This is a genomic window from Membranihabitans maritimus (genome assembly GCF_021729145.1).
GTDB classification, from domain to species: Bacteria; Bacteroidota; Bacteroidia; order Chitinophagales; family Saprospiraceae; genus Membranihabitans; species Membranihabitans maritimus.
In genome coordinates this window covers 325,231-374,803 of sequence record NZ_JAJSLW010000003.1, presented here as the reverse complement: position 1 = coordinate 374,803, position 49,573 = coordinate 325,231, and the positions used below count along the sequence as shown (strand labels likewise).

Here is a 49,573-nt window from a genome sequence, read left to right as displayed (position 1 = left end):
CTACTACTCTAAAGACAAAAATCGAACTTCACATTGTGAAAAAATATATTTGTTAAATCTTAATTCTTCCTAATGCGCAGAATTGCGGGACTCCTTATCCTCATTCACCGTAAATACATATTCCTCTCGTCCCCGCGTATGGTTTTTTAGCAAGAGCAAAGAATTTTTTGGAACGCTGTCAAAATACAGTACCGTATCGGTTGCCACTTTTTCTCCCAAAGAGGTCCACCTCCGGTACCTGTATCGCAATTGCTCTGGGTAGTGGGATAATAGTCTCGAACATTAATTATATTCCGGTAATGAAACTTCCACATTACGGAATCCCGTACCTTTGCGAAATCTTCTCCATCCTTGAGTGCATCCACTACCCAGGAATATTCTTCTTTCAGCATCCGTCGTATTCCTGGCTCGATGGGTTCATCTTTATTGCGATAAGGTAATATATATTGACAGAATTCTTGAAAAGTTGCCCGCTTATCCTCAGGGATTTCCTGCCAGGCCTCGAAGGCCAGGTCGATGTTCTCGATCAGGAATTCCGAACTGACTTCCCGGATATCGTATTTTATCGCTCCCGGTTGGTTGCCTACTTCCTTTGCCTTTTCGGTAAGGAGGGTTTTGAACACTGACGTTCTTTTTGCATCGTCTGTCAGGGTTACATTCGTCATGCTGTCAAATACGGATTCGTATCCTGGGAGGATTTCATTATACTGATAGGGAACCATATTCGTGATCAGGTATTCTGCGGCCTGGTATTTTAGGTGGTCTTCGGAATAATGATCCAGGACTTTTTCTAATTCTAATTGATTATCAGTTGCCAGAGAAAGAGCTTTTTCTAATTCATCGCTCAAATCTTGATTCCCACATGTGGATAATATTAAGGTTAAAGATAGAATTGACAGCAATTTCATTATTTAAATTTCCTTTCAAATTATTCTTAAATCTTTAAATAAATTTTTTCTTTAAAAGAAACTCTGTAAAAAATCTATATCCCATTTGAACTGGACCAAAATAAAGTTATCATTTTCATCAAGGTGCGAAGCTAAATTTATTATTTCTTTTGCCTTATCATTATTCCATTCTCCAGGATTGGATTGAACTGTTCTTATAAGCGAGTAAGCCCCAATAGGGAAAAAATATCCATTCTGACTATTACTGAAAATACGATGAAATAATAGGTTATTATCTAATTTCAAAGTTTTTATTTGATTAGTCGATTCAGAAATTATAGTATAATACCTGCTTGATTTGTGTGACGAAGGTATTATGATATAATCGTTTACCTTATATATTTGATTTATTATATTAAAAGAAAGAATATTACTATTTCTGTAAATATCCATTAAAGTCTGAAATGGAGCTTCACTATTAATAATTTTCCTTTTTTCACTATTAGAAAATGTTTGACTTTTTTTGATTGATCCTCTTTCTTTGAATTCACCCAATGAGGATATTTGATAGATAGAATCTATAATTGGAGATGGTAGATATAAAAAATCTTCATTAGTATAATCATAAAATATTTTGTCTTTATTTAACACAAAACTTTGGTTTTGCAGGTTGGTTATGGGATCATAATTTGCCATATTATTGTATTCTGAATCTGTAATTAGAATATTATGTTTGTTCTGGTGAGAAAACATTGCATTGTCTGAAAAAAACAAATATTTACCATTAAAATAGAAGAAATCCATATATGTTTCTGTAAAAGGAAGTAAAGTTTCTCCAGTGATTTTACCGGACAAATTAATACTTACAATCTTGTTTGGGTTTCTGGACAATATCTTATATTCTTGTAATTCTTTATCAAAAGTAATATCTGTGGCAAAGGCAAAATTTTGATTTCCATCATGGAAACCGTCAATTGTTTTAATATGGTTCCCTTGCGAATCAAATAAAATAAAATCAGCACAGCTACAGGAAGCTCCTGCCTGTAAGACAGCAACTCTATTATTGTTTAATAATATACGTTTTAAAACTTCATGCCTTAAGTAATACGATGTGTCCAGTTGAATGAGTGAAATATCTTTCACCAAATCCAACTCATTAACCTCTATTGCATCATTATAATCAATATTAATGGAAACATTTGTAATATTATCAGGATGCGATTGAACACATCCTGATAATATTAAAAAAAGTACTATACTTCTCATACATTTCAAATTAGTAAAAATCATGGACATAAATCTTGCATGTCAGGAGTACAACTTGAGTAACCGTCCATATGCCAAATGCAACGAATTACCCAAGTGTTTTGAGTGCCAGGACATAAAAAATCAGACCGTGTATTGCATGGAACGACCTGATGAGTAAAAGGGTTCCAGCACTCATCGGTAGTCTGAGCTTTAGCTGATAATTCTTTCAAGCTTAATTGAACCACTGATTCATCACCTTGATAGTTTCGGCTCACAGTCAAATTTACAGCCACAAAGGCCATAAACAGAAGTCCACCTGCGATTCCTAAAATTTTACGTTTCTTCTTCATTTTTCAAAATTTTTAAATTAATAAATAGTATTTATTCTTGAATATTTATGTTTTCAATCTTTGTTTCAAAAGGATCACCGAGTACTATCTCTTGTGCCTTCATACGTATTTCTTGCACAGCTTCCGAATCTACTTTTGTGTCCAGGGCAAGCATGTCCGAAGCCTCTTCTTGTCTATAGTCTTCTTTGTTCATACGTGTGTATAATTCCATCAAAAGATACCTCGGATAGTAAAGCGCCGGTTGCATATATTTTGCTTTTTCCAATTTGGTACTTCCGTCCAATTTCACTATGTAATTGGATTTTCAAGACCACATTAAAATCTTTGTTAGGATTATACAGACAAAACCAATCACTCTGCTTGTATTGAATTCTTAACATCTATAAAATACTTTATCAATATAGGATTGTCTCCCGGTGTCCACCCATGAAGGATCTCAAGATTATTCCTCGTTAAAAAAGTTTTAGGGAAATAAGATTTATAATCTGATGCATTCATTATCCAACCATAGACAAATTTTTCACTTTCATACATTGCAGTATTTATTTCATTAGCTTGGGAATCTAAAAACCGGACCAGTTTATGGTTTTCTCCGTGTTCATCAATTTTTAACGTCACAACTTTATTATTACGATAAAAGGAAATCGAGTGCATTCCCAAAAAAAAATTTAAAAATGGAAATACTGTTTTATTTTCTTTAAAAACCATATTAGCTTCATCATAATTTGTCTCTGACCTTTTTTCAAATGTAAATTGCTCAATTCTACTATTACTTCGATAATCTAAATCATCAAGGTCTAATTCTTTCACTAAAATGAAATTCTTCTCATTTATTTCATACAAGCTGTAGTCAAAAATATTTATAAAATATACTTTATTATTATATCTCTTCAAGCTCACTAATGAATTAATACCAAAATCATATTTTCTCTTAAAGTCTGATTTTATCAATTGCTCTTTATAAAGGTCGTACCAATGCAATTGGTATCGATCTGATTTTGAATGCAACAAAACAATATTATGACTTAAGTTCATCATACTATGCACTGCCCTCAAATCACTGTTTGAAAAGTCAAGGTTTTTTTCGTCAACAAATTGATTTTGCCTATAATTGTAGGAAATAATTTTTCCTGTTGGATCGAGTAAATCAATGTTTTGGGTAAATGGATTGAGAACAAAATCTGTTAATAATCGAAATTCATACGGACCATTCCCTCTCTTCCCTATCCTGCGAATAAAATTTCCGGACTCACTAAATTGAATCAGTGATATAGGCTTTGAATCTAAAAAAAAATAAAAACTATCTACGTGTAGAAACTTCCTTGGAGATCCAATCGCAGACTTCTCAGTTAATTCTAACGGAACCAGCTCCATAGAAACTAGGATTGAATCAATTGGAATGGAATCTAATTTTTCAGAAAAATCTAAATGAATTTTTTTATCGGTATTTAAATTTTCATCACTACAACATGAAAAAAATAATATGAGAATAACATATAATGCGTATTTTTTCATAATTTATTTATAGGAAAGTTTTTCAACCTTCTTTACTTGCAAAAAGCATTAAAGTAATAATGCGCTTTTCGGATAAATATTTACATACCACACTCCCAAGGACAAAAATCTTTTGTATATCCGGTCCAGTTACATTGTTCCACCAAATACGGATTTGGTTCGCACTCATGACAGCACCCCCACTGTCCGCCACAACCAACATATACCGGTGGGAATTGATCACTCTGACAACCGTGCTCATCCCCACTCTGTGCCTTAGCTGCCAATTCTACCAAAGTTAATTGAGCCACCGACTCATTTCCCTGATAAGATTGACTTACCGTAAGGTTCACAGCCACAAAGGCCATAAACAGAAGTCCACCTGCGATTCCTAAAATTTTACGTTTCTTCTTCATTTTTCAATTAATAAATAGTATTTATTCTTGAATATTTATGTTTTCAATCTTTGTTTCAAAAGGATCACCGAGTACTATCTCTTGTGCCTTCATACGGATCTCCTGTACGGCTTCCGAATCCACCTTGGTATCCAGGGTTAGGATACCCGAGGCTTCTTCTCGTTTATAATTTTCTTTTTTCATACGTTCGTATAATTCCATCAGCAAGTATCGAGGATAGTAGTGGCTGGGCTGCATATACTTGACTTCTTGTAATAGTTTCTCTGCACGGTCCATTTTTTCTGGTTCGACCTTTCCGAATAAGGTATAGTCCTGTCCCAGTGTGGTAAAGATCACTGGGTCCGATGAAAAATACAAGGCCCGCTCCAGGTACTGCGCGGATTGGTAAAAATTACGCGTCATCGATAGCGACTTGCCGGCAAACTGGAGGTAAGCGCCTTCATTCTGTAAATCGGACCAAAGCCGGAGGTAGATCTCGTTAGCCAGGGAATAACTTCCCAATTGATAATTGGCATTGGCGCTAATCCATTCTTTGGAAACAGGCTTGTATTGACGATTCCAGATGCGGCCGTAAACCGCTGTAGCGGCAATCAAAATAATGAGCGCCATACTACCAGCCCGTTCTGTGAATGAATCCGGCAATCGATTTGCGTTGGGAATAAAGCCAAAAGATATCGACTCCGAATACCTAAAGAATGAGGTGACCAGGGCAGCAAAAGCCAATACGCCCAATATAGTCAATGCCGGCACTTCTGACGGATAGGAAAAAAAGGCAAACACACTCCAGGTCACTACCAGCGATAGTACAAGTCGATCAACCGGGCCGATCTTGCCGAATTTCTTCTTTTGTCGCCATATATAGAAGAGTAGGCCTCCTATGACTAATAATAAAAATATACCCATGATACCCATTTCTGCGGTCCAGCCTACTAATTCATTGAAAGGGTAGTTCACATAATCCGCCAGGTACTGTTCCTGTTCACTTCCTTTTCCGCTGTTAAAATAATGGGATTGGTACTGATTGTACATTACGGGGAACCGGTCCCATCCCACTCCAAACAATGGGTTATCTGCGATCATTTCCGTACTTACTTTCCAGATCAATAACCGACCGTCCGCAGAATCTCTTTTGAGGAAATATAACCCCGTCAATAATATGATCAGTGCGGCTCCCATACCGATTTTTACCCCTTTCGATTTCCAGAATGTCCATGTTTTAATTCTGGGCCATAACACGATGAATGCTCCCCCTAAAGCTGCCAGTATTCCCGCCCGGGACCCTGCGGGGATTAATACCGCTCCTACCAGGAAAAGAAAGATCCACCCTGAAACCCTCAGTATTGTAGATCCCTGCGGCATAATAGTATATACGGCCACCGGTATCATGCATGCCAGCCAACAGCTATACGGCCCGGGATTGAAAAATGATCCGGTTAGAGGGAATAACCCGTGGTGGGAAGGCCAGAATCCATATAATTGCCCAAGGCCGTAAACGGCTTGTCCAATTCCAACCATCAAAATCCCTGCGATCAATACAGGTATGGATTTTTTATCCAATAGGGAATACAAACCCCTACCAATAAAATAAATACCCGATAAAAAGGCTATCTGTACCCATGTTGACTGTCCCAAAGTGATGCTGACAGGAAAAATCTGTCTCAGGGCTACATATACCAATAGTATGACCACCGCCGAATCAACTGTATTCCATCGAAACCGGTTAGGGAGCCCCTCCTTATAGCTCCCTCCTAATACAGTAGAAATTATCAAAAATATGGCAGCCAAACCCATTACTGTCAAAGCTATAAAAAAAGAATCCTGGTACCACACCGGTATTCCGGGAACAGAAACGGGTATGTACATTAATGGCAGGCCAATTAATAGTATTAACGTAAGCGCTGCGATAGTGGGTAATATGGTTGAATATCTGATTTTCACAATGAAAAGATATAATGTTTCTTTTCATTGTTATAATAATTGGATTCAGAACCTTTAAGCGTTATAGTTTATCCTATAAACGTATTATCAAGAGACATTAATGTTTTTTCAAGCTTTTTGATTTGCCGGTTGGAAACTGTTAAGGTGGTTTTCTCACGGATACTCAATCTTCGTTCCTTTTTCATAAACTTCAATCTTTGCGATAAATTTACGATACAATTACGGTTGATCCGAAAAAAAGATTCGTCTAATTGCTCTTCGAGTTTTTTAAGAGAAACCGTTTTTGAAAAAGTAGATCCGTCTTCAAAATAAAAAGTGGACAGATATCCGTCAACTTCAATATACATTAATTCCGAGCCGGAGAATCTCAGGATTCCACTTTCTCCTTTAATAGTATAATGTTTTTTACTTTTCAAGTTGCAATGTTTAGGGTGACGTAAAACATAACGGGAATTGCTATCATTTCGGTAACGTACCCAAATTAGTTAAAAAAAATATTTATTCAAATTAATAAAGCTAAAATTTTATATTTTTACGTTTATACATAATTATTATTTTGAATTCAAAAAAAATAGATATATTTGTATTGCTATATTTTACCCTAATAGAAGATGTTGTTATAAGAATATTGATTAAGTTTTTGACTATGATGATTGACACGGAAGGAGAGTTGAGAATTGAGCTCGAATTTACTGTTTTAAAAGAGTATCCATAATGTTGTCAGCTGAATAGGTACGGATGAATGAAATATTGTACCCAATGTCATTAGAATCAATAAAATACCAATCAAATACAATCCGTTTCTTTTGACAATAATTCCCGAATTATTATGTATGAATTCAAATATTACTATATTTAATAAATAAAATATATTTAAAAACAGAATAAAACGCCCTGGCCGATGGCAGATTCACCCCTTTATATTGTATTTTGGAAATTTCAAAAGCATCCTTTTTACATACGTAAGAATTCTATGACGTAAAGAAACAGACGCGTGAAATGATTAAGTTCCTTATCCACAAACCGGTATCTGTCCTTATGTCTTTCCTGGCCGTCCTGGTCCTGGCCGCTTTTTCCATCCGCAATATTGCTGTTACATTACTCCCGGATATCGATATCCCTACCATCAGTATCTATGCATCCTATCCGGATCATTCCGCTTCGGAAATAGAGCAAAGTGTTTTGGCCCCGCTCCGGCAAAATATCCAACAAGTAGGGGGACTGGAAACCCTCGAATCCAAAGCTGCCGATGAACAGGGCATCCTGACCGCCCGGTTCCCATATGGAAAAGATATTGACCTGGCTTTCGTAGAAGTAAATGAAAAACTGGATCTTGCCATAAATTCGCTTCCGGAAGACCTCAAACGTCCCGTAGTGATCAAAACCAAAGCCTCGGATATTCCCACCCTTTACCTGAGCGTGCGATACCGGGACATCCTGGATGCAAGCGGGGACAAAGTTACCTTAAGTGAATTTAGCTCCCGGACTGTAAGGAGAAGGCTGGAACAGCTACCTTCCGTTTCCATGGCGGATATAACCGGGACCGTATCCTCCCATATAGAAATGATCCCGGATGAAAAGCGCATGCAGTCACTGGGAATTACCCATCAAAACCTGCAACAGGCCATTGCCGATGCCAATATTTCGCTAGGAAATATCCGGGTTCGCGAGCGCGATTATGAATATCTGATCCGCGTGGGCAGACCGATCAATTCCCTGGATGATCTCAAAAATACCCCGCTCAAAATCAAAGGCAGGGTTTTTTACCTCCGTGAATTGGCGGATATCCATTTTGCGGAAAGCGAACCGGAAGGAATTTTTACAACTGATGGGGCTCCGGGGATCAATATGGCCATATTCAAAGATTTCAATGCCCGTATGTCCACTTTCCAGGAAGAAGTAGGAGACGTCATTACAGAACTGGAATCCACCCATACTGATTTGGTATTTCACACGAACCGGGACCAGGCACAGTTGCTTAACCTCAGTATAAGCGGCATGCGAACCGCCCTTTGGCTGGGATGCCTCCTCGCGACGGTTATCGTATTTTTTTTCTACCGTGACCGGCGTATTCCCGTTATCATAGGTATAGTGACGCCGCTGAGTCTGGCCATCAGTGTACTTTTTCTCTACTTGTTTGGACTGAGCATTAATATTATTTCCCTTTCGGGGATCATTATGGGGATAGGGATGATGATCGACAATGGAATCATTATCCTGGATAATATTACCCAGGAAGCCCGGTCAGGGCAAACCATGGAAGAAGCCTGTATCCGCGGAACGAATGAAATGGCTATGCCTTTGCTCTCCTCTATGCTGACTACCTGTGCGGTGTTTTTACCCCTTATTTTTTTGAGTGACCTGGCCGGTGCCCTGTTTTATGACCAGGCCCTGTCTGTAAGTATATGCCTGTTGGTGAGTTATATCGTAGCCATTATTTTTATTCCGGTCTTGTTTTTCAGGATGTTCCGGGATAAGCCTATGAAAATACAAACGGAAGATTCAAGGCCCAACGGCATACGTAGGGCCTATGACAAAGGATTTCATTTTACCTTTGAAAGAAGTGTGTTATTTTCCATTACTGTTGTTATTGTTTTGGGGGGCGGGGTTCTCGCTTATCAAAATCTCAAAAAAGAGAAGATGCCTGCTTTGCCCAGGACGTCAATGCAGTTGTCTGTTCTCTGGAATACGCCGCTTTCTACACAAAATATGGATGACCGTATAGAAAAATTGCATAAAGCGTTGTCTTCCCAGGTAGTAGATTTTCAGGCGTACATAGGGCCCCAGCAGTTTGTGCTCAATAACCATTACCAGTTGGACGGGGAATCATCCAATATTTTCCTGTCTTTTACTTCGCCCGGTGAATTACCTCAAATAAAGAGCAGGATCAACCTATTTTTCCGCGAAAATTACCCGGAAGCAGTGGTGGAAATAAATCCGGACCGCGATATCTTCGAAATTATTTTTCCCTCTACATCGGAAGAAACCGTATTGGCGTATTATCACAATCAAAACAGGGAAGAGAAGGCGCTTGAACAACACTACGACCTGAAAGAAGAATGGGCCGGTACCTTTGGAATCGATATCCGGTCGGATCCCCCTACAAGAGAGGTAGTAGTACTCAGATCACGTGACCGGCAACTACTCCGCTATGATATGAACAAAAATTACCTATTGGAAGTAATATCTCAAAATATCAACAAGGTACAATTATCCGAGCTGGGTCAAATGGACCGGGATGTACCGATTGTGTTGACGAAGAACCAAACCGGATTAAGTGAATTGTTCGGCAATATCAGGGTGCAAAATAACGAAGGGCAAACTTTTACCATTGACCACTTTTTCAATACGTCCACTCGTCAGCGTATGAAATATATTTATGCTGATCAGCGGGGGCCTTATATCCCTGAAAAGATAGTACAGGCAAACCTGGAAAAATTGGATGAAGCTATAACCGCCCGGAAAAAAGAATTTCCCACGGAGAATTTCAGTATCCGTTCTTCCGTAATGGAGAACCGGGCGATGGTCCGGGAAATTTCACTGGCTTTGTTGGTAGCTATTTTATTGCTATACCTGATTATTGCGGCCCAGTTCGAGTCCCTGGTGACCCCTTTTATTGTTATTATGGAAATCCCCGTGTCGATAGCCGGGGCTTTACTGGCTCTTTGGTTGACCGGTTCGACGATCAACGCCATGTCAATGATCGGTATGGTCGTCACGATAGGAATCATCATTAATGATTCGATTATAAAAATCGATACAATCAACCGGTTGCATTTGTCGGGAATTCCGCTGAAAGAAGCAACACATATCGGGGGGCAAAAACGCCTTTACCCTATATTGATGACTTCGCTGACTACGATTCTGGCTATGACTCCTTACCTTATAGGGGATAGTTTTGGTACGGTATTGCAAAAGCCATTGGCGATAAGCCTAATAGGTAGTATGATTGTCGGGACCCTTGTGAGTTTGTTTTTTATTCCCAAATTATACTATTGGATGAAGTATTCTAGTCAAAAATTGGAAAAATGAATAGTTGTAAGCAGGAAGTTGGAAGAGAGAAGTTGGAAGTCGGGAGCCGGGAGCCGGAAGCTGTAAGCTGTGAGCTGCAATCTTTCTACGGATCGCTAAGCCGCGAGAAAGAGGAGAGCGGGAAAGGACGGATTGGTGAGCCGGGAGTTCAGATCTGGGAGCCGGGAGTAAGAAACCACAAGCCGCAAGTTGTAAGCTGTAAGCCAAGAGTTGGAAGTTGTGAGTTACGAGTTTCGAGGCGAGAGATTCGAGATGTAAATTTTGGAAAGGGAACCTTTTCCAATTCCTATTTTTTCCTGGAGCCAATATTTCAAATGCTGTGGATAAAACTTGTAGCTTGTAAATTGGGCTTTTCTGCTTTATTCTCCAGATCAGGGACTCCGGACTCCGGACTTCCTATTCCGGACTTCAGATTTCGGACTTCCCTCTTCCAGCCGAAAAAATTACCCGATTTTTCAGGCAGTAATTTATTTGTTATTTTGGCTTTGGTTTTGCTATTTTCCCTTTCCGCTATTGGCCAGCAACACTTCGCTGATACTGTCTATTTGTCTTCGGATGATTTGATAGAAATTGCTTTGTCCGATGCCCCAGATATGGAATTGGCGAACATCCAGTATTCTATAGCCAGTCTGGAATACGACCGGTTCGAGACATTTCTCAAGCCTACTTTGTATCTCAATGCACAGCTCCCCGCACTCAATCGTTCCATAGATGCCATTCCCCTGGACGATGGGACGGAAAGCTTTCTTAATCGATCCTATATGCGGAATAACATTTCTGCATCATTGAACTACCAACTGGCTTCGACCGGTGGACAAATCCGGATTTTTTCCGACCTGGAGCGGTTGGATCAATTTGCTACGGACTTCAACGATTATCGCAAGAGCTACACATTCGTTCCCATTAACATCCAATTCGAACAACCCCTTTTTCAATTTAATGCCCTGAAGTGGCAGAAGGAGATCCTGGAGCGCCAGGAAGACCGGACGGATGCGCAGCGCATACTTCAGCAGGAAAGTGTAATTTACCGGGTCATTAACCAATTTTACGACCTGGAACTATCCCGGCGGCGTTTGGAAATGACGCGTAGCCGGATTAATGATTCAAAAGACCTGCTGAATATCAAACAAAAACTTTTTGAACGGGGAAGCGGCAGCCTTGCGAATATGAAACAACTGGCACTCGATACCTTGCAAAGTGGGATAGAATACCGTTCTCTTTTATTGGAGTATCAAAATATGAGCAGGTCTTTAAGTGACCTGGCAGGATTGGACCGTGCGATATACCTTATGCCTGTGAGCCCGGATGAAATTGAATTACCTCCTATAAATATCGCCAGTGCTATAGAACAAGCCATTAGCAACAGGGCTCGGACTGCGGATATACGGTTGAGAATGGCCCAGGCTGAACGGGATATTGAAGAGGCGGAAAAGGACCGGGGAGTATCGCTGGATATTACGGCTCAATTGGGTGCAAACAACAGCGCGGAGGAATTTTCGGGTTTGCGGAATGGATTTCAGGACCGGGAATTACTTTCGGTTGGTCTGCAAATGCCGATAACGGATTGGGGAAGGAGAGATATCAACCGTCAATTGGCGGACCAACAGCTTCAGCAATTGCAGTTGAATCTCGAGGCGGAAGAAAGGGAATTGTCCCGGCAGGTTATCGAATTGTACAGTCAATATCGGTATCTCAAAGAAAAAATTGATGTTGACAGGGCTGCTATGAATACGGCAGAAGAGATTTATGAACTCGTGCGGGATCAATACCTGCGGGGACAAACGGACTGGAATACCCTGAATCAAAACCGCAGTACCCTGGACAATGCTACATTGACGTATTTCCAGACGCGTGCTACTGCAGTGAAACTATATTACCAGGTCCGGTCCATTACGTTGTACGATTTTGAAATGGATCAGCCTTTGATACTGGAAGAATGATTCGGAGCAGTAACTGTTTAAGATGAAAATTGTAAAAGATGATTTTTAGATGAATAAAATCCCTGAGAGTTGACATCGAAGAATCGAGGGGTAAAATATAATTTTAGTGGTATGAATAAAAAAGCTTACATAAACCGGACTTGTTCACCCGTTTTATTTTTTTGTTTTCTTTTGGCTATGCTATGTATAGCAGCTTGTTCGGACAATCCGGTGGAAGGGACTGAGGATACTACCCCTACGGCGACCGAAGTCTACGATGAGCGATTGACAGAAGTGGAGACAGCAATCCTTGAGCTTCAGACTTTTCAAAAGGAAATTATTTCGCAGGGTAAAGTAAAGGCAAGACGTGAGATTGAAGTGCCATTTACCAGCCAGGGCATAATCAAAAAAGTAGCCATAGCGCCCGGACAAAAAGTATCAAAAGGGGACTTGTTGGTACAGATGGATGATTTTTCTATCCAAAACCAAATCGAAAAACTGGAGGCGGAAATGGTACAAACCCGGCTTACGATGGAAAATCATTTTATTAATCTGGGATATAATCCCGATTTTCCGGATAGTATACCCGATGAAATTCGCAATAATGCAGCAATTGAATTTAACCTTCCCATTCAAGAAAATGAGCGTAAAAGGCTTGAGCATGAACGGGTACAAACGCGAATTGTTGCCCCTTTTTCAGGTGTTATTTCAGATGTTCGGGTCAATGAAGGGGCCCATTCCTCTGCTTACCAGAAAGTATGTACCCTGGTTGATAATCAGCAATTATTTGTTGAATTCCCGGTGTTGGAATCCGAAATTCACCGGGTGGCAAATGGCCAGGAAATAGGGGTTGAACCCTTTTTCCAACGCAGTAATGATACCGGTTTGGGAAGAATTGTTCAGATAAGTCCTGTGGTTAATGAAGAAGGTATGATTGTTTGCAGGGCCCAATTGCAATCTCCATCCAACATCCTGATGGATGGTATGCGGGTCAATATTTATATTCGCGATGCTATTCCAGACGTTATTGTCTTGCCCAAAACAGCGGTAGTTGACCGGCAAAATAAGTTGGTCGTATTCACTTTACAGGAAAACAGGGCCTATTGGAATTATGTGGAATTGCAGGATGAAAACAGTACGTCCTATCTTATCAGGGAAGGTATTGAGGTCGGTGACACGATTATTTTATCCAATAATTTTGACCTGGCACATTTGGAAGAAGTGAAGGTGGTAGATAAACAGGAAAACCGGTAATGATACCCAATAATAATATGCAATCTAAATTTGAATTGGATATTATTCAAGAGTCAGGTGAAAAAAGTAGTCATCCTGTGAGGATGCAGGGCGACTAGGCTCTTTAACGAGACTATCGGATAAAAACTTTCCATTGAAATAGCATTTTATAGTCTATTGGGTATTATTGAATACATCATTCCCAACTGTCAGCATAACCTGGTCCAACTTCTTGATTAATCCCAATTCTCCTTTTGAAAATGGAATCACTCTTCCTTTACTACTTTGCGAATGGCCCGCAAGTACCGTTTTATTTCCTTTCGGACCTTTGGTGCCAGAATAATCAACCCAATCATATTGGGAAATACCATCGCAAATAACATTGCATCTGCAAATTCTACTACCGCACCCATACTGGAAGATGCACCAACAATAATAAAGACCAGGAATAAAGCTTTATAGGATAAGTCTGCAACTTTCCCCTTACCAAAGAGGTATTTCCAACCTTGTATTCCATAATAAGACCACGATAACATAGTGGAAAAGGCAAACAGTATAACTGCAATTGTCAGTAAAATCGAGAAGTTGGGAATCACGGATTCAAATGCTATTGAAGTGAGATCTACACCCCCCAACGCTTCTCCTGTTTTATTGAGTATTACATTTCCATTTTCATCCAGATTGGAATAGTCAAACAAATTATTTTTTAGATTGGTAATGATAATCACCAACGCCGTCATGGTACAAATGATTACGGTATCTACCAGCGGGCCAATAGACGCTACTAATCCCTCACTGGCAGGATAACGGGTTTTTACTGCGGAGTGGGCAATAGCTGATGATCCTACACCTGCCTCGTTGGAAAAAGCCCCCCGTTGAAAGCCTACGATCATCACACCGATGAACCCACCCATAGCAGCACTGGGATTAAATGCCCCTTGCCAGATCAAGCTGAAGGCTCCCGGTATCATATCGAAATTCATAAACAAAATAAATAGTGCCGATCCTACAAACATAATTGCCATAAAGGGCACTATCCTTTCTGTTACCTTTCCTATTCTTTTAATACCTCCAATAATGACGAGACCCACCAGGACCGCTATCAATACGCCAAACCAAAAGCCGGATTCAAGATCAAATAGCAATTGAAACTGTGAAGCTGCCTGATTGGACTGGAACATATTTCCACTTCCCAGGGAACCTCCTACTACGCAAATAGCAAACATTGCTGCCAGGACTTTTCCTAATATTGGTAGATTTTTTTCTGCAAGACCAGTCCTGAGATAATACATTGGCCCACCGTACGTTTTTCCTTCTTCGTCCACTTCGCGGTATTTTACACCGAGTGTAGCTTCTACCAGTTTCGTAGACATGCCGAGCAGCCCTACTAACATCATCCATATTACCGCACCGGGTCCTCCCAATGCGATAGCGATAGATACACCTGCGATATTTCCCAGGCCTACAGTCGCTGACAGGGCAGCTGTAAGCGCTTGAAAATGCGTTACTTCTCCTACCACTTCCTCATTCCGGACGGTTTCAATAGCATCACCCCCGGGCGTAGGATCATCTTCTGCTTCGAGAACGCCAAAGTGGTCCACTTCATCGTACTTCCCGCGTGTGGCATTGACTGCTACACGCGAAAGCCTGATATTGGCAAAATTAAAATATATAGTAAAAAAGATCCCTCCAAAAATAAGTACGATAACAACTATGGGAATCTTAAATTCCCCTAATGTCAGGGGATAGAATATGAAATTGTATACAGCACTGGCAAAAGGTTCAAACCCTTCCTGAATTTTATCTTCTATGCTTTCACCTGAACTTTGAGATTTAGAAATGAATGGAAATAATAAACTAAAAAAGAAAATTACTACTTTTTGAATCATAAATTTTTTGCTTTCGATTAAATTAAAGCCGCGCGCAATATCTTAAAAAATACTTCTATTAACAAATTTCAATTCGTTAATTTAGAATGAGTTGTGATTTCGAAGAAGGCTTTTTACTACTTTTAGGTACTGTACTTCAAGAAGATAACCATCGAATCATCACTTAATTCAATGACGAATTTTTGGCCTGGTTTTATCGGCTCCAAATACATTTTAAGTCTTTTATCTATAGTTAGATTATTTTCTTTCATTGCAACAATTTCCAGGGTATATACATCTTATACAGGTGTGGACAGTACAAATTTTCCAAAAAAATGAATGTATATGACTTACTTGCCTTCCTTGCTTTATGTCCTCTTTATTTTTACAATTGTAAGTTGCCAACGCCATGATGGTACGGAAACCAAAATTTTACAAAAGAACACGGAACATGTCATCAATCTCAATTCCGTCCGGGATACCCTTTCCCTAGAATTGGATAATTGGACCCGGAATATATCCCTTCGTTCGTTAGATAAACAGGAAGCCGCTCTGGTCGACTTTGGGAAAGTGGTGTATGCGATGGTAGACTCCGAATATATTTTTACGGTAGAGCAAGGAAAGCCCATCAAGGTGTTTTCAGCCTCTGGTGCATTTGACCAGGTAATTGGCAGTTCCGGAAAGGGACCTGGCGAGTACCTGTATCCCCGTAAACTGGTATATAATTCCCGGGCAAAAATGCTGGCGGTACAAACCTTCAATAGTTTTGATCCCGTCCCGGTGTATTCTTTGTCGTCCGGCCATGATGTATATACTCATCCTTCCAGTGCAAAAAGGGCTGTAAGGGATATTAATTTATCGGATGATGGCCAACTGGAATTGTTGGAAAGTACTATTGGAGGTGATACTTCGGAATATTGGATAGAGAGTATTGATTTGGATAGTAAGAAGGTTCACGCATTAAAGATAGGGTCCTCCATTATGAATATGGGTCATCCGTTTTTACTCAAAAATGATCGTAATACTATTGTTCATATTCCGCAGTCTGACACGATATTTACAGTAAATTCAGAGATGGAAATTACGCCATTCTGGCTTTATGACAAGGGACTGCAAAAGTACTCGGCAGAAAAGTATATTTCGGTGAAAGGAGATCCGGATAAAGAGACAGCGTACATATCCGGCTTGCGGGATTATTCTATCCAATCGATCACCCCTTCACTGATTACCATGGAAATGTTGAGGTATGGAGGAGGTAGTGTTTCTGCGGAAGGTGAACTTTTCATGTATGTTGAATTTTCCAAAGTATTTCACGACCGGGAAAATAACAGGAGTTTCCATATCAGGGATTATACGGTTGAATTACCGGGTGGATTGAAGCTTGCGTTCGATGATAATAGGTTTTGGAGTGCCAATGGCTATTTTGTAAAAGTCTTTGATGCGATTACTTTATACGATCAGATAGAGGAAATAGCATTTTCCAATCGTCCTGATAAGACTGAGGCCGGGGAATTGCTGAAAACAATAGATATTGAAGACAATGTTTATATTCTCAGTGGGCAGTGGAATTAATATTATAATAAAAAAGTATTACCTTTAGATTTCCCTTTCTAATCAGAATGTCTGTTTGGTAAATCTATGAATAAGAACCGAGAAAAATCCAGGGACCCGGAGCAAAGTAATGCCCATAGTAGTGTTGGAAAATCGGATCAAAAGAAAGATCACAACAGCTTGCGTCTTCGCGATTTTCTCCCCCTTATTTTGGCGATTCCCTCCGCGTTGCTAGTCAAAGTTATGATATTCAATACTTTCCATGTGCCTACTTCGTCGATGGAAGGGACTATTACACCGGGGGACCGGATTATAGTGGAAAAGTGGATATTCGGACCGCGATTTTTCTTTGAAAATTCTGTCTGGCGATTCCCGGGTTGGCGGTCTGTGCAGCGGGGTGATATATTGGTGTTTAATGTTCCCAGGGAAGACAGTATATTTTCAGATGATCCAACCATTTCATTTTATGATCAAAAATTATTAGGTAAAGAAAAGGAAAAAAGCAAAAGTAAAACAGCCAACTATATGCCTATTCCCGGCCGTACACCTTTTGTCAAGCGTGTAGTGGGTGTTCCGGGAGATTCCATTTCTGTTGGACGGACCGGCCTTTTGGTTAACGAAGAGCTGCCGTATTCGGACAGTAATACGATGGTTCGTTGTATTATTTCTTTTTCGGATACCAATACTTTTGATTTGCAGAAAAGACCGTTGTACAAGGCGGGAACACAAGTGAATATGAATCGTTCGGCCAGGGAAATGCGGGGGATATGGAAAAAAGGGTATCTGGAAGGTAGTCGAATAAATGCGAATGGGATTAGTGAGATCAGGTTTGCCATGAATATACCAGAGATAGAGAAAATACCAGATGCCTTCGGAGAGCTAAAATCCCTTTACAATGGTCAAACAATCACTCTCCCGTATCGGGGATGGGAACAAAAAGTGGATTCGAAATTTGTCGATGCATATGGATCATTGGTAGTACGGTTTGACAACCCCCATGCACAAATAATAGAGGGGAAGTTGTTCGTAAAGGGGACAATAGTTGATAGGTACACTTTTAGAAGGGATTATTACTGGGTATTAGGTGACAATCGTCCCTTTTCCATTGATTCAAGATTTTGGGGGATGGTTCCCGATGATCATATAATTGGAATTACACGAAGGGTACTTTGGTCAAAAGAACCGTACCTGGATTTTAGAAATGGGTTTCGCTGGAAGCGAATGTGGCTGGGAATTTTATAATATAATTGTTCCTTTTGTTTTTCAATTGGTTTTTAGTGATATTTCTAATTATTTCATTAAATTGGAATATTATGTAACAATATACGGTCTTATTTGAAGGATTCCAATACATTTCGATTTTCTCCGTTCCGTATTCTTTTGCTCTCGATTGTTGTAGCCGGGTGTGGTTTGGCAGTCATTCCTTTTCTTTCTATACAACTTAATCCCCCTCCACGGACGCAAAACCTTAGTGTCTCTTTTACTCTGGGTGGTGTGACTCCTGAGGTTATAGAATCAGATATTACGGCTCCCCTCGAACGTATATTTGCATCGCTGGAAGGGCTGGAAAGTATAGAATCCCGGTCATCCGAAGGCAGGGGGACTATTAATTTGCACTTTTCCGATGAGTATGAAATAGAGCAAAAAAGGTTGGAAGTATCTGCTAAAATTAGGCAGATATATAGTTCTTTACCCATGGGTACTTCTTATCCGGGCATAAGCTATAGAAGTGATTTTCAAAAGGACCAACAGCTCCTTTCCATGGCAGTTAACAGCAGTCTTCCGGCTCATGAATTGCACGATTTCTTATCCAAAAATCTATTACCGTTAATCGCAGCTGGTGAAGGGATTACTTCAGTGGACATTTACGGCGCCCCGCAACGCGAATTACATTTATTACTAGATCGCGATAAAATGCAATACCTGCAAATACGTCCTGAAGATATTTCTACAGCGATCCGGGGTTCTATCCGGAAAGATGAAATTGGCCGGGTCATCCGAAATGCGGGGGGGAGTGATTCTGATTTAGTATATTTGGTAAATACAGGGTCCGGAATTTATAGGCAGCCTTCTGCATTTATACCGGATATCCCGGTCAAAAGGATAAGCGGGCGGACGATATATATAAGGGATGTTGGACAACTGGCTGAACGTCAGGCTCCAAAAAGCCAGTTTTACAGAATTAATGGGCTTCAATCTATAAATTTGAGCATAGCTGTTGACCGTTCGGCAAATTTAATACAAAAGTCAGATGAGGTCCTTAAAGTGATGGACCGGTTTGAACAGGAATATGGAGCATTTGTAGATATTTTTGTTTCTTACAATGCTTCGGATTTTCTCAAGCGAGAATTAAAGAAAATTACGAACCGGTCATTGGCGACGTTGGCTATTTTATTGGTATTTATAATTTTATTATATCGAAATATTCGACAAATACTTATCATTTTTTCCGGCCTGGTCGTGACATTACTGATCTCTTTTCTTTGCTATTATTTACTGGGGGTATCTCTACACCTGTATTCGGTAGCCGGTCTTACCATATCTTTGGGAATTATACTGGATAATATACTGGTGATGTCGGACCATGTGCGCAAGAAGGCAAATCGAGATATTTTTCTCGCCATATTGGCTGCTACCTTAACTACCATCGGAGCCCTGGCCGCCATATTCCTTATGGAAAAAGGTCAACGGGAAAATCTGGTTGATTTTTTCCGTATTTTTAGCATCAACTTACTTGTTTCACTGGGAACTTCCCTGATTCTGATCCCGGCCCTGCACAAAAGATTCGGAGGGCGTACAAAAGGTCGCAAAAGATTGAATAAAGGGACACGGATTTTTAATAATTTTTATGCCGGATATTTTACATTGTTTACAAGGAGGCGGTGGATTATTCCCCTGGTATTGCTTGTTGGTTTTGGGATTCCGTTTTTCATGTTGCCAACAAAAATAGAAAAGGATACTAGCTGGGCAAAGCATTATAATGAGATTCAGGAAAAAGAAATGTATTCGGAATACATCAGGCCATTTATGGATAAATGGTTGGGCGGGACTTTCCGACTTTTTTATAATCACAGGGATCGATTTTATTTCGGTTCGGGAAAAAGGGAGGAAACAAAGGTGTTTTTACATGCCCAGATGCCTCCGGGAGGTACCCTTGAGCAGCTCAACGAAGTGATGCTCAGAATTGAATCCTATTTAAAAACTTTTCCTGAAATCCGTCAATTCAAAATGAATGCTTCCGGTCCTCAAAATGGAAGGATTGAAATTGTTTTTAAAGAACCTTATGACAAAACGGGATTCCCTTTCCAACTGAAGGACGAATTGACAACTTTTGCCGTGTCGGCCGGAAGTGCGGATTTCAGGGTATGGGGGGTAGGCGATGCATTCAATAATGTATTACCGGGCGACAGGGTATCTTCACATATTATATTGACGGGGTATAATTACGACAAAATCTGGGATCTGGCAAGGAGGGGGAAAGGTTACCTGGAACAACATCCCCGAATCAAGAAGGTGTTTATAAATTCAGATATGAATTATGTAATTCCCAATAAGTTTTATTTCTATATGGATATTGTCGATCCGGGAAGGCTTTTGAAAGACGATATCCGATACGGAGATTTTTCTGAATTTTTCCAGTCCATTCAACGGGATCATGGCCGTATTGCCCGGTGGCCAAATGGAGTAGATATGGTGCCGGTCCGCCTGGTGAGTAGCCTGGAGGATGAAGATCAGATGTGGTCCCTACTCAATAGCCCTGTCCCCGGCGATTCCGCCTCGATATTTCGGAATAAGAGCTTATTGACTCTTAGCAAAGAACAGGGCAGTACGGATATTGTGAGGAAGAACCAGGAGTATCAATTAGTTCTGGAGTACGACTTTATAGGTAATTATCGTTTAGCAGAAAAGGTAATGGAAGAAAGTATTGACCAAATCCAGAATCAATTACCAATAGGGTATAATGTCGAGTCCCAAAGGAACTTTTGGAGCAGGGGAGGGGATAAAACAAATATAATCTGGATCATTGTAGCGGGTTTGTTTTTTGTTTGGATACTGGGAAGTATACTCTTTAATTCGCTGCGGCAAGCCTTAATTCCAGTAGCAATGGTACCCTTTTCATATATTGGTATTTTTCTTATTACTCATTTTGTTGATTTTCGATTTGGACAGGGGGGATTGGCTTCTTTTCTTTTAGTAGGGGGCTTATCGGTAAATGCTGTATTCTTTATTATAAATGATTACAATCGCCTGAGATCTATCAGACCCCAAATTTCCACTTTACAGGCTTATATTAAGGCCTATAATGGGAAGATTATTCCTATTTTACTAACCGCACTTTCTACGGTTTTAGGTTTGTTGCCCTTTATTGTTTTTGACAAAAATGATCCGTTCTGGTATTCACTGGCCTGGTGCACTATCGGAGGCGTGGTGGCTTCCGTAGCAGTATTATTTTTTATGCTACCGGTATTTTTTAAACTGAAATAAATACCCTTGAAAGGGGGGTACTCAAGAGCACCTTCCAATACATTCCGTTTTCGATAGACCTGGCATTAAGGGTTGTGTTATCCTTCAAATTTTGAGTACGCATAGACAGAGGCGCCTACCACACCGGCTTCATTTTTTAAAGAAGCAGGAATAACCTTAAATTCAACGTCAAATTCTTCGGAATATTTATGGAATTTTTTACTGATGCCACCACCTATTATCACCATTTTTGGCGAAAATAAGCGGTCGAGGTGTTTTAAATAGGTGTTGAAGCGTTGGCCCCATTCCGACCATTTTATATCATCTCGTTTTCGAGCTACGTTGGACACATGCTTTTCGTAAATATCGTCTTTGTACCAAAGGTGTCCAAGTTCTGAATTGGGGATCATGACACCGTCATAGAAAAGGGCTGACCCAATTCCGGTACCTACAGTTAGGAAAATGATTAATCCTTTATCTTTAATTTCTTCTGATCCATAGTTAATTTCTGCAAAGCCTGCTACATCGGCATCATTTGCTACAAAAACTTCCGTATTGAGTTCTTGCTTTAAAAAATTTTCAATATCCAATTTAAACCAGGATTGGTCAACATTGGTAGCTGAATGGGCTACACCGTCTTTGATAATAGCAGGGAATCCGCAACCAATAGGACCCGAATAATCTTCGAATTTTTCATTTATGGCTTTTTTTATAACAGATACTACTGCATCGGGGGTGGCAGGTTTCGGCGTGAGGTATTTAAATCTTTCGGTAATTAATTTACCTGATTCTATATCTGTAATTCCCAATTTTATTCCTGTTCCACCTATATCTATTCCCAATATTTGCTTTCCCATTTTATTATTTTATTTCGACAATTTGCATTTTGATGTTTTCGGCCGGTCGGTCGGCATTGTCCGTATTGGATTTGGCTATTTTATCAATTACTTCCAGGCCTTTGATCACCTGGCCAAAAACAGTGTATTGACCATCTAAAAAGGGGGTTCCTCCAGCCTCTAAATATTGTTCCATTTCTTCGTCAGAATAATCCAATTTATTTCTTCTTTGAAACATTTTCAGGTCGTCTTCTGAAGGTATGGTCCCATGAACAATATAAAACTGTGAACCCGAAGATTCTTTTTCGGGATTTACCATATCCCCTTTTCGAGCAGCGGCCAGGGCTCCTTTAAAATGCCGATGCCCCGCTTCAATTTCTGAAGAGATCTGATATCCCGGACCTCCTGAGCCCAACCTTTTATTCTCTGGTGCGTCTCTGGAATCCGGATCTCCACCCTGGATCATAAAGCCGTCTATGACTCTGTGAAAAAGTAGGTCATTATAAAACCCCTCACGGGTAAGTTCCAGGAAGTTTTCTTTGTGTTCAGGGGTGTCGTCGTATAATTTGACAATCATATTGCCAAATTTTGTTTGAATTTCTATCATAGAAAATGTTGGTGAAGTTATTGTAATTTTTTTATGTCGGGTATTAGCTTTTCCTTCTTTAATGGATTGGAGAATAACTTTGTAGTCGCCGGGCTTGTAATATGTATGCTCCGGGTTCGCAAGGAAACTGGAGTCTCCGTCGCCAAAATACCATAAATAGAAGTCAGCATTTTTGGATTCATTGTTGAAATGAATTGTTGCAGGAGCAGAAACTTCGTCGGAGGATGTTGTAAATCTCGAAACGGGTCGGTTACAAGCCGAAATACTTAATCCAAGGACCAGCACCCAAAGTAAATTATTGAATATTTCCTTCATTCGCTACTTCAATTTTCATTATAACATCTTCAACGGGTCTGTCATTGGGGTCCCTTCGCAACTGAGAGATTTTCTCAACTACATCCAGCCCGGATATCACTTCTCCAAATACTGAATATTCTTTATCAAATTGTGGAATCCCTCCAATTAACTTGTACAGTTTACGCTGTTCAACCGAATATTCAAAATTTCTATCTTTTTCAATCTTGTCCAACATGCCGTCGTTGACATCATTCCCCAAAACTATAAAAAATTGTGAACCTGATGATTTTTTATCCGGATTAACTGAATTGGGTTTTCTTGCAGCGGAAATAGCACCTCGTGTATGTACATAGCGAAAGTCTCCCGGAATAGTATAGTCGACATCGCCCTGCCCGAGAAATTTTCCTTTCGGTGCATTCCTGGATGTGGGATCTCCACCTTGAATTATCATCCCTGGAAGTATTCTGTGAAAAAGTAAACTATCGTAAAATCCTTTATCGGCTAACTCGGTAAAATTTTCTTTGTATTTATGAGTTTCCTCGTAAAGTTGGATGTAAATATCACCGTACTCTGTATAAATTTTATACGTAGGAGTGGACTCACTTGAACATGAAAAAAAGAAAGCAATCAAGACTATTATAGCAAGGGATTTAATTTGCATTTGCATCGTCAAAAACATTTTGATTAAAATATTTGATTATTTGCCTTTTTAACCATTCCTCTTGATTTTTAACTCCTTTCATATCAAATGGTTTTATCATGTTAAAATGTGGCCAACCGTCTTCATCCAGACCGTGAAATTGGTAGTATCCTTCCATTTCCAATAGTGTAAAGGCTGCAACATTCATTAGGTCACGTTTCTCTTCCTTGGTCCATTTAGCCTTTGGGCGACCGTATTCCCTTACTCCGATTAGAAGTAAGATATTATTGAGATCGGGTAATTTATCTTTTTGCATCAAATCTTTTACAAAATGGCGAATTCGAAGCCATTCAAAATCCTTTTGCCACTTCTCCATACATCTTCATTTTAAATTGCAAATATAAAATTATTTTTTCTCACGAAAGGTAAGATTTGCCGCGCGTTGGGCTGCGGGCCAGGCGGCTACAAAACAAATGATTAGAACAGTCAAATATGCAATGACAAAATCCTGCCACTCTAAAAGTACCGGATATTGATTGACGATATATCCTTCTCCCATACTTATCAATCCAAAGTAGCTGTGATACAAATAAATAATAATAGTGAGAATAGTTCCAACAATAATAGCAGATAGTCCGTATAGCCCACCGAGTTTAAAAACTATTTTTTTTATATCTTTCTTTTCCGCGCCCATTGCTTTCAAAATTCTAAAATTATCTTTTTTCTCTATAACGATCATCCAAATGCATCCTACCAGGTTAAATGCAATCAATATAATCGTTAGAATCATTACCGCAAACCCAACCCATTTTTCGACATTCATGAGTTTGTACAGGTCTTCATCTTGCTGGTATTGGTTTTTAATAGTAATATCATCTGTTGATAGTATATTGAAAATTTCCTTTTTGACTATTTTATCCTCTGCAAATTCGTTTAATTTAATCTCAATAGCGGAATATTCATTGCTTACATAGTTTAATAACCGCTTTACATAATTAATCGGAGCATAAGCGTTATTGGAACCACCTGCTTGAATGGCACTGTAAGATCCAATTGGCGAGATACTTTGTTTTTTAAGTAACTGCCTGCCAAGAAAGGTATTTTTTTCATTATTGGGATAGTATGTCTGAACAGTTCTAAATGGGTCGTTAATAATTACGCCCAAATTTCTTTTTAAATTATCACCGAGAATTATATGGTCTGTGCCGTCCACTTGTAATTCCAGTTCTCCCAGGGATTTGAAAGGAGTCAGATCAACGGTTTGGAAGTAGTCAACGGGGACACCTATTAATTGCCCTACCAGGTTGGTGTTTTCATATTCAAATAATACCGTTTCGCGCACTACCGGACTCACCGATTCGATTCCTTCAATCTCGTAAAGTTGATCTATAGTTGTAGGAGGTATTTCAAAAGTTTTGCCAACAATGGGTTCTATCTCAAGGTCGGGATTGGTACGACTAAACATTTTGAGAAGTACGTCTTCAAACCCGTTGAAAACAGAATTAACTAGTAGTAGGGCCGTAATGCCAATCGTTAAACCGAGAATACTCAACCCACTTATATAATTGATAAAGTGGTTGTTTTTCCTTTTAAAAAAATATTTCCAGGCTATACTATTTGATAGTGACATTTATTGGCTTATATCAGGAATTTCTTTGTCGAGTCCCAAACTCTCATACAGAACGTTTTGGATCTTAGACCTATAATTGTGTAAACTTAATAAATTCGGTCGATTTGGGTAATTGGGGTAGGTGCGATTGGAAAGAAATACATAAATTAAATCATAGGCAGGGTCAGCCCAGATGGCAGTTCCGGTAAATCCATAGTGCCCAAAGGTATCGTCACTTGCCAAGGCGGCTACATTCGTATTTTTGGGAGATGCTTTTAGGTTTTTCATGTCAAAACCAATAGCTCTTCGGGAGTCATCGGGATGACGCGTTGTAAAGGTTTCTATAGTCTGGGGGTTGAAAATTTGAATTCCGGAATAGGTGCCATCATTGAGCAACATCTGCAGAAGTATCGCCAGGTCTTTGGAATTAGAGAATAATCCTGCATGACCGCTGATCCCATCGAGCATGGCGGCTCCCATATCGTGTACAAAACCGTGAACTAGTTTATTGCGAAAATAGTGATCTACCTCAGTGGGAACGATGGCTTCTTTTGCAAAATAATTATAAGGCTGAAAGGTAGTGTAATGCATTCCCAAAGGGGTATAAATTTCATCTTTAACAAATGTATCCAGGTTCTTTCCTGTAATGTTTTCGACAATTTTGGCAATTAAATAAAAGCCCAGATCACTATATTTGTAATTGGTCGATCTTCTCAATGGACTTTCTAGAATCAATTGGTAAATAGTATCAGGATAATCATTTCGAATAAATAAATTATCGCAAACCTGTATTGAAAAGGAATCAGAACGTTCGGTCCTGTAATATTTTCGGGAGGGAAGCGCTATTTTGCCTCCTTCCATTGTTTCTTTATAGAATGGGATCCATGGTTTGAGACCTGCGCGATGGGCCATAATATCCCTCAGGGTGAGATTTGCTTTGTTCGTTCCGACCGCCGTTGGGAGGTAATTACCTATAGGGTCATCCAGTGATATTCGTCCGGATTCAAATAATTTCATTACTGCCATCGTAGCAGCTGCTATTTTTGTCACACTTGCGAGGTCATAGAGATCATTGACATTTACCTCACGACTGTGGTCATAAGTATGGTACCCAAATGATTTTTGGTAAACAATGTAGTTGTTTTTAGCCACAAGGATTTCACATCCCGGAAAAGCTTTTTCTTTCATCCCCAATTCCACCAGTGAATCAATCTTTTTGTTGAGTATCCTGCCCTCAAATCCCACCGATTCCGGTAAGCCAAATTGGAGAACCTTGTGCATTGCGGTAGAAATACCTTGATTAAATGGACTTATAGGAGAAGCTGTCACCGGTAGTTTTCCTCGAAATTGACCTTTCCCAAATAAGGCTTCAGCGACGGATTCCTGGGTGAAAGGATCTTCATTGTACCCAATAACCAGTGTTTTAATGTTGTCAAAAAACTTTGCAGAGTAAGGGCTTCCGAATAAGATAAGCATCACATCATTTTCTTCAGCAATACCATTTATGAAGTCTATTTGATTTTTTGAGATACCAAAATTTCTACTGTCATACCTTGACATATCGTGTATGCTAATTATATAGGTTGGTCTTTTTTCATAATCGTCAATAGCCTGCCTGACATTAGAAAATTTACTGTCATCAGGGAGGTGTATGATCCGGGTCCCTGAAAATTTGCGTATGTTGGTTTGAAAAGGATTATCCGAAGATATTCCCAATGCAAGGTTAATGTATTCTTTCCCACCTTCCAAAGGAATTAATTCTTGCTGGTCCCTGACGAGGGTAATAGCGTTTTTTATCAGGTCCCTTTTGAGGTTGACAGCAGTATCACTAACCAATTTTTTGTCAATACTTTCAGCAGAGAGGGGAGATGGTTTTTTGTTCAACCCTATTTTATATTTATACCTGAGTATTTTTTTTACACTGTGTTCCAACCTGGATTTGTCAATTTCATTATTTCTAACGGCATTGGTAAGTTTTTCAACTGCAACTCCAAGATCATTAGGTAATAACAGAAGATCATTACCTGCTTCGAAAGCTTTGAGCTCTACCTCACCATTGGGCCAATATTTACTTACTCCCTGCATTTCCAAAGCGTCTGTAAATATTAGTCCTTTGAAACCCAATGTGTCTTTTAATAGATTTGTAACCGTGTTGTATGATAACGTAGTGGGTATATTTTTCCGGTCATCAAGTGCTGGTATGTTGAGATGGGCAATCATTACCCCGGCCAGATCCGTTTTTGCCAAAGCAGAAAATGGGTATAATTCTATATCTTTTAATCGATCCATATCGTGATTGATTACTGGGAGTTCTTTGTGGGAGTCGATGTCCGTATCCCCGTGTCCCGGAAAATGTTTGGCACAGGCCAATATACCGTGATCCTGCATCCCTTTCATGTACATATATCCTTTGGCGGTAACATTGTATTTGTCCTCTCCAAAAGAACGGTCATTGATTACCGGATTCTTGGGATTATTGTTGATGTCTACTACGGGAGCAAAATTGATATTGGTACCTACAAGCTTTAATTCCCGGGCAACTTCTTTCCCGAAATCGTAGATCAGTTCATTGTCCTGGATCGCCCCAAGCATTAATTGCCGGGGATATTTTACTGTGTTTTTACTAAACCGCATGGCTGGCCCCCATTCGGCATCCATCGAAATGAAAAGGGGAATATTAGCAAGATCCTGGTATTGATTTACCAGTTTAATTTGGGCTGTGGGAGTTCCCTGAAAGAAACAGAGCCCGCCAACATTGTATTTCTTAATTTGTCTGATAACCGATTGAATATGATCCGGGCCTTTATCGGAATGTGCCCTTATCATGAATAATTGTCCTACTCTTTCTTCTATGGATAAATTATTGTAAATTGAATCGACCCAAATGTCTTCGTTAGTTCGCTGATAAATTTGTTGGCTTATTCCTTTAAGGTTCAATAATAATAGAGGGATAAGAAAAACCAAATGGTTGACCCACTTGCGGCTTTCATGAGTAGTTATAAGGGGATTAATATGATGTAGTGAGTTTAGCATATCACTTTTTCTGTTTTTGGAATTCCCATGTAGAAATGATTAACGAACCATTTGCATAAAACTTTGGGATAATGCCCAATTTACAATTTAATTAATTTTTTCACTTCGGATTTATTATCGAATTTAATTGACACAAAATATATACCGCTTTTTAAGGTTTCTGTATTCACGGTGAATTCACGAATATTTCTCTTTTTTTGTGTGACCATTACCTGGCCATTAATATTCATTATTTGAATTTCGACAAGGTGGTGTACGCTACCCAAACTAATATGAAACTGGGAAGAAACCGGGTTGGGATACATTTTCAAAGCAGGTTCTTTGGCGATATCCGTCAGGGGGGTCTGAATTTTCATGGCATTTTGAACGGCCAGTAAAGCATCAATTCGACCGTATCCATACACCGGATTAGGTATTTCCTGGGGACCACAGGCATTTTCTGTGATTGGTACCGTACTTTTTAGAAGGATTTGCCTGATAGTTTTTATTTTACCGGCTAAATCCGGATTAGCTGAAATCATTAAAGATACTATACCTGCTACGACAGGTCCGGACATGCTTGTTCCTGAAAGCGACCTAGTTGTTCCGTTTAGGTATGCGGAATTAATAGCTACACCGGGCGCTACTACCTCCGGTTTTACAAAGTCAAAAGGCCAACTACCTTTACTGCTAAAATCTGCTATACTATCGTTTCTATTGGTGGTACCCACTGTAAATCCGCTTTTAAAAATAGCAGGAGGGTTTTTTAAAGAATTACATCCTTCCCTTCCTTCATTTCCTGCAGATGTAACAACAAATACCCCCGATTGGTTTAGCCTGGAAATAGCCGTATCCAGCATCCAGTAGTTCCTAACATTACAACCTTCTATTACGGGACAGGCCCAACTGTTATTGATAACATGCGGTGCCAAAGAAGGGTCCGGGTTATGCTGGTTAGTGTCGGAGGGCGCCATAAACCATTGCAAACCTGATAAATAAGTAGATAATTGCCCGTATCCCCGGTCCATAACTCTGGTACCCACCCATTTAGCGTCTGGGGCTATTCCAGAATATTGATTTCCGGAAGATCCGAGCATGATTCCCATGGTATGGGTACCATGTCCATTATCGTCACAAGGTTCCTTGGCTGAAAAGCCACATGGATTAGTCGAATCGGTAATTACCGTATCTCCGTGCAATGCATTGGCTTCCGTTATGGCATCGAACCAATGGTAAGCATGTTCTACTTTATTTTCGGATTGGTACCCCCTGTATTTGGATTTCAATAAATAATGGTCCCATTCATATCCTGTATCCTGGCCTCCTATGACCGTATTTTGCCCTGTTATGTTTCTAGCCCACACAGAATCAGCCCTTATTCTCTCAATGGCCCAATTCAGGTAGGCTGTTGACCTGTTATCAACCCCTTTACTATTTTGAGGAGCAGCGATGGTGAAGTCTGGTAAAACCCTTGATATTGAGGGAGATTGAACAATTGTCTGTAAATGAGTCAGATCAATTTTTACTAAAATGGTATTGACTATAAAAAAGGATTGATATTTAATACTATGTTCCTCAAGATATTGAATGATAGGTACCTGGCTGGATTGGGCGATGTGGAGTAGTGTGTCATATACTATTTCGCCCTTTTGAATTTTGTTTAAGTCTTCCGGGATGTTGATTGTAGATAACTGCTCCCCTAATATTAGAAAGCAAGAAACGGTATCTTCAAGATCAAATCTTTTCAACACAGCACTATCAATTTTACCTTGACATAATAAAGGAGTGTAAGAAGAAAGCCAGATTACTATGCAGAAAATAATTTTATTCATATCCTGAGAATTCAATACGCCCAACGTAAAAGTTCTTTTTGTCATTGTATTATATTAACGCATGAAGAAAGTTCTTTTCTATCATTTTTGTAAATTTCAATTCTTAAAAAATATTAATGGCTTTTGAAGATTTTTTACGGGTATGGTCCAATAACATATTTATTCCATTGTTTTATTCAGTGTCTTTAATCCTGTCGACGCTACTGGGATGGTTGTTTTCCCGTTTTCGTGGGGGGGAGGCTTTCCCGTGGAATTATTTTTATACATTCCTAGTCTATTCGTCCGTGATTCCTGGAATATTTGCGATTAATATTTTTTTGTACGACTTGATTGAAGGTAATGCAAATGGCCCCGTTAAAAATTTCAGCTTATTAATTCCCATTTTCACCATGATTATAGTTTTATGGTTAATTCAATTTAATGTTTCATTTAAAAAAATTCCGGGGTTTAATCAATTGAAGTCATTTTTAGGATATGTATTTGTTTTGATTTTCGTTTTTATGGGAATAGAAGTATTATTTGATATTGGAATTTCAGGTCTGCCTTTTATCCAGGTGGTTTTGGGCTTTGCACTTGTCTTGTTGGTGCTTCGGGTATTGACAAAAAGGAAGCTTTCAAAGTAATTCCGCTTTTTCTAATATAAACATCAATCGATTGGGGTCTTTGGAATTTAGGTGTAAAATGCCCTGAATGGATATTTTTTCAGAAGTAAATTCTATGGGCTTTTGGGCTTCCACTTCCATTACAGTTTCGGGTCCTGCCCCTCCACAAAAATAGCACATATTATACGGGTAAGCCGAGAAAATAAATTCAGTGTGGCTTTTATATCCTTCTATGGGAATGATGTACCCATCCAATTGGATGGTAGAGCCTTGTAATTTTTTAATAGAATCTGAAAATTCGGGAACTTCAACTTCAAATCCCAGATAATCATTAAATTCTTTTTTTATCGTTACATCGGATAATTGGTCCCAACCTGAAGTTTGGGTTATTCCGGAATTTAATTGAAATAGAAAAATGGAAAAAATGTAAAATATAAATCTTGAAAACATGTTAATTTATTTGGTGTAAAATTGATAAAAAAATAATAGTAACTGGATATTGATTTTGAAATAGATTTGAACACCCTGTTTATATTTAGTATTTTACAGCGTTGTCATTTCCATTTGAAATGCAACCCCTGAAAACTTGTATAATTAATTCAGAAAGTATCAGCACTGCAAATCATAGTGTACGATTCTCGGAATTTTTTGTTGTATTGTCGTACAACACATAACTTTAAAATAAAAATGTATAATCATGGAAAATGTTTTGGAATTACTTTCAGGATCGTTGGGGAATAAAATGGTTTCTCAGCTCAGCAGTGAAGTGGGAATTGGTGACGAGCAAAAAACGGAAGTAGCTATGGACAGTGTGATGAAGACCATGCTGGCTGCTATTGGTAAAAACGCACAATCGCCCCAGGGTATGCAAGCGCTAGATAATGCGATACGGAATGATCACGATGGTTCGATTTTTGAGGATATAGCTGGTAATTTACTGAACAGGGATGCAAAAATGGCGCAGGGTAATGAAAGAATGTTGAATGGTGCAGGAATATTGCGAAATGTCTTTGGAAGTAAAGAGAATAATGTATTTAACTCCCTTTCCAAAAGTACGGGTGTTGAAAAAAATCAATTGATGTCGTTGGCTGTCAAACTGGCTCCTTTTGTACTTGGAGCGTTGGGCAAAGCTCGTAATAATCAAAGTTCTGGTGGGGGATTAGGCAATATCTTAAGTGGTGTCCTTGGATCGATGCAATCAAATAATTCAGGCCAGTCCAGTTTTCTAAATTCAATTCTTGACCAGGACGGAGATGGAAGTATAACGGATGATGTGGCGGGAATAGGCATGAAGGTATTTGGCAACTTTTTTCGTAAATGATAAGAACAACTACTTTACTGTTTTTTATGTTAGGATTTTCCTGTCTGAATCTATCATTCGGTCAGGAAAATTCTGTTTTTGGGCTGGGGGAATGGAAGTCTTATTTCCCGTCTACCGGTTATTTTTCTATTCAAAATGGGGACCAGTCCATTATTGTAAATAACCGATATCAGGTAAGTTTTTTTTATCCAGAAGACCGTGAAATTATATCTTTTAATAAGGTAAATGGACTATCGGATATTGGAATTTCCAATACCTGTTATATTTCAGAGCTGGGAGCTGTGGTTATCGGGTACGAAAATGGGAATATTGATATCCTTACACCTGATGAAACCTATAATTTAAGCGGTATCAAGAACAATGAAAATATTTTGGTCAGCAAGGAGATCAATGATATTGTCACCCATGGGAATTCGGGATTTCTGGCCACTGATTTTGGGATAGTACAAATAGATCTTGCCCAGCGCGAATTTGTTTCGACACTTTTTACTGACAGTCCGATTCACTCGTTATCGATTGATACATCAGCTTCAGAAGTACGGTTATTGGGAGCCTCTTCGTTTGATTTATTCAGTTATTCCCTTTCTGCTGAAAATAACTTTGCGGATATTAATCAGTGGGATATCCAGTTTACCGGTTTAGAAGCGGAAATTAATGGATTGGAGGTGTGGGACGAAAGAATTTATTTCTTATCCAGTGAAAAATTATTTGAGTGGAATGCAGAATTACAATTAGCAGAAGAAACTGCTATTCCGGTTAGAAGGCCTATTCGAAGTATTAAAAGTACAGGAAATGAATTGATTTATATTAATGATTTTTATAATATATTGAGGTGGGATGGTACGGATCTTAGTCAGCAATTTAATTCATGCCTGAATGGAATCCAGGATGTTACTATTGATGATAATGGGGTATTTTGGTACATTAAGGATGGATATATTGGATATTTTGAAGAGGAATGTGTAGATGTTGGAATTGATGGCGTACCATCTGAATTTATTTCAGAGATGGGAGTGCTGAATGGGGCATTATTTGTGGCTACAGGTGGTGTCACACAGATCTTTAATAATTTATTCAGGGAAGATGGTTTTTATACCAATGATTCCATGAGGTGGAAATTATTTGGGAGGAATACCCATCCCGAACTTATGGAAAGGAACATGAGGGATTTGTATTGCATTGAAACGGATCCGGTTGAAGATAAAGTTTATATCGGTAGTTTTTGGGATGGTTTGGTCGAATATTCCCAGGGTCAACTTCAGGTTTATGATGATGAAAATTCTACGTTGCGTGAGTCGGTATTTCACGAAGATAGAATCCGTATTTCAGATTTATTTCGGGAGGCTTCCGGTAATTTGTGGATGTCGAATCACTATGCCCCAAGACCTATAGTCGTCAGGCGAAACGACGGCGAATGGTTTCATTTTTCTATCCCGGTGGAATCCAGGGTTGAGAGGTTGGTCGTTGATGATTTTGGAATGGTTTGGATTGATGTGGATAATATAGGTATTGTTATTCTTGATCCTGGTGACTGGAATAATAATGCCGATGACAGAACCCGGATCATTTTACCCAAAACAGGAGGTAATGGAACCGAATTTGATAATGCAAGTATCAATGAAATGGCGGTAGATCGTGAGGGCGTTATATGGATTGGCACAGAGAACGGCCCCGTTCGATTCGATTGTGGTGGCCTTGCACTGGAAGATATATGCGAAGGAAGAAAACCCGTTATTGAAGTGAATAATACTCCAGGGGTCTTACTAAGAGGGGAAAATGTAAAAGCGATAGCTATTGATCCGGGAAATCGAAAATGGTTTGGTACGGAAAACGGTGTATATGTCATTAATCGAACAACCGAATCCATAGAACATCATTTCACGGTTCAAAATTCTCCCTTACCTTCTGACAATATTACTGATATTTCTATCGATGATGAAAGTGGTGAAGTGTATATTGCCACAGAGGAAGGATTAGTTTCATACAAGGGCGAAGCTACCCTGACGGATCAGGTTAATCAAAAGAAAGTAGTTGTGTATCCAAATCCAGTTCCCCCGGATTTTAACGGAAGGGTGGGGATTAAAGAGTTGTCATCCAATGCCTTAGTACGGATAACATCATTGGACGGACGGTTGATCTATGAAAATCGTGCGACAGGTGGTCAATTGGTTTGGGATCGTGTAGACCAGGATGGAAGACCCGTAAAAAGTGGTGTGTATCTGGTATTTGCTACCAGTGACGAATCTCTGAATCCTTTTACACAGGTTGGGAAAGTCTTTATATTAAATTGATACCTTACTCCTTTCTATTATTTCTTCGTAATACGATTCGTATTGTGGAAGAATTTTGTTGAGGTCAAATTCCTGCGCTCGTTTATATGCATTGTTCCTGAAGGTCTCATGTAATTCAGGGTTCTCGAGAATTTTAAGAGTATTTTTAGCCATGTCTTTGATATCCCCAACATTGCTGAGAAATCCCGTTTCTCCTTCAATATTTACTTCGGGAATGCCACCTATATTAGTTGATATAATAGGAACTTTACAGGCCATGGCTTCCAGGGCAGCTAATCCAAAACTTTCGTTTGCAGAAGGAAGAATAAAGACATCTGATATAGCTAGTATTTCTGAAATCGCATCTTGTTTACCTAAAAATCGGATTTCATGGCATAGGCCAATTTCTCTACATAACCTTTCTATATTCGGTCTTTCCGGACCATCTCCGATCATTAGCAATTTTGAAGGCATTTTATCGTGGACTTCTTTAAAAACTTTTACTACATCGCTGGCTCTTTTTACCTTCCTGAAATTAGAGATATGTACCAGAATTTTCTCATCCTCCGGCGCAAACATTTTTTTAAAATGATCCTTATTAGTCCAGTGAAAACGATTGAAGTCAATGAAATTATAGATAACTTTTATTTCATTTGAAACGTCAAAGTTGTTTAGGGTCTCTTCTTTTAAATGATTGGATACGGCCGTTACCCCATCACTTTGGTTGATACTGAAAGTTACTACAGGGGAGAAGGTTTCATCTCTTCCTACCAGGGTAATATCAGAGCCGTGTAAAGTGGTTACGACAGGAATATCGATGTTTTCGGCGCGAAGTATGCTGCGAGCCAAAAATGCAACAATAGCATGTGGGATGGCATAGTGGACGTGTAAGAGGTCAAGGTCTGAATATTTTACAACATCTACTATTTTGCTGGCAAGAGCACTCTCATAGGGTGTGTATTCAAATAAAGGATAGTCTACAGGAGTCACTTCATGGTGATAGATGTTTTCTTGAAATGAAATTAATCGGGCCGGCCTTTTATATGAAATAAAATGAACTTGATGTCCTTTATGGGCCAATGCCATTCCAATTTCCGTAGCTACTACACCACTCCCCCCATAAGTAGGATAACAGACTATTCCTATTTTCATTTTTTTGTGTTGTAAATATTTGTAGTATTAAACTCCTCTTAAATAGATTTTGTTCTAGATTATTTATAAATGTTGGTAAATATAGACTTTCCATGCCAGGGTCAAAGTATCTTTTGGAGTAGATCTCTATAAAAAGTTAGGCCACGAGAAGTATTATTAAGACATATCTCCAGATCAAATAATGACTGCGTTCAAAGGTATCATCTACCAATCAAAGCCATTATTTATATGCTATGAACCTCTAAATAACTATTGAAGTCAGGTCATTACAACGGAAGAAAATTAATATAAATATAATTTTAGAGTAAAATTTGAAACAAAATTCGATAAAATTGGGTTTAAAAGTTGATTCAGGGTAATAAACTGATAAATGAATTAGTTCGTCTATACATTTGTAGCCTTGATCGAAATTGTATTAATTAGTGGACCATTGAAGATTGGACGAAATGACGGGTAATTCTACTCAGCTAATTATTCAATAAGCAGAAAACAAATTATTGTGATAAATTATTCAATAAGTGATTTAGAGACTATTACGGGTATTAAAGCACATACCCTAAGAGTCTGGGAGAAAAGATATGGTGTGATTGAACCCAAAAGAACACCTTCTAATATCCGCTATTACAACGAAGCGGATATGAAGAAATTACTGGACATTGTGCTTTTGTACAATAATGGTTTCAAAATAAGTCAAATTGCTTCATTGACGTCGTCGGAAATTGAAGAAGAGCTGAAAAAGCTGGGAAAAGTAGATGAGAATATTGAGCTGAGACAAGATTGCATTACAGCTTCTGTGATGGAATTTAATGAAGAAAAGTTCAAAACTCTTTTCGAGAACTACGAGAGGAAAAATGGATTAATTGCTACAATGACCGAATATATTTTACCCTTTCTGGATAATTCATCGTTATTGTATATGAGTGGTACATTCAACCTGGCGCATGAAAATTTTATTACACAGATTGTAAAAAGAAAATTGATAGCGGGTATTGAAGATCTTGAGGCCAATTGCTGCAATTCTAAAGGAAAAGTCTTGATATTTCTACCTTCAGGTGAATATCAGGAATTATACCTTGCCTATATGGAGTATATTTGTCGTTATTACAAATTCAATACTGTTAATCTCGGATTGAATTTGGGGTTTGAAGAATTGGAATGTGTTTCGCAACAGATAGAGCCCGATCTGATACTGACTATGATTCACACGGAGTTTAAGGCAATGTCTACCCAGAATTATTTTGAAAAACTAAATAGCATATTCCCCGGGTCGAAGATACTGGCTACAGGCTGTCAGGTAAAGGGGAATTCTGATTTTGATCCAGAGCAATTTAAAGTTATAGGTCCGGTAAAAGGATTGAATGAATTTTTTGAAAAACCGATCGGAGTAGCGGTTTGATTAAAAAAATAGTTCCCGTATTTTATTATACATTCCAGTCCCCGATTTTTGTTACTTTTTCTGCCATTTCATAACCGTGCTTTCTGGAAGCATTGATTATTTCAGGTCTGGCATCCAGGGTGTCACCAATTGATTTTTCGGGTTGAATTATTTTTATTTTGTACCTCCGATATACTTTATTTCTAATCTTTAGCTGTTTCAGGTTTTGGGCACTGAGCATATCATTAATCCAGAGAAATTGATCCAGGTCATTTTTAAATATTTCAGCAAAAGTTATATCCAGCATTGACCGGGAAGCGATCTCGAGAAGAGAGGGTTCTGGGTCGATCGGGGGTAAGAGGTTGTTGCTGCAATTAATTACGATTATGTAGTAATCCCTTTCATCTGCCGGACTCTTGTTTATTTCATCGATTACATCTTTGAGTGGGCTTACATTTCTGATCCCACCGTCAACATTGTCAAAGAAATTATCTCCGTCTATGGTTTTTATCGATGGGATAGGAGGCCATATTACGGGTATGGTAGAAGAAGCAATTATCGCTTTTCGCAATTCATTGTTATCGGGCATTTGCGAATGACTAACAGATTTATATCTTCCATCTCTAAGGGATACAAATCCCATTTTATAAATTACTTCTTCGAATTTGTTCAGGTGGATATATTTTTCTAATATATTCAGCAAGGGCGTATTGTCGGCAAAACCTTCCAGATCTAAAAAATTATCAATAATCTTTTGAAGGAATTCTTCGCGTTTTTTGTCTGAAAAAAATACCCCAAATTTTTGATATGTATTTAAATCAGGAATGAGGTCAGAGATAATTTTTTTTGTACTGGGCCTCCCATTTTCCAGGTATTTGGATACATATATGACGTCGGGACCGCTGTTGATAATTTGATTAAACCAAATGTCTTTCAAGGCTTCCATTTGATTCGTAGCAACCAATGCCCCATTTAACGATCCTACTGAAACACCAGAAATGATATCAAATTTCTGAATGTCTATTACTTCATCTTCTATTTGGACCGGATTGTATAACAAATATTCCAGAGCACCAACCTGAAAAGCTCCTTTGAACCCACCCCCACTTAGAACCAATGCCAATTTTTTCTTCCTCATACAAAGCATTAAGGTAAAAAATTACGTATTAAAAACATTATGGTTTTATCTTTTTCCAGTTTGAATACGGAAATAAATGTCGGCCTCCCAGGAATTTATTTTCGATATAAGTGAGAATGCGATACTTCATTTTTTCGTGTTTCATAGGCTCCCTATCAGGAACATACCCCTTTTCAAAATGTAATTGGTCACCCCAGTTGAAATGTTGGATACGGTCTTTCATAACGAGCGGGTGCGAACCCTCAAATTTATGATAGTGATTCATATTCCCGTAGTCAAAATATGTAGGCTTTGTATTGAATATTTTAGCGGTTTCTTCCTGACCGCGGTGGCTTTTGTAGAATGCTTTGGTTTTGTTTTGCATCAGTGATGGGGGACGCACCCAACCATAATGATAAACATATGCATCCAGGGCTTCTACATTGAGTTTTTGAGTCCCGGTCTTATTTCGATAACTTATTCCATCGAAATCCGGTATCCTCCTAAATGATTGTGCAGAACAGAATGAATGGATTTGAGGATCATTTCTTATAATTCTGATTTCGTTTTGATACCACCCGTGCTGATGGGCAAGGTGCCAATAATCTCCAAAGAAATGTAAGTATTTAAATAAAAATCCATCCACCCTTTTATCATTAAGCCGCTGTTCGCATTTGCGGATAATGGTATCCCAATATTTTTCGTGAATGACTTCATCCGCCTGCAGGTGAATTAACCAATCACCACTGCAAGCTTCTTTTGCAAGGTCCGTTTGATAAGCGTGAATCATCCCTTTGGGGAATTGTTTGTGATCCCAAACCGTATCTATAATTTTTATTTTATCAGATCCGATATCCAATAAATCCTGTTTTGTGGTATCATCTTCATCGTTGTTACCAAGGGCGATTATATATTCATCTACAATGGGTAAAATAGATAAGACCGCTTCTTTTAACGGATAATAGAGCTTGTGGGCATTTTTAGCCATTGAAAAACCACTCAGTTTCATATTCGATCAAATTTTTGCACTAGCATTTTAGCAAATGTCAATAAATAATACCAATTAGGATACTGGTTAAAGTATAAATTTAAAATGGAGCCGGTGAAAAGATTGAGGTGACGCTATAAATATGATCCCATAGGGTCTTTTGATGGAGGTAATATTTGATATCATTAGGATACATTTGTAAATTATCATTGGTCAATTCCATATTTATTTAATTAGACATTGTATAGAAGCTTTCCGGGCTTAATTCTCCATATTGATGACAGGCTTAAGAATAATGGCGACGATTGTTTATCTGTGATTTAGAATTACAGGTGCCAGGACTATCCATGCTCCCACAGACATCGCAGGACAAAAATGTATAGCTTAAAATTGAGGATTAAATAATAACCTACATATAAATTAGTAGTTATAAATCATTTGGAATCAAAATTTGTAATTCTTCGTGTAGCAGCGTTTCAGCCTGCGCCTATAACCTATGGGGCTAAGATTCAGGCTGAATTGCCTGTATGGAAAATAGGTGAATTTTCCGGTACAAGGAGGGTTTGACAAACCTCTACGTTCTTTTATTTCACAACAGTGGAATGTTATTTTGTATCCCAGCACGTCATTTTTTGAGTAAAATATATACCAAAATTTATGCGGACTAAGAATGACCTTTGGGAAAGAATTAAGGGAGAGGGGAGTTCCAAAGCTTGGTTGGGATCCAGATAAATATAACATACAATAGTGCCAGTAAAAGTAATATCAATAATGCCATGACGATTAATAACGAAGCCCAAAGGCTTTTTGGGGAATCATTACTTTCATGGTATTTTTTAAATAATAAATAATTGCGTCGATTTGCTTTGTACCAAGCATCGAAAAGGTCTCCCAGTAGCGGAATTGAACCCACAATAGTATCTAATACGATATTCCAGATCATTTTTAGTATTAATACAGTACTCGCACCCTGTCTTACCATGCCTAGGATTAAGGCGCTAGACATAGCATAGCTAACAATGTCTCCAAAACCAGGAAGAATTCCAATGATAGCATCAATTCCAAACCGGAAATTGGTGCCGGGTACCCTAAAGCGATTGTCGAGTAAAGTGGACATCTTATCCATTAGTTGAGTTTCAATCGGTAATTTCGGTTTTTCGCCCATTTTATTCGTTTTAACTGAATTAAATATAATACTATTTGTATTCCCATATTGTACAAGCGTTGAAATGGAACGATTTTTGATATATTAAATTTATTCGTAATTTTTAAATATATTGAAAATAGCCCTTTATGAAGCCATTTGTCTATATTAAAATTTTGACGTTTCTCCTGATCGGGTCTTCGATGTCTGGACAGAATTGTGACCGGATTCAGGATTCTACGGTTTTAGCTGATTTCTTTGAGGCTATGAATGGAATAGATTGGAAACAAAAATGGAACTTAAATGGTCCGGTGGATCAGTGGCAAGGTATTACCCTAAATAGCGATGGTTGTGTTACAGAAATCATTTTACCCAATAATAATCTAAGTGGGACATTTAGCGTTTTAAATTTGAAACACCTGAAAAAAATTGATCTTTCTGATAATAATATACTAAGTACCATTCCCCATTTTAAGAATAATTCAGGACTCACATATATCAATCTTTCTGGTAACCGGTTCAGGGGAAATTTACCTCAATTTACAGATCACCCGGATCTGGAGGAGATTATTTTTTCTAGCAATCAACTGGATGGTACAATACCGGATTACGGGGCTTTGGAAAGTTTGAAAAGACTGGAGTTGAATGATAATAGATTGAAGGGAGAGGTTTCCAGCTTGTCGAATTTATCAGGACTTGTTTACCTGGATTTGTCGGAGAATGAGATGGAAGGCAGCCTGGATTTTATTTCTGAATTAAATAGTATTGAATTTATAGATCTTTCTCATAATCAATTTTCAGGTCCTTTTCCGGAAATCGCTAATTTGGTAAACTGTGAATATTTTTATGTATCTGATAATAATATTACTGGCCCTTTTACATGGCCTATCAATATGCCCAGTTTGACCGGCCTGGATATTTCAGAAAATCAAATTTCTGGTAATCTACCCGCTCCTGCGGCTGGGAACCTGGAAAATCTTCAATTGTTTTTTGCTTCCTATAACCAATTTAGCGGTGTGTTCCCACAACTTACTTTTCCATCACTTACAGGCCTTTTGTTGGGAGATAATAAATTTGAAGATACACTCGATTTGTCAAATGTTGAGACCCTACCGCTTCTTGAGCAAATTTCTTTTGAAAACAATTTAATCACAAATATTCAAATTTCAAACGGGGCCCTCAATCAGTTAGATGTTATAAATCTGGAAGGTAACCGTCTTACTTTTATTGATCTGATTCCTTATGAAAATGAAATAGGGGATGTTCTCTTTGTTGCTCCACAAAAACGAATTCCATTCCCGTTTGATGAATTTACAATTACCCGGGGTAATAATTATACCCTGGAATTAAATACCGATGAGGATCATACAAATTCCAGATTTATGTGGTATAAAAATGGGGTGAGGATCAATGTTCAGGCAAATCACACACTTCCGTTGTCCAATGTCTCTCCCGCCAGTGCCGGAGAATACAGTGTAGTGGTGACTAACCGGAGAATCCCGGAGCTCACACTTTTTAGTGATACCCTGGAAATATTCGTCAATTGTCCTTTAGAAATTGAGGAACAGAATATTTATTTATGTCCCGGAGAAACCTTTACGTACAAAGGGGAAACGTATTTTGAGAATCAAGAAATAGTAGATACCGTTTTGGCCAATGGGGCTAATACCTGTGACAGTCTTTATATTTTTAATATTCAGAATGTTACACCGGACTTTACAGATACTACTTTTTCGTTGTGCACAGGAGATATTTACTATTTTGGACCGGACTCGATTGAATTGACAGAATCAGGATATTATATTGATACTTTTTCAAACCACGGAGGGTGCGATTCAATAGTCAATTTGCGACTAAACTTTTTGCCGGCATATAATATCACAATGGATGTAGGTGTGTGTCCAAATGATAGTCTGGTTTATGGGGATACCGTTTATTTTGAGGATGTATTGTTGATTGATACATTTCAAACTGCTAATGGCTGTGATTCTGTAGTGACCAGAAATGTAGTGTTCTCCGATCCGGTAGTCACTCATACCATTCATAATATTTGTAATGGTGATAGTGTTTTTGTCCAGGGTGTCTATTATAGGTCGGATGTTGAATTGGTAGACACCCTTGTTGCCAAAGGTGGTTGTGACTCAATTTCTATGGTAAGTGTTATGGTGCATGAAAATTATCGTTTGTCAATTGATACTACTATTTGTACACCCCAGAGTGTCGAATTTAATGGGAGGGATTTAGATGAATCCGGTGTTTATACGGATACGCTTTCTACAATGTACGGATGCGATTCCATTGTAACATTGAATCTTACAGTTAATCCAAGTTACTTCACTCACGACACAATTTATATATGTGAAGGGGATTCCGTACTTTTTGATGGACAATATTTTATGGAAGAGGGAATCTTTTTTACTGAAGAACAAACCGAAAATGGATGTGATTCTACTGCTGTTATTGATATTCGATTTAGTGAATATGCCATCCGTGAAATTAGCGAGGACTATTGTGCGGGTGATACGGCCTGGTTTAATAATGAGTTCTATACCCAATCTGGAATTTATAGTGATACTATTTTTTCGGAGCAAAATTGTGATACGCTTCTGGTAATAGACTTGTCTTTTAGCGAAATGGTTATTACCGATACTATTTTTAGTGGTACGGCTGCAGACTCTACTGGTATAATTGAAATAGAAGTTGAAGGGGGTGTGGAACCTTATGAATTTATGTGGAGTACTGGTGATACTACTCAAAGCCTTTCTGACATTCCCGCAGGCATATACGATTTATTAATTTCTGATGCAATAGGATGTACTGATTCTTTTTCAATCGAATTACCGGTCGGTACATTTATTTGGAGTACAGTCAAAAAGCTGGATTGGGTACAAATTCGTCCCAATGTCCTGAGTTCAGGGCAGCACAATAGTCTTTCGATTGATGTTTTACGTCCAATGCGAAATGCAGTATTCAGACTGTATAATATGCATGGAAGCCTTATTCGGTCCACAGAGTATTCTGTATTGAATAGCGGCCAAACACTGCATTGGGATTTGGATGAATTAACCGCAGGAATTTATTGGTTCAATGCATTGGAAGATGGGAAACGGACGTACCAACTGGAAAAATTGATTATACAATAAGGGTAATTTTATATTACCTTTTGGGAATAGTATCCTCTTTTCTTCCGAGAAATGGTTTGTTTATAATTGAATCCCTCGGGGGCGGTTTAATTTTGACGTTAGGTTTATTTGGCAGAGGGGGTCTTTTTAGACTATCTACTCTGTATCTTACCGCGTTCAATTTCAAAATGCTATCTGTTTGATGGATAGCGATTTCGAGACTTTCTTCTTTGCACTGCCGATTTTTAGACTTTCGAAAATTCTTCATTCTCTTTGCTACTTCTTGAGCAATCAGTTCCTCTTTGGTGAAATCCTCGTTTTTATTGCAGGCAGTAAAGAAGATAAAAGCACATAATATGTATATCCAACGAATCATTGTTGATTTTGGATTAGTGATTGAATTTCTTCTTCGCGTTTAGCTCTAATAGAGTCTATCCAAATAGGGATGATACTGTCCCTGAATTCTGTACATTGTTCATCGAGAATGGGTTCGAGAGAATCTTTTTGTAAAGTATATAAGGAATCGATTAAATGGTAATCTTCTGAATCCAGTGAAATTTCTGTTTCCAGACAGGAAGTACAAAATAGAGAGATAAAGGGTAATAATAGAAAATAACGACCCATCAGGTTAATATATTTTTCGTTTTAATTCGAAGTGTTTCCCCAAATATACTTTTCTTACTAATTCATCCGAGGCTAATTCTTCGGAAGTACCTGCCCTTAGGATTTTTCCTTCAAACATCAGGTAGGCACGGTCCGTAATTGAAAGGGTTTCCTGAACATTGTGATCTGTAATCAATATGCCAATATTCCGGGTTTTAAGTTTGGCCACGATAGATTGAATATCTTCTACTGCAATCGGGTCAATCCCGGCAAAAGGTTCATCTAGCAGGATAAATTTCGGATCAGAGGCCAATGATCTGGCAATCTCCGTCCTTCTACGCTCCCCTCCTGAGAGTGAGTCCCCCGAACTTTTACGAACTTTCTCCAGACCAAATTCATCGATCAATTCCTCTAGTTTGTTTTTCTTTTCTTGTTTGGGGATGTCCATAAGTTCGAGGATCGCCTTTATATTGTCTTCTACGCTTAATTTTCTGAAAACGGAAGGTTCCTGAGGCAAATACCCTATTCCTTTTCTGGCTCTCCTGAACATGGGAAGCTTGGTTATGTTTTCATCTTCCAAAAATACGTTCCCTTCGTTGGGGTTGATAAACCCTACAGTCATATAAAATGTAGTGGTCTTGCCCGCTCCATTAGGACCTAATAAACCTACAATTTCACCTTGTTCTACTTGTATGGAAACACCGTTGACTACCGGTCTTCTTCCGTATACTTTTTTTAAATCTTTTGCTTGTAGCTTCATTTTAATATTATCTCTGTTTCCTGTATCCAATTTACTCTGAGTGTTCCTATATCGATATTTTGTATCCCTTCCGCCTGTTTTTTTTCATAATAACGTGCAGGGTCCCATATTCCGTTGCCATTTGCATCTTTTATAATGGTCAAACTATATTCCCCGGGTTTAAGCCTATTAAACGTAAAAGGTTGGTCAAGATCTGTAATGGTTTTACTTTCGACGACGTTTTCACCTTGTTTCAATTGCAAAATTAATTGAGGAACCTTGGTATAGGAAGAATCCTTTGTGAAACTTAGTTCCAGGGATGATAGGTTTTGTAACGGAATCGGTTTAATTTTATAGGTAATTGTATCATTGGGAATGTCTCCTTTAAAATTTAATGCTCCGGGTAATAGTTTTATGTTGTAGGTGCTGTCTCCTTTCCAGCGATAATGGAAAGATACTTCTGTAAATGTTAACTGAGCAGAATCAAGAGAAATTGTTTTTTTAGAAGCCCCTTCCTCTATTTCAATTAATCCTGTTTCTATAGTATTGATTGGCCAATTGGATTGAAGTCGCATAGGTTCCCCCGGAACCATTGAGATATTTTTTTGCTGGAGAGTAAAGTACTCCGTTTCCGGAAGATCTTTACTTACACTTTGAACGATCACCGTATCTTTAAGACCTCGAATATTTTGTGTGATTACTTCAATGGGTAGACTGTCTGTGTCGTACCAAATTCGCATTGTGTTTTTAATCCGGTCAATGCCAATATGAGAAGAAGCCTTTATATGCATGGAAGCTGTATCAATAATATTTTCGGTAAAAACGAGGTTAATTAATCCGGGCAATGTGGTATCTACATCATCGAGGTATACCGGAGGTGGTCCCAATGAAATAGAAAAATCTATTTTTGAACCGGAAACTTGATCCGTGCGGATCGGTTCATTTAAAAATCCTATTGGTTCATTTTCCTGGTCGTAGGAAAAGTCCTGATTCTCGTCGATAAAACCTACTAGTTGGAAAGTGTCAGCACGCATGTAATTAAACTTGTAATACCCATTTTCATTTGTACGGGCATAATAGGAGGGAGAGACAGTAGTTATGGCTGTGTCTGAAAGGTTGTCAAAAAGCATAACGGATACGTTCTCTGCTGGTTCTCCGGTGATGACATCGATAATTTGTCCTTCAAAATACAGGGAATCCAGGATATCTCCTGTAGAAAATACGTATTGAAAATCCTCAATAGGATTGCTTTCCGTGAGGTCTACTACCGATTTACCGAGATTGATTATATATGTTGTATTCGGCTGTAACTCTTCATTTTCGTGAAATTCGATAACCAAAGATCTTTTTTTTAGTTTGTATTCCGGACGTTCCTGAAGGGGCGGACTTATAAAAATTTGTTGAAATGCGTCCTCCAGTTGAACCCATTCGTTGAAAGAAATGATAATCTCATCCCGGTCAAAATTGAGTAGAGGGGTAGGAGTGGAAGCAGCACTATCGACTCTAGGGGGATCTTCATCTCTCGGTCCTCCTTTAATACTTCCGGGGGAAGCACAGTTATAAACCAGTAATATGGTCACTGCAGATAAAAAGAAACCAAAAAGCTTGCGTTTATTAATCTTCATTTCTCCGATTCAAAGGATGAAATTTTTCAATTGTTTGGCGAAGATATTCATTATTTACGTGAGTATAAATTTCTGTGGTCAAAATAGACGCATGACCGAGTAACTCTTGCACGGTTCGCAAATCTGCACCACCCTCTATGAGATGAGTGGCAAAACAATGTCGCAAGGTGTGAGGCGAAATATTTTGCTTTAATCCTGCTTGTATAGTTGCATCTTTTATGATGTGATAAATCATATGACGGGTCAACTGTTTTCCGCGTCGGTTTAGAAAAACAATGTGTTTGAAGCCTTCATTGACTTTATCTTTATTCCTTTCATCGAGGTACAACAATAAAAATTTGGCTGCTCGCGGGCTGATAGGTATCAATCTTTCTTTGTCATTTTTACCCCTTACTTTAATCATCCCCAAGTCGAGATATAAAAAGTCTATTTGTAAGTTCACTAATTCGCTTACACGCAAACCACAGGCATATAGTAATTCCAGGATCGATCTATTCCTGGTTGCATGTGGAAGGCTCATGTCTATCGACTCTAATAGCTTTTTGACTTCTGTAACTGAAAGAACATCTGGAATCTTATTACCTATTTTAGGAAGTTCGAGGTCATCCGTGGGATTCTGAGAAATGAGGTCTTCTATTAATAAAAATTTAAAGAAAGCTCGCAAACCACTAATAATCCTGGATTGACTCCGGCTGTCCAGGCCTATTTGGCTTAATTCAATAATAAACTGCCTGAGGTGGTCGAGTTGTATTTTTGATACCGGAATATCGCCGTATTTTTGTTCGGCAAATGTTGCCAGTTTTTCAACATCTTTGCTGTACGCTTGAATCGAATGGTGTGAAAGCCCCCTTTCAGCTTGTAGAAAATTTTTAAAACCTTTTATATAGGTATTCCACAGCACTTTTACCAATGTTTAGTGTAATTAGAATTAGTAAGCCATTTACTCCATCTTTTGTTAAAAGTATGAACAGTATCAGTCTCCTGGCCTGATAGGCCAACCACAGGATATCCGTTGTTAACCCATTCAAAAATACTGCCGTATAAATTAAAGACATTTGTAAATCCCATTGCTTTAAGATCGTTTCCTATTTTTTCACTGCGGTATCCTACACTACAATAGGTGACCACTGGGTGATCCTTATCTATATCTTTTAACATTGAATAATCGGGACGATTAAATCCGACGAAAATGGCATTTTGAATATGGCTAACTTCGAATTCCTCCCTTTCCCGCGTATCGAGTAAAATATATTCCCCCTGGTTTTGCTCTAATTCATCTACTGAAATAAGTGGAACATTATAATCCAAAATGGTACTTAGTTTTTTTTCGAATTCCGGATTTTTTACTTTGTATTCGGTTGGATTTTGTCCACAGGCTATTGGCGACCAAATAAATGAGATAATTGAAAGCGACCATAGTTGTTTCAAGATAGTCATTCTGTGCTTATTTTTTTTGGCCCTTGCCCCATACAATCCTCGATCCAGTATTCGCCCTGAGAGTAACATAACAATTCTTCTTGAATAAAAGTTTTCACGGTATGGGCGTGCCTATCAGGGTATAAGATATGAACATTGGGTCCAGCATCTAGCGTAAAACACACTGGAATACTGGTATCTTGCCGGTATTCCCGGATTTTATTGATGATTTGCAGGGTATTTGGTTTAATAAGGATAAAACCGGGATTAGAGGTCATCATCAGGGAATGTAAATTCAAAGCTTCAAATTCTACCATATCGATAAAGTCACAAAGATCACCAGATTGTAGGATCGCATCCAGTCTATTGACGTTTTGTTTTGCGTGGTTATAGCGGACTCCAGAATAAATATGGTCCTTCATCAGACTGTGTCCCGCACTGCTGGATACAGATTTTTTTTCACGGTCTACTATGATTATGTCATCTCTGTATCCCTTGAATTCTTTATGTAAATTTTTACTTAAATCGACTGCGAAAAGATCGTCAGAACCGGGTATGTCACAGCCTCCCCATACAGCGACTTCCGGAAATACACTTCTACTGGCACTTCCGCTACCCAAACGACTGATAAAAGAAGCTTTTTTGAAGAAAAATTCCCTGTCCAAGGGAAGGTGGCCTGAATTTTTTAAAAAAATTTGTTCCATATCTACAAGACACATTGCCAATGCACTCATGGCGGAGGCGCTGGAAGCAATTCCCGAAGAATGGGGAAATGTATTTCTTGAAGCAATTTTCAGCTTCAGCCGGGTAAGGAAGGGAAAATAGTCGCTAATCGCCGTTAAAAATTTTTGAATTCGGTTTTCAAAAGCTGGATTTTTTTCACCTTCAAAATAAAATTCTAATGGTATTTCACCTTCAGATTGAGTTTTTTCTTCCCAATCAATTTGTGTCTCTGTGTATGCATTTTGTAGCGTAAAGCTAATGGATGGATTTTCCGGAATTTGATGGGGTTTTTTACCCCAATATTTTACCAAAGCTATATTGGATGGGCTTTTCCACCGGGTTTTTCCGGGCGCTATTTCATACGTTTTTTCAGTAGGAGTGAATACCGTTAGTTCCTCTGTCATTATTCTTGTATCAATTCGATCAATTATTAAAAAAAAGAAATATACAATTGTTTAACCGATTCCACTATCAATTTATTTCAAATTACCTTTTTGAGGATAATCCGAAATTAGAAAGAGAATTGACTAAGCTTCGAAATGGAATAATTTTCTCTTAATGTCAGGATTAAAAGGTTCCCACGAAGAACGCGGCAAGCCTCATCAAATGTCCATTTAGGGAAATGTGTAAAGAAGGAATTTTGAACCAATATTGTGAAGGAATAATCTTCCTTAAAGTCTGAGTTTAAATGAAATCATGAAAACAATGCGTTAGCCTCGGGGTGGGACCCTCGGTTCTGTCATCAAATGTCCATTTAGGGAAATGTGTAAAGAAGGAATTTTGAACCAATATTGTGAAGGAATAATCTTCCTTAAAGTCTGAGTTTAAATGAAATCATGAAAACAATGCGTTAGCCTCGGGGTGGGACCCTCGGTTCTGTCATCAAATGTCCATTTAGGGAAATGTGTAAAGAAGGAATTTTGAATCAATATTGTGAAGGAATGATCTTCCTTAAAGTCTGAGTTTAAATGAAATCATGAAAACAATGCGTTAGCCTCGGGGTGGAACCCTCGGTTCTGTCATCAGATGTCCATTTAGGGAAATGTGTAAAGAAGGAATTTTGAACCAATATTGTGAAGGAATGATCTTCCTTAAAGTCTGAGTTTAAATGAAATCATGAAAACAATGCGTTAGCCTCGGGGT

38 protein-coding genes are annotated in these 49,573 nt (G+C 38.6%); 11 read left to right on the top strand and 27 right to left on the bottom strand.

What is annotated here, in order from left to right:
• Window positions 1–146: 146 nt before the first annotated feature.
• The 8 genes from LVD47_RS05420 to LVD47_RS05385 form a co-directional block, all read right to left on the bottom strand.
• A complete protein-coding gene (locus LVD47_RS05420) occupies window positions 147–908 on the bottom strand; it encodes a hypothetical protein (RefSeq protein ID WP_236974536.1) in 762 nt (253 codons plus the stop codon).
• A 51-nt stretch (window positions 909–959) separates the two neighbouring features.
• Window positions 960–2,153 (bottom strand): DUF4934 domain-containing protein, encoded by a 1,194-nt coding sequence (locus LVD47_RS05415; protein ID WP_236974535.1) that lies wholly within the window; start codon window positions 2,151–2,153, stop codon window positions 960–962.
• A 20-nt stretch (window positions 2,154–2,173) separates the two neighbouring features.
• Entirely contained in the window at window positions 2,174–2,485 is a 312-nt protein-coding gene (locus tag LVD47_RS05410) for a hypothetical protein (RefSeq protein ID WP_236974534.1), read from the bottom strand.
• A gap of 31 nt (window positions 2,486–2,516) precedes the next feature.
• Complete coding sequence (locus LVD47_RS05405; protein ID WP_236974533.1) at window positions 2,517–2,774, bottom strand: hypothetical protein; 258 nt, start codon at window positions 2,772–2,774, stop codon at window positions 2,517–2,519.
• A gap of 62 nt (window positions 2,775–2,836) precedes the next feature.
• Window positions 2,837–4,000, bottom strand: a complete 1,164-nt coding sequence (locus tag LVD47_RS05400) for a DUF4934 domain-containing protein (protein ID WP_236974532.1) — start codon at window positions 3,998–4,000, stop codon at window positions 2,837–2,839.
• 80 nt (window positions 4,001–4,080) lie between these two features.
• The gene (locus tag LVD47_RS05395; protein WP_236974531.1) at window positions 4,081–4,395 is read right to left on the bottom strand and encodes a hypothetical protein; all 315 of its coding nucleotides are present in this window, start codon (window positions 4,393–4,395) and stop codon (window positions 4,081–4,083) included.
• A gap of 21 nt (window positions 4,396–4,416) precedes the next feature.
• Window positions 4,417–6,333 carry an O-antigen ligase family protein gene (locus tag LVD47_RS05390; RefSeq protein ID WP_236974530.1) on the bottom strand — a complete coding sequence of 639 codons (1,917 nt, stop codon included), beginning with the start codon at window positions 6,331–6,333 and terminating at the stop codon, window positions 4,417–4,419.
• 68 nt (window positions 6,334–6,401) lie between these two features.
• On the bottom strand, window positions 6,402–6,749 hold the full coding sequence (locus LVD47_RS05385; protein ID WP_236974529.1) for a LytTR family DNA-binding domain-containing protein: 348 nt from the start codon (window positions 6,747–6,749) through the stop codon (window positions 6,402–6,404).
• A gap of 583 nt (window positions 6,750–7,332) precedes the next feature.
• Between LVD47_RS05385 and LVD47_RS05380 the strand changes: the two genes are divergently transcribed.
• From LVD47_RS05380 to LVD47_RS05370, 3 genes are all read left to right on the top strand, one after another.
• Window positions 7,333–10,365, top strand: a complete 3,033-nt coding sequence (locus tag LVD47_RS05380; RefSeq protein ID WP_236974528.1) for an efflux RND transporter permease subunit — start codon at window positions 7,333–7,335, stop codon at window positions 10,363–10,365.
• Complete coding sequence (locus tag LVD47_RS05375; protein WP_236974527.1) at window positions 10,362–12,305, top strand: TolC family protein; 1,944 nt, start codon at window positions 10,362–10,364, stop codon at window positions 12,303–12,305. The genes LVD47_RS05380 and LVD47_RS05375 overlap by 4 nt, the downstream gene beginning before the upstream one ends.
• A 111-nt stretch (window positions 12,306–12,416) precedes the next feature.
• Window positions 12,417–13,538 carry an efflux RND transporter periplasmic adaptor subunit gene (locus tag LVD47_RS05370; protein ID WP_236974526.1) on the top strand — a complete coding sequence of 374 codons (1,122 nt, stop codon included), beginning with the start codon at window positions 12,417–12,419 and terminating at the stop codon, window positions 13,536–13,538.
• 245 nt (window positions 13,539–13,783) lie between these two features.
• Here LVD47_RS05370 and LVD47_RS05365 read toward each other — a convergent pair whose 3' ends face one another.
• Window positions 13,784–15,406 carry an alanine/glycine:cation symporter family protein gene (locus tag LVD47_RS05365; RefSeq protein WP_236974525.1) on the bottom strand — a complete coding sequence of 541 codons (1,623 nt, stop codon included), beginning with the start codon at window positions 15,404–15,406 and terminating at the stop codon, window positions 13,784–13,786.
• A 324-nt stretch (window positions 15,407–15,730) separates the two neighbouring features.
• Between LVD47_RS05365 and LVD47_RS05360 the strand changes: the two genes are divergently transcribed.
• The 3 genes from LVD47_RS05360 to LVD47_RS05350 all read left to right on the top strand — a co-directional run bounded on the left by LVD47_RS05360 (window position 15,731) and on the right by LVD47_RS05350 (window position 21,421).
• A complete protein-coding gene (locus LVD47_RS05360) occupies window positions 15,731–16,957 on the top strand; it encodes a DUF4934 domain-containing protein (protein WP_236974524.1) in 1,227 nt (408 codons plus the stop codon).
• A gap of 66 nt (window positions 16,958–17,023) precedes the next feature.
• Window positions 17,024–18,178: a signal peptidase I gene (gene lepB, locus LVD47_RS05355; RefSeq protein WP_236974523.1), complete on the top strand. Its 1,155-nt coding sequence runs from the start codon at window positions 17,024–17,026 to the stop codon at window positions 18,176–18,178.
• A gap of 93 nt (window positions 18,179–18,271) precedes the next feature.
• Entirely contained in the window at window positions 18,272–21,421 is a 3,150-nt protein-coding gene (locus LVD47_RS05350; RefSeq protein ID WP_236974522.1) for an efflux RND transporter permease subunit, read from the top strand.
• A gap of 77 nt (window positions 21,422–21,498) precedes the next feature.
• On the opposite strand, the gene ppgK is transcribed toward LVD47_RS05350, so the two are convergent.
• From ppgK to LVD47_RS05315, 7 genes are all read right to left on the bottom strand, one after another.
• Window positions 21,499–22,257: a polyphosphate--glucose phosphotransferase gene (ppgK, locus tag LVD47_RS05345; protein ID WP_236974521.1), complete on the bottom strand. Its 759-nt coding sequence runs from the start codon at window positions 22,255–22,257 to the stop codon at window positions 21,499–21,501.
• Between the two features lie 4 nt (window positions 22,258–22,261).
• Entirely contained in the window at window positions 22,262–23,158 is an 897-nt protein-coding gene (locus LVD47_RS05340; protein WP_236974520.1) for a peptidylprolyl isomerase, read from the bottom strand.
• Window positions 23,139–23,807, bottom strand: a complete 669-nt coding sequence (locus LVD47_RS05335; protein WP_236974519.1) for a peptidylprolyl isomerase — start codon at window positions 23,805–23,807, stop codon at window positions 23,139–23,141. The genes LVD47_RS05340 and LVD47_RS05335 overlap by 20 nt, the downstream gene beginning before the upstream one ends.
• Window positions 23,791–24,156: a hypothetical protein gene (locus LVD47_RS05330; protein WP_236974518.1), complete on the bottom strand. Its 366-nt coding sequence runs from the start codon at window positions 24,154–24,156 to the stop codon at window positions 23,791–23,793. The genes LVD47_RS05335 and LVD47_RS05330 overlap by 17 nt, the downstream gene beginning before the upstream one ends.
• Window positions 24,157–24,186: 30 nt before the next feature.
• The gene (locus LVD47_RS05325; protein WP_236974517.1) at window positions 24,187–25,410 is read right to left on the bottom strand and encodes an ABC transporter permease; all 1,224 of its coding nucleotides are present in this window, start codon (window positions 25,408–25,410) and stop codon (window positions 24,187–24,189) included.
• On the bottom strand, window positions 25,411–28,422 hold the full coding sequence (locus LVD47_RS05320; RefSeq protein WP_236974516.1) for a serine hydrolase domain-containing protein: 3,012 nt from the start codon (window positions 28,420–28,422) through the stop codon (window positions 25,411–25,413).
• 80 nt (window positions 28,423–28,502) lie between these two features.
• Window positions 28,503–30,278, bottom strand: a complete 1,776-nt coding sequence (locus LVD47_RS05315; protein ID WP_236974515.1) for a S8/S53 family peptidase — start codon at window positions 30,276–30,278, stop codon at window positions 28,503–28,505.
• A 71-nt stretch (window positions 30,279–30,349) separates the two neighbouring features.
• Between LVD47_RS05315 and LVD47_RS05310 the strand changes: the two genes are divergently transcribed.
• The gene (locus tag LVD47_RS05310) at window positions 30,350–30,856 is read left to right on the top strand and encodes a hypothetical protein (protein WP_236974514.1); all 507 of its coding nucleotides are present in this window, start codon (window positions 30,350–30,352) and stop codon (window positions 30,854–30,856) included.
• Here the strand turns inward: LVD47_RS05310 and LVD47_RS05305 are convergent.
• Window positions 30,848–31,285, bottom strand: coding sequence for a hypothetical protein (locus LVD47_RS05305; RefSeq protein WP_236974513.1), 438 nt, complete (start codon window positions 31,283–31,285; stop codon window positions 30,848–30,850). The two genes, LVD47_RS05310 and LVD47_RS05305, sit on opposite strands and share 9 nt — an antisense overlap.
• 247 nt (window positions 31,286–31,532) lie before the next feature.
• On the opposite strand from LVD47_RS05305, the gene LVD47_RS05300 reads away from it, so the two are divergent.
• Together LVD47_RS05300 and porZ are read left to right on the top strand one after the other, a co-directional pair.
• Window positions 31,533–32,156 carry a DUF937 domain-containing protein gene (locus LVD47_RS05300; protein ID WP_236974512.1) on the top strand — a complete coding sequence of 208 codons (624 nt, stop codon included), beginning with the start codon at window positions 31,533–31,535 and terminating at the stop codon, window positions 32,154–32,156.
• Window positions 32,153–34,447: a type IX secretion system anionic LPS delivery protein PorZ gene (gene porZ / locus LVD47_RS05295; RefSeq protein WP_236974511.1), complete on the top strand. Its 2,295-nt coding sequence runs from the start codon at window positions 32,153–32,155 to the stop codon at window positions 34,445–34,447. The genes LVD47_RS05300 and porZ overlap by 4 nt, the downstream gene beginning before the upstream one ends.
• Here the strand turns inward: porZ and bshA are convergent.
• Window positions 34,439–35,578, bottom strand: coding sequence for an N-acetyl-alpha-D-glucosaminyl L-malate synthase BshA (gene bshA / locus LVD47_RS05290; RefSeq protein ID WP_236974510.1), 1,140 nt, complete (start codon window positions 35,576–35,578; stop codon window positions 34,439–34,441). The genes porZ and bshA overlap by 9 nt on opposite strands.
• 499 nt (window positions 35,579–36,077) lie before the next feature.
• Here bshA and LVD47_RS05285 point away from each other — a divergent pair, with 499 nt between their 5' ends.
• Window positions 36,078–36,974, top strand: a complete 897-nt coding sequence (locus tag LVD47_RS05285; RefSeq protein WP_236974509.1) for a MerR family transcriptional regulator — start codon at window positions 36,078–36,080, stop codon at window positions 36,972–36,974.
• A 25-nt stretch (window positions 36,975–36,999) separates the two neighbouring features.
• Here LVD47_RS05285 and LVD47_RS05280 read toward each other — a convergent pair whose 3' ends face one another.
• The 3 genes from LVD47_RS05280 to LVD47_RS05270 form a co-directional block, all read right to left on the bottom strand.
• Window positions 37,000–38,091 (bottom strand): patatin-like phospholipase family protein, encoded by a 1,092-nt coding sequence (locus tag LVD47_RS05280; protein ID WP_236974508.1) that lies wholly within the window; start codon window positions 38,089–38,091, stop codon window positions 37,000–37,002.
• A 37-nt stretch (window positions 38,092–38,128) separates the two neighbouring features.
• Window positions 38,129–39,079, bottom strand: a complete 951-nt coding sequence (locus LVD47_RS05275; RefSeq protein ID WP_236974507.1) for a glycosyltransferase family protein — start codon at window positions 39,077–39,079, stop codon at window positions 38,129–38,131.
• A 667-nt stretch (window positions 39,080–39,746) separates the two neighbouring features.
• Window positions 39,747–40,223: a DUF4112 domain-containing protein gene (locus tag LVD47_RS05270; RefSeq protein WP_236974506.1), complete on the bottom strand. Its 477-nt coding sequence runs from the start codon at window positions 40,221–40,223 to the stop codon at window positions 39,747–39,749.
• Between the two features lie 128 nt (window positions 40,224–40,351).
• On the opposite strand from LVD47_RS05270, the gene LVD47_RS05265 reads away from it, so the two are divergent.
• Window positions 40,352–43,345, top strand: a complete 2,994-nt coding sequence (locus LVD47_RS05265) for a T9SS type A sorting domain-containing protein (protein ID WP_236974505.1) — start codon at window positions 40,352–40,354, stop codon at window positions 43,343–43,345.
• Window positions 43,346–43,696: 351 nt separating this feature from the next.
• Here the strand turns inward: LVD47_RS05265 and LVD47_RS05260 are convergent, their stop codons facing one another.
• Genes LVD47_RS05260 through LVD47_RS05235 form a run of 6 tightly spaced genes read right to left on the bottom strand, consistent with a single transcriptional unit; the run spans window position 43,697 to window position 48,834 of the window.
• Window positions 43,697–43,948, bottom strand: coding sequence for a hypothetical protein (locus LVD47_RS05260; protein ID WP_236974504.1), 252 nt, complete (start codon window positions 43,946–43,948; stop codon window positions 43,697–43,699).
• 4 nt (window positions 43,949–43,952) lie between these two features.
• A complete protein-coding gene (gene lptB, locus LVD47_RS05255; protein ID WP_236974503.1) occupies window positions 43,953–44,687 on the bottom strand; it encodes an LPS export ABC transporter ATP-binding protein in 735 nt (244 codons plus the stop codon).
• Window positions 44,684–46,291 carry an Ig-like domain-containing domain gene (locus LVD47_RS05250; protein ID WP_236974502.1) on the bottom strand — a complete coding sequence of 536 codons (1,608 nt, stop codon included), beginning with the start codon at window positions 46,289–46,291 and terminating at the stop codon, window positions 44,684–44,686. Before LVD47_RS05250 ends, lptB begins: the two co-directional genes overlap by 4 nt.
• Window positions 46,281–47,192 (bottom strand): site-specific tyrosine recombinase XerD, encoded by a 912-nt coding sequence (xerD, locus tag LVD47_RS05245; RefSeq protein WP_236974501.1) that lies wholly within the window; start codon window positions 47,190–47,192, stop codon window positions 46,281–46,283. The genes LVD47_RS05250 and xerD overlap by 11 nt, the downstream gene beginning before the upstream one ends.
• Window positions 47,193–47,194: 2 nt before the next feature.
• Complete coding sequence (locus LVD47_RS05240) at window positions 47,195–47,728, bottom strand: rhodanese-like domain-containing protein (RefSeq protein WP_236974500.1); 534 nt, start codon at window positions 47,726–47,728, stop codon at window positions 47,195–47,197.
• Window positions 47,725–48,834 (bottom strand): diphosphomevalonate decarboxylase, encoded by a 1,110-nt coding sequence (locus tag LVD47_RS05235; RefSeq protein ID WP_236974499.1) that lies wholly within the window; start codon window positions 48,832–48,834, stop codon window positions 47,725–47,727. The genes LVD47_RS05240 and LVD47_RS05235 overlap by 4 nt, the downstream gene beginning before the upstream one ends.
• Between the last annotated feature and the right edge of the window lie 739 nt (window positions 48,835–49,573).

Bases quoted from the DNA above. Each gene is read 5' to 3' on its own strand.
- LVD47_RS05420 (WP_236974536.1), bottom strand. From the start codon at position 908: ATGAAATTGCTGTCAATTCTATCTTTAACCTTAATATTATCCACATGT.
- LVD47_RS05415 (WP_236974535.1), bottom strand. From the start codon at position 2,153: ATGAGAAGTATAGTACTTTTTTTAATATTATCAGGATGTGTTCAATCG.
- LVD47_RS05410 (WP_236974534.1), bottom strand. From the start codon at position 2,485: ATGAAGAAGAAACGTAAAATTTTAGGAATCGCAGGTGGACTTCTGTTT.
- LVD47_RS05400 (WP_236974532.1), bottom strand. From the start codon at position 4,000: ATGAAAAAATACGCATTATATGTTATTCTCATATTATTTTTTTCATGT.
- LVD47_RS05395 (WP_236974531.1), bottom strand. From the start codon at position 4,395: ATGAAGAAGAAACGTAAAATTTTAGGAATCGCAGGTGGACTTCTGTTT.
- LVD47_RS05380 (WP_236974528.1), top strand. From the start codon at position 7,333: ATGATTAAGTTCCTTATCCACAAACCGGTATCTGTCCTTATGTCTTTC.
- LVD47_RS05375 (WP_236974527.1), top strand. From the start codon at position 10,362: ATGAATAGTTGTAAGCAGGAAGTTGGAAGAGAGAAGTTGGAAGTCGGG.
- LVD47_RS05370 (WP_236974526.1), top strand. From the start codon at position 12,417: ATGAATAAAAAAGCTTACATAAACCGGACTTGTTCACCCGTTTTATTT.
- LVD47_RS05365 (WP_236974525.1), bottom strand. From the start codon at position 15,406: ATGATTCAAAAAGTAGTAATTTTCTTTTTTAGTTTATTATTTCCATTC.
- LVD47_RS05360 (WP_236974524.1), top strand. From the start codon at position 15,731: ATGACTTACTTGCCTTCCTTGCTTTATGTCCTCTTTATTTTTACAATT.
- lepB (WP_236974523.1), top strand. From the start codon at position 17,024: ATGAATAAGAACCGAGAAAAATCCAGGGACCCGGAGCAAAGTAATGCC.
- ppgK (WP_236974521.1), bottom strand. From the start codon at position 22,257: ATGGGAAAGCAAATATTGGGAATAGATATAGGTGGAACAGGAATAAAA.
- LVD47_RS05340 (WP_236974520.1), bottom strand. From the start codon at position 23,158: ATGAAGGAAATATTCAATAATTTACTTTGGGTGCTGGTCCTTGGATTA.
- LVD47_RS05335 (WP_236974519.1), bottom strand. From the start codon at position 23,807: ATGCAAATGCAAATTAAATCCCTTGCTATAATAGTCTTGATTGCTTTC.
- LVD47_RS05330 (WP_236974518.1), bottom strand. From the start codon at position 24,156: ATGGAGAAGTGGCAAAAGGATTTTGAATGGCTTCGAATTCGCCATTTT.
- LVD47_RS05325 (WP_236974517.1), bottom strand. From the start codon at position 25,410: ATGTCACTATCAAATAGTATAGCCTGGAAATATTTTTTTAAAAGGAAA.
- LVD47_RS05320 (WP_236974516.1), bottom strand. From the start codon at position 28,422: ATGCTAAACTCACTACATCATATTAATCCCCTTATAACTACTCATGAA.
- LVD47_RS05315 (WP_236974515.1), bottom strand. From the start codon at position 30,278: ATGACAAAAAGAACTTTTACGTTGGGCGTATTGAATTCTCAGGATATG.
- LVD47_RS05310 (WP_236974514.1), top strand. From the start codon at position 30,350: ATGGCTTTTGAAGATTTTTTACGGGTATGGTCCAATAACATATTTATT.
- LVD47_RS05305 (WP_236974513.1), bottom strand. From the start codon at position 31,285: ATGTTTTCAAGATTTATATTTTACATTTTTTCCATTTTTCTATTTCAA.
- LVD47_RS05300 (WP_236974512.1), top strand. From the start codon at position 31,533: ATGGAAAATGTTTTGGAATTACTTTCAGGATCGTTGGGGAATAAAATG.
- porZ (WP_236974511.1), top strand. From the start codon at position 32,153: ATGATAAGAACAACTACTTTACTGTTTTTTATGTTAGGATTTTCCTGT.
- bshA (WP_236974510.1), bottom strand. From the start codon at position 35,578: ATGAAAATAGGAATAGTCTGTTATCCTACTTATGGGGGGAGTGGTGTA.
- LVD47_RS05280 (WP_236974508.1), bottom strand. From the start codon at position 38,091: ATGAGGAAGAAAAAATTGGCATTGGTTCTAAGTGGGGGTGGGTTCAAA.
- LVD47_RS05275 (WP_236974507.1), bottom strand. From the start codon at position 39,079: ATGAAACTGAGTGGTTTTTCAATGGCTAAAAATGCCCACAAGCTCTAT.
- LVD47_RS05270 (WP_236974506.1), bottom strand. From the start codon at position 40,223: ATGGGCGAAAAACCGAAATTACCGATTGAAACTCAACTAATGGATAAG.
- LVD47_RS05265 (WP_236974505.1), top strand. From the start codon at position 40,352: ATGAAGCCATTTGTCTATATTAAAATTTTGACGTTTCTCCTGATCGGG.
- LVD47_RS05260 (WP_236974504.1), bottom strand. From the start codon at position 43,948: ATGGGTCGTTATTTTCTATTATTACCCTTTATCTCTCTATTTTGTACT.
- lptB (WP_236974503.1), bottom strand. From the start codon at position 44,687: ATGAAGCTACAAGCAAAAGATTTAAAAAAAGTATACGGAAGAAGACCG.
- LVD47_RS05250 (WP_236974502.1), bottom strand. From the start codon at position 46,291: ATGAAGATTAATAAACGCAAGCTTTTTGGTTTCTTTTTATCTGCAGTG.
- LVD47_RS05240 (WP_236974500.1), bottom strand. From the start codon at position 47,728: ATGACTATCTTGAAACAACTATGGTCGCTTTCAATTATCTCATTTATT.
- LVD47_RS05235 (WP_236974499.1), bottom strand. From the start codon at position 48,834: ATGACAGAGGAACTAACGGTATTCACTCCTACTGAAAAAACGTATGAA.